At 31.9% G+C, this 57,671-nt stretch carries 52 protein-coding genes (1 of these 52 running past the window's edge); 37 read left to right on the top strand and 15 right to left on the bottom strand.

All coding sequences use genetic code 11. The features are described from left to right. The 6 genes from Q0873_RS17995 to Q0873_RS17970 all read left to right on the top strand — a co-directional run. Window positions 1–34: the end of a hypothetical protein gene (locus tag Q0873_RS17995; RefSeq protein WP_299110156.1), read on the top strand. The gene continues 410 nt to the left of window position 1, outside the view; 34 of the gene's 444 nt are visible here — the last part of the coding sequence; the start codon falls outside the window, past its left edge; it ends in the stop codon at window positions 32–34. 15 nt (window positions 35–49) lie between these two features. Continuing rightward, complete coding sequence (locus tag Q0873_RS17990) at window positions 50–772, top strand: CsgE family curli-type amyloid fiber assembly protein (RefSeq protein ID WP_299110154.1); 723 nt, start codon at window positions 50–52, stop codon at window positions 770–772. Between the two features lie 3 nt (window positions 773–775). Further along, window positions 776–1,189, top strand: a complete 414-nt coding sequence (locus tag Q0873_RS17985) for a curli assembly protein CsgF (RefSeq protein WP_299110152.1) — start codon at window positions 776–778, stop codon at window positions 1,187–1,189. 28 nt (window positions 1,190–1,217) lie between these two features. Beyond that, window positions 1,218–2,564, top strand: a complete 1,347-nt coding sequence (locus Q0873_RS17980) for a CsgG/HfaB family protein (protein ID WP_299110150.1) — start codon at window positions 1,218–1,220, stop codon at window positions 2,562–2,564. A gap of 11 nt (window positions 2,565–2,575) precedes the next feature. After that, complete coding sequence (locus tag Q0873_RS17975; RefSeq protein WP_299110148.1) at window positions 2,576–4,087, top strand: carboxypeptidase regulatory-like domain-containing protein; 1,512 nt, start codon at window positions 2,576–2,578, stop codon at window positions 4,085–4,087. 109 nt (window positions 4,088–4,196) lie between these two features. Further along, complete coding sequence (locus Q0873_RS17970; RefSeq protein ID WP_299110166.1) at window positions 4,197–5,375, top strand: AIR synthase related protein; 1,179 nt, start codon at window positions 4,197–4,199, stop codon at window positions 5,373–5,375. Window positions 5,376–5,429: 54 nt separating this feature from the next. On the opposite strand, the gene Q0873_RS17965 is transcribed toward Q0873_RS17970, so the two are convergent. From Q0873_RS17965 to Q0873_RS17950, 4 genes are all read right to left on the bottom strand, one after another. Next, a complete protein-coding gene (locus tag Q0873_RS17965) occupies window positions 5,430–6,509 on the bottom strand; it encodes a hypothetical protein (protein WP_299110146.1) in 1,080 nt (359 codons plus the stop codon). Between the two features lie 3 nt (window positions 6,510–6,512). After that, complete coding sequence (locus tag Q0873_RS17960; RefSeq protein WP_299110144.1) at window positions 6,513–7,076, bottom strand: YceI family protein; 564 nt, start codon at window positions 7,074–7,076, stop codon at window positions 6,513–6,515. 132 nt (window positions 7,077–7,208) lie between these two features. Then, a complete protein-coding gene (locus Q0873_RS17955) occupies window positions 7,209–7,772 on the bottom strand; it encodes a hypothetical protein (RefSeq protein WP_299110142.1) in 564 nt (187 codons plus the stop codon). A gap of 90 nt (window positions 7,773–7,862) precedes the next feature. Beyond that, window positions 7,863–8,294 (bottom strand): DUF6265 family protein, encoded by a 432-nt coding sequence (locus Q0873_RS17950; protein ID WP_299110140.1) that lies wholly within the window; start codon window positions 8,292–8,294, stop codon window positions 7,863–7,865. An 82-nt stretch (window positions 8,295–8,376) separates the two neighbouring features. Here Q0873_RS17950 and prfA point away from each other — a divergent pair, with 82 nt between their 5' ends. Then, window positions 8,377–9,453, top strand: coding sequence for a peptide chain release factor 1 (prfA, locus tag Q0873_RS17945; protein WP_299110137.1), 1,077 nt, complete (start codon window positions 8,377–8,379; stop codon window positions 9,451–9,453). A gap of 505 nt (window positions 9,454–9,958) precedes the next feature. Continuing rightward, window positions 9,959–10,147, top strand: coding sequence for a 30S ribosomal protein S21 (rpsU, locus tag Q0873_RS17940; protein WP_299110134.1), 189 nt, complete (start codon window positions 9,959–9,961; stop codon window positions 10,145–10,147). A gap of 49 nt (window positions 10,148–10,196) precedes the next feature. Here rpsU and Q0873_RS17935 read toward each other — a convergent pair whose 3' ends face one another. After that, window positions 10,197–10,883 (bottom strand): Crp/Fnr family transcriptional regulator, encoded by a 687-nt coding sequence (locus Q0873_RS17935; RefSeq protein ID WP_299110131.1) that lies wholly within the window; start codon window positions 10,881–10,883, stop codon window positions 10,197–10,199. Between the two features lie 103 nt (window positions 10,884–10,986). Here Q0873_RS17935 and Q0873_RS17930 point away from each other — a divergent pair, with 103 nt between their 5' ends. The 4 genes from Q0873_RS17930 (at window position 10,987) to hemN (ending at window position 16,251) form a co-directional block, all read left to right on the top strand. After that, complete coding sequence (locus tag Q0873_RS17930) at window positions 10,987–13,359, top strand: heavy metal translocating P-type ATPase metal-binding domain-containing protein (RefSeq protein WP_299110128.1); 2,373 nt, start codon at window positions 10,987–10,989, stop codon at window positions 13,357–13,359. Between the two features lie 2 nt (window positions 13,360–13,361). Beyond that, window positions 13,362–14,027 carry a deoxyribose-phosphate aldolase gene (gene deoC, locus Q0873_RS17925; protein WP_299110125.1) on the top strand — a complete coding sequence of 222 codons (666 nt, stop codon included), beginning with the start codon at window positions 13,362–13,364 and terminating at the stop codon, window positions 14,025–14,027. A 111-nt stretch (window positions 14,028–14,138) separates the two neighbouring features. After that, window positions 14,139–14,837, top strand: coding sequence for a purine-nucleoside phosphorylase (deoD, locus tag Q0873_RS17920; RefSeq protein ID WP_299110122.1), 699 nt, complete (start codon window positions 14,139–14,141; stop codon window positions 14,835–14,837). Between the two features lie 52 nt (window positions 14,838–14,889). Then, window positions 14,890–16,251 carry an oxygen-independent coproporphyrinogen III oxidase gene (hemN, locus tag Q0873_RS17915; RefSeq protein WP_299110119.1) on the top strand — a complete coding sequence of 454 codons (1,362 nt, stop codon included), beginning with the start codon at window positions 14,890–14,892 and terminating at the stop codon, window positions 16,249–16,251. Window positions 16,252–16,255: 4 nt separating this feature from the next. Here hemN and Q0873_RS17910 read toward each other — a convergent pair whose 3' ends face one another. Beyond that, a complete protein-coding gene (locus Q0873_RS17910; RefSeq protein WP_299110116.1) occupies window positions 16,256–16,966 on the bottom strand; it encodes a DUF3667 domain-containing protein in 711 nt (236 codons plus the stop codon). A gap of 170 nt (window positions 16,967–17,136) precedes the next feature. Here Q0873_RS17910 and Q0873_RS17905 point away from each other — a divergent pair, with 170 nt between their 5' ends. The 12 genes from Q0873_RS17905 to Q0873_RS17850 all read left to right on the top strand — a co-directional run bounded on the left by Q0873_RS17905 (window position 17,137) and on the right by Q0873_RS17850 (window position 28,921). Next, window positions 17,137–17,475, top strand: a complete 339-nt coding sequence (locus Q0873_RS17905) for a hypothetical protein (RefSeq protein ID WP_299110113.1) — start codon at window positions 17,137–17,139, stop codon at window positions 17,473–17,475. A gap of 148 nt (window positions 17,476–17,623) precedes the next feature. Further along, window positions 17,624–17,782, top strand: a complete 159-nt coding sequence (gene ccoS, locus Q0873_RS17900) for a cbb3-type cytochrome oxidase assembly protein CcoS (RefSeq protein WP_299110110.1) — start codon at window positions 17,624–17,626, stop codon at window positions 17,780–17,782. Between the two features lie 37 nt (window positions 17,783–17,819). Then, on the top strand, window positions 17,820–20,021 hold the full coding sequence (gene ccoN, locus Q0873_RS17895) for a cytochrome-c oxidase, cbb3-type subunit I (RefSeq protein ID WP_299110107.1): 2,202 nt from the start codon (window positions 17,820–17,822) through the stop codon (window positions 20,019–20,021). Window positions 20,022–20,026: 5 nt separating this feature from the next. Then, the gene (locus Q0873_RS17890; protein WP_299110104.1) at window positions 20,027–20,194 is read left to right on the top strand and encodes a CcoQ/FixQ family Cbb3-type cytochrome c oxidase assembly chaperone; all 168 of its coding nucleotides are present in this window, start codon (window positions 20,027–20,029) and stop codon (window positions 20,192–20,194) included. A 14-nt stretch (window positions 20,195–20,208) separates the two neighbouring features. Then, window positions 20,209–21,132 (top strand): cbb3-type cytochrome c oxidase N-terminal domain-containing protein, encoded by a 924-nt coding sequence (locus tag Q0873_RS17885; RefSeq protein WP_299110101.1) that lies wholly within the window; start codon window positions 20,209–20,211, stop codon window positions 21,130–21,132. Between the two features lie 36 nt (window positions 21,133–21,168). Continuing rightward, entirely contained in the window at window positions 21,169–22,590 is a 1,422-nt protein-coding gene (ccoG, locus tag Q0873_RS17880) for a cytochrome c oxidase accessory protein CcoG (RefSeq protein ID WP_299110098.1), read from the top strand. A 236-nt stretch (window positions 22,591–22,826) separates the two neighbouring features. Next, on the top strand, window positions 22,827–23,273 hold the full coding sequence (locus Q0873_RS17875; RefSeq protein WP_299110095.1) for a FixH family protein: 447 nt from the start codon (window positions 22,827–22,829) through the stop codon (window positions 23,271–23,273). Next, window positions 23,273–23,968, top strand: coding sequence for a sulfite exporter TauE/SafE family protein (locus tag Q0873_RS17870; RefSeq protein ID WP_299110092.1), 696 nt, complete (start codon window positions 23,273–23,275; stop codon window positions 23,966–23,968). The genes Q0873_RS17875 and Q0873_RS17870 overlap by 1 nt, the downstream gene beginning before the upstream one ends. A gap of 108 nt (window positions 23,969–24,076) precedes the next feature. Next, window positions 24,077–24,919, top strand: a complete 843-nt coding sequence (locus Q0873_RS17865) for a YitT family protein (protein WP_299110089.1) — start codon at window positions 24,077–24,079, stop codon at window positions 24,917–24,919. An 89-nt stretch (window positions 24,920–25,008) separates the two neighbouring features. Beyond that, on the top strand, window positions 25,009–25,842 hold the full coding sequence (locus Q0873_RS17860; RefSeq protein ID WP_299110086.1) for a universal stress protein: 834 nt from the start codon (window positions 25,009–25,011) through the stop codon (window positions 25,840–25,842). Between the two features lie 257 nt (window positions 25,843–26,099). Then, window positions 26,100–27,869, top strand: coding sequence for a hypothetical protein (locus Q0873_RS17855; protein WP_299110083.1), 1,770 nt, complete (start codon window positions 26,100–26,102; stop codon window positions 27,867–27,869). Between the two features lie 128 nt (window positions 27,870–27,997). After that, window positions 27,998–28,921 carry an ATP-binding protein gene (locus Q0873_RS17850; protein WP_299110080.1) on the top strand — a complete coding sequence of 308 codons (924 nt, stop codon included), beginning with the start codon at window positions 27,998–28,000 and terminating at the stop codon, window positions 28,919–28,921. Window positions 28,922–29,215: 294 nt separating this feature from the next. Here Q0873_RS17850 and Q0873_RS17845 read toward each other — a convergent pair whose 3' ends face one another. Continuing rightward, window positions 29,216–29,569 (bottom strand): DUF983 domain-containing protein, encoded by a 354-nt coding sequence (locus tag Q0873_RS17845; protein WP_299110077.1) that lies wholly within the window; start codon window positions 29,567–29,569, stop codon window positions 29,216–29,218. 91 nt (window positions 29,570–29,660) lie between these two features. Here Q0873_RS17845 and Q0873_RS17840 point away from each other — a divergent pair, with 91 nt between their 5' ends. The 3 genes from Q0873_RS17840 (at window position 29,661) to Q0873_RS17830 (ending at window position 34,839) form a co-directional block, all read left to right on the top strand. Then, window positions 29,661–30,524 carry a helix-turn-helix transcriptional regulator gene (locus Q0873_RS17840; protein ID WP_299110074.1) on the top strand — a complete coding sequence of 288 codons (864 nt, stop codon included), beginning with the start codon at window positions 29,661–29,663 and terminating at the stop codon, window positions 30,522–30,524. Between the two features lie 177 nt (window positions 30,525–30,701). Further along, a complete protein-coding gene (locus tag Q0873_RS17835) occupies window positions 30,702–31,850 on the top strand; it encodes an AraC family transcriptional regulator (protein WP_299110071.1) in 1,149 nt (382 codons plus the stop codon). Window positions 31,851–32,292: 442 nt separating this feature from the next. Continuing rightward, window positions 32,293–34,839 (top strand): S8 family serine peptidase, encoded by a 2,547-nt coding sequence (locus tag Q0873_RS17830; RefSeq protein ID WP_299110068.1) that lies wholly within the window; start codon window positions 32,293–32,295, stop codon window positions 34,837–34,839. Between the two features lie 94 nt (window positions 34,840–34,933). Here the strand turns inward: Q0873_RS17830 and Q0873_RS17825 are convergent, their stop codons facing one another. The 5 genes from Q0873_RS17825 to Q0873_RS17805 form a co-directional block, all read right to left on the bottom strand. Next, on the bottom strand, window positions 34,934–35,281 hold the full coding sequence (locus Q0873_RS17825) for a hypothetical protein (RefSeq protein WP_299110066.1): 348 nt from the start codon (window positions 35,279–35,281) through the stop codon (window positions 34,934–34,936). Continuing rightward, the gene (locus Q0873_RS17820) at window positions 35,281–36,372 is read right to left on the bottom strand and encodes a heparan-alpha-glucosaminide N-acetyltransferase domain-containing protein (protein ID WP_299110064.1); all 1,092 of its coding nucleotides are present in this window, start codon (window positions 36,370–36,372) and stop codon (window positions 35,281–35,283) included. The genes Q0873_RS17825 and Q0873_RS17820 overlap by 1 nt, the downstream gene beginning before the upstream one ends. Before the next feature lie 5 nt (window positions 36,373–36,377). Beyond that, entirely contained in the window at window positions 36,378–37,688 is a 1,311-nt protein-coding gene (locus tag Q0873_RS17815) for a sugar MFS transporter (RefSeq protein WP_299110061.1), read from the bottom strand. Window positions 37,689–37,803: 115 nt separating this feature from the next. After that, on the bottom strand, window positions 37,804–38,511 hold the full coding sequence (locus Q0873_RS17810; protein ID WP_299110058.1) for a LytTR family DNA-binding domain-containing protein: 708 nt from the start codon (window positions 38,509–38,511) through the stop codon (window positions 37,804–37,806). Next, a complete protein-coding gene (locus Q0873_RS17805; RefSeq protein ID WP_299110055.1) occupies window positions 38,501–39,580 on the bottom strand; it encodes a sensor histidine kinase in 1,080 nt (359 codons plus the stop codon). Before Q0873_RS17805 ends, Q0873_RS17810 begins: the two co-directional genes overlap by 11 nt. 207 nt (window positions 39,581–39,787) lie before the next feature. Here Q0873_RS17805 and Q0873_RS17800 point away from each other — a divergent pair, with 207 nt between their 5' ends. The 10 genes from Q0873_RS17800 to Q0873_RS17755 all read left to right on the top strand — a co-directional run bounded on the left by Q0873_RS17800 (window position 39,788) and on the right by Q0873_RS17755 (window position 52,722). Continuing rightward, window positions 39,788–42,868: a SusC/RagA family TonB-linked outer membrane protein gene (locus Q0873_RS17800; protein WP_299110052.1), complete on the top strand. Its 3,081-nt coding sequence runs from the start codon at window positions 39,788–39,790 to the stop codon at window positions 42,866–42,868. Between the two features lie 5 nt (window positions 42,869–42,873). Further along, window positions 42,874–44,466: a SusD/RagB family nutrient-binding outer membrane lipoprotein gene (locus tag Q0873_RS17795; protein ID WP_299110049.1), complete on the top strand. Its 1,593-nt coding sequence runs from the start codon at window positions 42,874–42,876 to the stop codon at window positions 44,464–44,466. 149 nt (window positions 44,467–44,615) lie between these two features. After that, window positions 44,616–46,550: a glucosamine-6-phosphate deaminase gene (nagB, locus tag Q0873_RS17790; RefSeq protein WP_299110047.1), complete on the top strand. Its 1,935-nt coding sequence runs from the start codon at window positions 44,616–44,618 to the stop codon at window positions 46,548–46,550. Between the two features lie 36 nt (window positions 46,551–46,586). Further along, window positions 46,587–48,599 carry a family 20 glycosylhydrolase gene (locus Q0873_RS17785; RefSeq protein WP_299110045.1) on the top strand — a complete coding sequence of 671 codons (2,013 nt, stop codon included), beginning with the start codon at window positions 46,587–46,589 and terminating at the stop codon, window positions 48,597–48,599. A 97-nt stretch (window positions 48,600–48,696) separates the two neighbouring features. Next, window positions 48,697–49,275: a LacI family DNA-binding transcriptional regulator gene (locus Q0873_RS17780; protein WP_299110043.1), complete on the top strand. Its 579-nt coding sequence runs from the start codon at window positions 48,697–48,699 to the stop codon at window positions 49,273–49,275. Window positions 49,276–49,278: 3 nt separating this feature from the next. Continuing rightward, window positions 49,279–50,175, top strand: coding sequence for an N-acetylglucosamine kinase (locus Q0873_RS17775; RefSeq protein WP_299110041.1), 897 nt, complete (start codon window positions 49,279–49,281; stop codon window positions 50,173–50,175). Window positions 50,176–50,371: 196 nt separating this feature from the next. Continuing rightward, window positions 50,372–50,653: a hypothetical protein gene (locus Q0873_RS17770; protein WP_299110039.1), complete on the top strand. Its 282-nt coding sequence runs from the start codon at window positions 50,372–50,374 to the stop codon at window positions 50,651–50,653. 197 nt (window positions 50,654–50,850) lie between these two features. Beyond that, complete coding sequence (locus Q0873_RS17765) at window positions 50,851–51,750, top strand: hypothetical protein (RefSeq protein WP_299110037.1); 900 nt, start codon at window positions 50,851–50,853, stop codon at window positions 51,748–51,750. After that, the gene (locus tag Q0873_RS17760; protein WP_299110035.1) at window positions 51,701–52,117 is read left to right on the top strand and encodes a hypothetical protein; all 417 of its coding nucleotides are present in this window, start codon (window positions 51,701–51,703) and stop codon (window positions 52,115–52,117) included. The genes Q0873_RS17765 and Q0873_RS17760 overlap by 50 nt, the downstream gene beginning before the upstream one ends. An 83-nt stretch (window positions 52,118–52,200) precedes the next feature. Continuing rightward, on the top strand, window positions 52,201–52,722 hold the full coding sequence (locus Q0873_RS17755) for a hypothetical protein (RefSeq protein WP_299110033.1): 522 nt from the start codon (window positions 52,201–52,203) through the stop codon (window positions 52,720–52,722). 767 nt (window positions 52,723–53,489) lie between these two features. Here the strand turns inward: Q0873_RS17755 and Q0873_RS17750 are convergent. The 3 genes from Q0873_RS17750 to Q0873_RS17740 form a co-directional block, all read right to left on the bottom strand. After that, entirely contained in the window at window positions 53,490–54,746 is a 1,257-nt protein-coding gene (locus Q0873_RS17750; protein WP_299110031.1) for a WG repeat-containing protein, read from the bottom strand. A gap of 17 nt (window positions 54,747–54,763) precedes the next feature. Next, window positions 54,764–55,318, bottom strand: a complete 555-nt coding sequence (locus Q0873_RS17745; protein ID WP_299110029.1) for a hypothetical protein — start codon at window positions 55,316–55,318, stop codon at window positions 54,764–54,766. A gap of 1 nt (window position 55,319) precedes the next feature. Continuing rightward, window positions 55,320–57,671 (bottom strand): hypothetical protein (locus tag Q0873_RS17740; protein ID WP_299110027.1); only part of this gene is annotated, 2,352 nt, incomplete at its 5' end.

The raw sequence follows: 57,671 nt of genomic DNA, 5'->3' as shown, positions 1-57,671 counted from the left end.
AGATTATAAATCAATAATCATTAGAAACTTTTAAAAAAGTATGCTAAAAATGATGTTTTTAAATAAAAGATATTTCGTTTTACTGCTTTGTATTTCTACAATGGTTTGTGCGCAGGAAGGTGCCAATATCTCAGGGAAAATACAAGTTGTTAAGAGCGACAATTTTATAAATTTAAAAGCAGAGGTAGTAAATGATGGGGTTTTATTTGTAGATGAATTAAGTTACAATTTGGTGGCTTTAAAGAAAGATGTTAATGGAAATTATTCAAACAATAAACAGTCGGGAGAATTTTCAGTAAAACCCAATGAAAAGAAAGAATTAGCCTTGATAAGGCTGAATATGAATAAAGGAGAAGAATTGAAAGCTTACTTGTTTGTAAAGCATAAAGAGAAGCTTATTTCAAGAGATACTTTTTCATTAGGAGGAGTGAAAAAAGTAAAGAAAAAGACTACTAAAATAGATGAAGCCAGCTTTATAATTAAAGGCTTAGTAATAGATGAGGCAATAACGAAAATAGGAAAGGACTTTTATGATTTTTTTTATCAATCGTATTTACTATCAGGAATAAAATATCCTTTCATCATAAAAATAAAAGAAAGACCTGGATTAACGAGAACAACCAATATTAGTGTTGAAGTAGAAGATAATATGATTTTCGAATTTAGATCGAATCCAAGTGAAGACTTTCTAAGAGAAGTAGTAAATGTATCAATGAATAGATTGAGAATTTACGCAAGACAACGAAGAGTTTTAAAGAATCAAAAAATATAAGATATGGGGAAAAAAATATACTTTTTGCTAATACCATTGTTGTTTTTTAGTGTGTCTTTAATGTCACAAACATTAACCTATAGACCTATAAGTCCGTTTTTTGGAGGAAACAATCCATTTGCATATCAACAGTTGTTGGCATCTGCAAATGCGCAAAATGATTTTCAAGAAACGAATGATGGATTAGACCAACAATCTGATTTAGATAATTTTACTGAAAGCTTAAATAGACAATTGTTAAATTCTCTTTCAAACAACCTTTTTCAAGAGCAGTTTGGAGATGAAGAATTAACAGTAGGAACTTATGTGTTCGGAACATTAGCAATAGAAATTACTCCTACTAGAGGAGGACTGTTAGTGAAAATTCTAAATACAGAAACAGGAGAGCAAACTCAAATTGTGATTCCTAGAAATTAATAACGTAAACCAACTAAAATTAACCTCTATGAGAAAAACACTATTATTAGCATGTTTTAGTTTTGTATTGCTCATGTTAACGGGTTGTGGAGCTTATTTCAATCAACCTTTTAATCAAACTAAGGCACGGATCGGTGAAAGCACTTCTTCATTTAACAATTTAGTAAAAGAATTTACTCCAAAAGATAAGATTATTGTAGGTGTGTATAAGTTTAGAGATCAAACGGGGCAATATAAACCCGCGGAAAATGGATCTACATTTAGCACTGCAGTAACCCAAGGAGGAACGGCTATTTTGTTAAAGTCATTAGAAGAAACTAAATGGTTCAAACCCATTGAGAGAGAGAATATAGCAAACCTACTTAACGAAAGACAAATTATTAGATCTACTCGTCAAGAATACGAAGGAAACAAGTCTAAAAAAATGCCACCGCTATTGTTTGCGGGTATCATTTTAGAAGGAGGAGTTGTTTCTTACGATTCAAATATAATTACAGGAGGCTCTGGTCTTCGATATTTTGGAGTAGGAGGTTCAAATCAATATAGAGAAGATAGGATTACCGTGTATTTAAGAGCGGTATCAACATCTAATGGAGAAATTCTTAAAAACGTATATGTTTCAAAAACCATTTTATCACAAGGAATTTCAGCGAATTTGTACAGATTTGTTTCCTTGAGAAGATTGTTAGAAGTTGAAACAGGAGTTACAAAAACCGAACCTACGCAACTAGCGGTAAAATCGGCAATAGACAAAGCGGTTGAACAACTTATTATTGAAGGTGTAGCCGATGGTTTATGGAATGTGAATGGAGATAAGTCGGTTAGGAATTTATTTAAAGAACAAGTTAGTAAGGAGAAATTTGAAGCTAAGAATACCTTGCTACATAATAGAAAACAAGAAGAGAGAAGAGGAAGATTGGCTGCTGGGGCAGATATGGGAGTTTCAAGAATCCAAGGAGATTATGCAAATGCAACGTATCAGTTTGGATTCAATTTAAAAGCCAAATATACTTTTGATAATAGAAGGTTTAATTTTTGGGGAACCATAGGAAGATTTGAACTCAATAACAAAGGGAGTTTCCATGAAGCCTTTATAACATCTGGGTTAAACTTTGAGTATGTAGTACTTCCAAGAGAGCGTTTGACACCTTATATATATACAGGAATAGGTTCTATTTCTAGGAAAAATTTAAGCCAAACATTTTTTAAGATTCAAGGAGGAGTTGGTGTCGAGTATTTGATCACCAATAAATTCGGTATTTATTTAAATGGAGAAGGGAATATGCTAACAAGAGATGATCTCGATAGGCAGTCGGTAGGAGAGAAAAATGATATGGTTTGGCGTTTTGGGTTTGGTTTTAATATCTATCTATAAAATTAAATAGTATGAAAAGACAGTTACAAAAAATAGGACTATTATTAATTTTTGCATTGTTTATTCAGTGTGGAGAAGATAGTTCAATAGGATTGGTTCAGTATGGAGACTTGACAGGGAAAGTGGTAAAAAAATCAGATTTTGAACCTTTAGAGAATGTGAAAATCACTTTATCACCATCAAATAATACCACATTTACAGATGCAGAAGGTAATTTTTCGTTTAAAGGCATTGAAGCACAAGATTATTCTGTTCAAGCCAAAAAAGATGGATATTTAGATAAGTTTGAAGGAGCTACAGTAAATAAAGAAAATGTGGTGAATGTGGTGTTGGAAATGGAAATTTCTACGGCGTTAAATCAGCCTCCTAGTACACCAAGTTTATTGACACCAACCGATGGAGCTACAGATTTAACAAATGCGATAAATTTAACGTGGGAGTCAACAGATCCCGATCAAGATGCGCTAACTTTTGTTGTAGAGTTAAGAAATGATGTAGATAGTGAAATAAAGAAGTATGAGGATATTAAGGAAGCGATGTTAGAATTAACCGATTTAAAATTTGGAGTAAAATATTTTTGGCAGGTGATAGCTTCCGATGGAATAAATGACTCAGTATCTAGTTCTGTTTTTTCTTTTACAGTAAAAGAAGATCCTGGAAATCGTTTTTTCTATGTTAAAAATGAAAATGGTAATAGTGTCATCTATTCTGGAAGTTTTAATCAACAAAATGGTAGTGCAGAAAATCAAATAAAATTAACTTCAGAAAATATGAATTCGTGGAGACCTCGTAAGAGTAATACCTCTAATTTAATAGCTTTTTTAAGAACAGATAACAATGAAGCACATATTTACACGATGAAGGTAAATGGCAATGATGTTAAAAAGGTAACTTCTTCCGTTCCGGTAAAAGGTTTTAATTTAAATGAAATAGACTTTTCATGGTCACCAGATGGAAACAAGTTAATCTATCCAAATTTTGGGAAATTATATATGATTAATAAAGATGGTAGTGGATTACAAATGATTTATGAAACTACCGATGGAAGCTTGATTTCTGAATGTGATTTGAGTGAAGATGGGACTAAAATAGCATTAAAAACAAACAATGCAAGCGGATACAATGGATCAATTTTTACCATAGATATTAACGGAAATGTACTACAAACAGTAATTACTGGAGCAGTTGGAGCATTAGGAGGTTTAAACTTATCAGCATCGGGTAATCGATTGTTGTATACCAGAGATGTCTCAAATTTCCAGTCAACAAATTATAGACAGTTAGATACAAGAGTATTTATATATGACTTTACATCGATGAGTAATACAGATGTGTCTGGAGCTCAAAAAGGAGGAGGAACCAATGATTTGGATGCTCGATTCTCACCAAATGAAGCAGAGGTGATTTTTGTGAATACATCCAATGATGGGATCTCTCAAAAGAATGTGGTTAAAACGAATTTAACTGGTAATATTTTACGAGTTGTTTTGTTTGAAAACGCTACAATGCCAGATTGGGAATAATGTGAAACTTGAATTTTTGTAAGAAACCGGGTGAATTTAAAAATCATTCGGTTTTTTTATGGTTACAACATTAGAAAAACTAAATTTGCACTCAACAACAACACAACAAATGAGTCAAGAAATTTCTAAACGCTACGCACAACGTGGTGTTTCTGCATCAAAAGAAGATGTTCATAATGCTATTAAGAACATTGATAAAGGATTGTTTCCTAAAGCTTTTTGTAAAATCGTTCCTGATTATTTAACTAATGACGAGGAATATTGTTTAATAATGCATGCCGATGGGGCTGGAACGAAAAGTTCGTTAGCTTATATGTACTGGAAAGAAACAGGAGATGTTTCTGTTTGGAAAGGGATTGCACAAGATGCATTAATTATGAATATAGACGATTTGTTATGTGTAGGAGCTACAGATAACATCATGTTATCGTCTACCATAGGAAGAAATAAAAACTTGATTCCAGGTGAAGTTATTTCAGCAATTATTAATGGAACTGAAGAGTTAATTTCTGAATTGAAAAGCTTTGGAGTAACTATTCATTCTACTGGAGGAGAAACGGCTGATGTAGGAGATTTAGTTCGTACGATTATTGTAGATTCAACCGTAACAGCTCGTATGAAAAGAGCAGATGTTATTGATAATGCTAATATTCAAGAAGGAGATGTTATTGTAGGTTTAGAATCTTTTGGGCAAGCTTCATATGAAAAAGAATATAATGGAGGTATGGGGTCTAATGGATTAACTTCTGCACGTCATGATGTTTTTCATAAATATTTGGCAGAAAAATACCCAGAAAGTTTTGATGCTGCTGTTCCTTCTGATTTGGTATATTCAGGAGGTGTTAAATTAACAGATGCTGTTGAAGATGCTCCAATTGACGCAGGAAAATTAGTGCTTTCACCAACAAGAACTTATGCTCCAATTATTAAAGAGATTTTGTCAAAATACAACTCAGATAATGTACATGGAATGGTACATTGTAGTGGAGGTGCTCAAACGAAAATTTTACATTTTGTAGATAACTTACATATTGTAAAAGATAATATGTTTCCAGTTCCACCATTATTTAAATTAATACAAGAGCAATCTAAAACAGATTGGAAAGAAATGTATCAAGTATTTAATTGTGGTCATCGAATGGAATTATATGTTTCTTCTGAAGTGGCAGAAGATATTATTGCAATTTCTAAGTCGTATAATGTAAATGCACAGATTATAGGTAAAGTAGCAGCTTCTGAAACTAAAAAGCTTACTATTAAAAGTGAATACGGAACGTTTGAATACTAAATTAAACATTCATTAGATATAAAAAAAAGCCTCAGGATTCCTGAGGCTTTTTAGTTATTTACAAATAGGTGAAGTTAGATGAATTTCACCCAGTGTTTTCCATGTTTTGTGTTCAAAAGGTTTCGGAGAAAGTTTAAAAAATAAAACCGTTTTCTGCTGTTTATCACAAGTAATACTTTCAATAAATACATTAAGTGTTATAGGTTTGTGTGTGGCAAAGCGATCATATGTTTTGACAGTTCCTATAAAGAAATTGATTGACTTTGTGCTTTTAATTTTGGTTATGGTAGCAACGGTTTTGTGTTGGTCCATTGCTTTATCTCTTCCAACTCCATTTAAACCATCAAAATATTTTTCTAAGTCGGAAGTCAATTCTTTAACTGTAATTTTTCTATCCAGTTCAATATCCCAAGCATAGGTATAAGACCAAAAGTTTTCATGTTCTGGATTTCTCCAACCTTTTGGAGGAAACCGTACTTCGGCAATTCCTTTGTAATCAATATTTTTAGCAAAACTGATTGGGAATGAAAAAATTTCTTTTCCCCATGAAGCGTCTAATTGAATAATACTATTGTTGCTTTCCTTTAGTTGAATTTCGTTAAGATTCTTCCAAACTTCATGATGAAAGTCTTTTGGAGATAAACGAAACGTAACAATAGATTTTTTATGCTGTTTAGAAAATTGTTGCTCTCCCTGAATATTTATGTTAATTAATTTTCCCGTATGAAAGCCATCAAAAAGAACCATGGTTCCAATGAAGCCGTTATCTCCTTTTTTTAGATTCACTTTAGGAGCTGGAAATTTTGTAGCCCAATGATTGGGAATCATTAATCCATCGAAATAACTCTTAAATCCACTTTCTATTTCTTTTAGTTTTAGAGGAGCCGATGTCTCTATTTTCCATCCCATAATTAAAGACCAAAATTCATTGTGTTTTGAATCTGACCAATGAGGAGTGAACAAAAGTTCCTCAAAACCTTTTAGCTTTAGTTTAGGTGCCCATTTAACAGGAAATTTAATAATTTCTTGTTTCCAGTTTTTAGTGTTTTTAAATATGGATATATCTTCCTTCTCTTGTGAGAATCCTAAGAATAAAGGAAATATGAGAATAAAAGTTAAAAATACTTTTTTCATGATTTATAATTTTACAGATACTTCAAAACCAATTCCGTCAGAGATAGCACCATCTTTAAATTTACTTGTATAGTTCACCTCCCATGCTCTTCTATCGATTTTAAATCGTGTGGTCATTTCTTTTAGTTCATAATTAAATTCGGCTCTAAAGTTAATAGATTTTGTAATTCCTTTCATAGTAAGATCTGCTTCAAGTCTAGCATGGGTATCATCGGAATATTCAACCTTTGTGATTACAAGTTTAGCTAGTGGGAATTTTTCTACATCAAAAAAGTCCGGGTCTTTTAAATGATTAATTAGATTGTCTTTTCCCTCTTGTTCTTTAATATCAGTATTGGTTATTGAATTCATATCAATAATAAATTCTCCTCCAGTAATCATATTGTCAGTTTTAATAAAATGGCCATTTTTAAAATTGATAAATCCATCATGTCCACCAAAATAAAAAGTATATGCCCCAATCCATTTAATAGTACTTTTGGCAGTATTTATATGTAGTTTTTCTTGGGAATAATTTTTTGTCGCCAGACAAAAAACACAAACAAATGCAATAATAATTTTTCTCATGAGATTTAGTTTTAAATTCAGAGTAAAACTATTTTAGTTAACATTTGAAAGTGTCAAATGAATGCAAAAGAAGTGTGAATGGATGTAAAATTTTATTAGAAAAAGCACTTTTACACTTCTAAAATGTCTTGTTTAATTATCTGGTACGAACTCAATATCTACCATACCTAGATAAGAAGTTGTAGAGAATGTACTAGGAAGCATTTGAGAAGTACCTAAATAACTTCCATATCCTTTAACTAAAACGTCACCTATGTCAGATGGGAATATGACAGCTCCTCCTTTATTGAATACATAATAGTCACTTGTATTTACAGAAACAAAATAGTTCACGCTCGATGTTATGTTAATAGGAGTAATGGTTTCCGTAGAAATTAATCCATTACTTGAAGTAACTTGTTGTGTAAGGAGTATTTCTTGCGTATCAAAGTTCCATACAGAGACACGAAAATCGCCGTTAGCAGGAAGCCTGATACTTACAGATTTAATTTTTCCGTTTTTAAATGTTTTAAATTGATAACCAACCTCAAAAGTATTAGGACTATTTATCGTTGATTGTAAGTCTAAGACAGCACTTTCTATTAAAGCTTTCATAGGAAATTGAGCTGGTTGCTCGGGAGTAGCTTCGTCATCACTACTACAGCTTGAAAAAACTACTAAGAATAGAATGAAGTAGTAAGTTATATAGTTTTTCATCTCTTAAGTTGTTGTTGTTCAGTATCTAAGATAATGAAAAATTATGGTAATTAGTTGACTGTCATTGTTTTAAATTTGAAGTTGAATTCACTAGTCAATCCTTTTAAAAGTAAAATCAATAGAAAATTCGTCGTTTGCTACCTTCGCTTTTAGTTGGTCTTTTGCTTTCCAATACCTAATTATTGTTGGAAATTCGTTTTTATCATTTTTGGCAGTAAAAGAAGTATCTGTTTGTTGTGTAAAGGCAAATAAAGTAGGTGTTTCATTAACTCCGGTAACTTGTAAGAATAATGAGTCGTTTTTATGTACAATATGTAATACTTCCTTAAAGGTGGTGTCTTTTTCTTTTAAAGTAAACCCGATTCCAGATAAGTCTTTATTCCAAAACTCATAGGTAATCTTGTTAGGTTCATTATTTAAACGTTCCCATTTTCCAATTAACCAAGTAGGTTTTTTAACACTTGTTTTAGGTGTACAGTTTACTATAAACAGGCAGGTAAGTAGAAGTGTTATATATTTCATAACAAAAAGTTAGTTTTCTCAAAGATACTCAAATTAAAATCCGATAAAAAATTGTAAATTCGCACTCCAAGAAAAGAGTAAGATGTTAGACAAGTTACAGATAGTAAAACAACGTTTTGATGAGGTTTCTGATTTGATTATCCAACCAGATATTATCTCTGATCAAAAACGTTATGTACAATTGAATAAAGAATATAAAGATTTAGGAAAGGTAGTAAAGAAAGCTAACGAGTATGAAACTTTATTGAATAATATAGAAGAAGCTAAAGAAATCATTGCCGACGGAAGTGATGCGGAAATGGTGGAAATGGCAAAAATGGAAATGGACGAAGCTAAAAACCGTATTCCGGTTTTAGAGGAAGAAATGAAGTTTTTATTAATTCCTAAAGATCCAGAAGATGGTAAGAATGCAGTAGTTGAATTACGTGCTGGTACAGGAGGAGATGAGGCAAGTATTTTTGCAGGAGACTTATATAGAATGTACACAAAATACTGTGAAGGTAGAGGATGGAAGGTATCTGTAGTAGATTACTCTGAAGGAACGAATGGAGGGTTTAAAGAAATCCAATTTGAAGTTTCTGGTGAGGATGTTTATGGAGTTTTAAAGTTTGAAGCAGGAGTACACCGTGTACAGCGTGTTCCTCAAACGGAAACACAAGGACGTGTACATACATCAGCGGCTACTTGTATGGTATTTCCAGAGGCAGAAGAGTTTGATGTAGAAATTAATCCAAAAGATGTTCGTATTGATTATTTCTGTTCTTCAGGTCCTGGAGGTCAGTCGGTAAATACCACTTATTCGGCAGTACGTTTAACGCACATTCCAACAGGTTTAGTAGCACAATGTCAGGATCAAAAATCTCAGCATAAAAATAAAGAAAAGGCATTTAGAGTATTACGTTCACGTTTATATGACTTAGAGTTAGCTAAGAAACAAGCAGAAGATGCTGCAAAACGTGGTTCTATGGTAACTTCTGGTGACCGTTCAGCAAAAATTAGAACATACAACTATCCGCAAGGACGTGTAACTGATCATAGAATTGGATTAACACTATATGATTTACAAAATATTGTAAACGGAGATATTCAAAAAATTATTGATGAGTTAATGCTCGCAGAGAATACTTCTAAATTAAAAGAATTAGGAGAAACAATATAAAAAAGCGACCCAGAAGGGTCGCTTTTTTTTTATGAAACAGTTAGTTAATAGAAAAAAACCACACCCAAGGGGTGCGGTGATAAATTAGGGGATAAAACTAATCAATAACAATGATTAATTAATCATATCAACCTAACTTCTTGATTTAAAGATAGGTAAAAAATATTTAAAATCAAAATTCGAATTTAGTAAGTATTGTTTTATATGTTTAAGAGAATAGCTTATAATAATTTGTGGGTTCTTTAAATAAGCGGTAAATTCGCGGCACTGATATTCTATTCTGTATAAAGGTGGATTCTACAATTATTTAAGGGGTACTTATTTCACTTTCTTTGAGTTCTGTAATACCTAATTTTTTAGTTTGTAAAAACGAACTCTTTTTATAACATAGGACTTCACGTATTTAGGAGTTGTATTTCTTATTTTCATTTATAAGGCATATAAATGGTATTTATAAAGATGATAAGATTTAGGCTTAGTATTAATTAATAAAACGGAATAAACCATGTTAAAGATTATTGTAAAAGAAGGTGAAAACATAGATAGAGCCTTAAAGCGTTATAAGCGTAAGTACAGAAACGTAAAAATATTGCAAGAGTTAAGAGAGCGAAAGCAATATACAAAGCCATCAGTAGCTAGAAGAGCAGAAGTTAAGAAGGCTGCTTATAAAGAACAGCTTTTTAAACAAGAATAATAAAAAAAGAGTTACTTAATAGTGACTCTTTTTTATTTTAACTTATCTATTATAAACCTTGGGCAATCTGCTTAAGGTTGGTCGTATCTATAACAAAAATCTCTTTTCCTTTTAGTTTAATAAATTCTTTCTTTTTAAACTCGGCAAGTAATCGAATGGCACTTTCTGTAGCAGTACCAATAATATTGGCAACATCTTCTCTTGTTAAATGAACGTCTATAGAACCATTTTCTCTTTTAGGAAACTTATCATTTAAATATAATAAAGTAGCCGCCAAACGTTGTTTAACTGTTTTTTGAGCCATGTCAACAATTACATTATCAGCTTCTTTTAAAGAAGAGGCCATGTTTTTAAGAATATCCATGGTGAAATTAGGGTTTTTCTCTAAGTCTCTTACGATTTCTTCCTTAGGGATAAAACAAACCTCCATATCATTTACAGCAACAGCTTTTAAATTAGACGCTTCATCATTAATTAAACTACGCTCACCTAACAGGTCTCCTTTTTTAATTAAATGAATAATTTGATCTCTACCATTTTCACTCATTTTAGATACCTTGCATACACCATCTTTAATACAAAAAACACCATTAATGTGTTCTCCCTCTTCAAATAAAACTTCTCCTTTTTTTATGGTTTTAGAAGTTTTACAAGCAGAAATTCTAACTAACTCATCTTTAGTTAAAGCTTTTAGAGAATTAAATTGTCGGATAATGCACTGTTCGCATTTGCTCATAGTAATGCTTTTTAAGAGTATTTCAAATATACTCAAAACCTGACAAATATCATGTTTTAAATTACATTCTTATTGGATATTTGTACCAGGCAAATGAGTAAATATGGAAAACACAAAATGTTTTCATTGTGGTAACCCATGCGATACAGAAATCATTAAAATAGAAGAGAAATCTTTTTGTTGTAATGGATGTAAAACTGTATTTGAGATTTTTTCTGAAAACGATTTAACTTGTTATTACGATTTTCAAAATAACCCAGGGGCAATTCCACAAGAAATAAAAGGAAAGTATGATTTTCTAGATAATATACCTATTGTAGAAAAGCTATTAGAATTTAACGATGGTAATGTTCAGGTGGTAAACTTGTACATACCGCACATACATTGTAGTTCGTGTATTTGGATATTAGAAAACTTACACAAACTACAAGAGAAGGTAAGTGCTTCTCAAGTTAATTTTCCGAAGAAAACAGTACGAATTACTTATAATTCAGAAGAAACATCTTTAAAGGAAATTGTATTGTTATTGAGTTCTATAGGGTATGAACCTTATATTTCTTTAGAAGATTATGAAGTTGGGAAAAAGAAAGTAGATCGAAGCTTAATTTATAAATTAGGAATAGCCGGATTTGCCTTTGGAAATGTGATGTTTTTATCCTTTCCAGAGTATTTCGAAGTATCAGAATATTGGTTAGAACAGTACAAAGGAGTTTTTAGATGGTTAATGTTTGTATTTTCTTTACCAGTTGTATTTTATGCATCGCAAGATTATTTTATCTCTGCTTATAAAGGATTACGCTCTAAAATTTTAAATATTGATGTTCCTATTGCTTTAGGAATAACAGTATTGTTTATAAGAAGCTCTGTTGAAATAATTTTTGATTTAGGAACTGGATTCTTTGATTCTTTAACCGGATTGGTGTTCTTTTTATTATTAGGGAAGTTCTTTCAGCAAAAAACCTATAATTTCTTGTCTTTTGAACGCGATTATAAATCGTATTTTCCAATAGCAGTTACCAAGCTTACTACTGAAGGAAAAGAAGAGAATACCCAGATATATGATGTAAAAAAAGGAGACAGGCTCTTAATTCGTAATCAAGAATTAATTCCTGTAGATGGTATCTTGATTAATGGAGAGGCTCAAATAGATTACAGTTTTGTTACTGGAGAAGCAGTACCCGTTTCGAAACAATCGGGAGATAAACTATTTGCAGGAGGAAAACAATTGTCTGGAATTTTAGAAATGGAAGTACTCACATCGGTTTCACAAAGTTACTTAACGCAATTATGGAGTAACGATGTATTTAAAAAAGACAAGCACTCATCATTTAAAACAATTACCGATAAAATAAGTCAACATTTTACCATTGTCATTTTACTAATAGCATTGGTAGCCACAGCGTTTTGGATGTATTATGATTCAAGCAAGGCATTGAATGTTTTTACAGCAGTATTAATTATTGCTTGTCCGTGTGCAATAGCATTAGCAGCTCCTTTTACCTTAGGAAACATGCTACGTATTTTAGGAAAGAAGAAGTTCTATTTAAAAAATGCAACGGTCATAGAGCAATTGGCTGCTTTAGATACTATAATTTTTGATAAAACCGGAACCTTAACCACTAGCAAAGAAAACGAAATATTGTATACAGGAACTGAATTAAGTGGTAAGGAAAAATCAATTTTAAAAAGTGCATTAAGAGGTTCAAATCACCCTTTAAGTAGAATGTTGTATGATTCATTGTCTGAAAACACGGGTAAGATAGATGAGTTTATAGAGTATACAGGAAAAGGAATAGAAGCGGTTTGTGAAGAAACCAGATTAAAATTGGGGTCTTCTACGTTTGTAAAAAATACCAAAGAGCAAAACAATTTAGATACTTCTGTGCATATAAGTATAGATGATGAATATAAAGGAAAGTACATTTTTAAAAACGCCTATAGAAAAGGAGTAAAAGCATTGTTTTACGATTTGAATACGAATTATAAGATGGCAGTTGTTTCAGGAGATAATGAGGGTGAGAAAGTTTATTTAGAAAAAGTACTACCAAAAGGAACCAACTTGCTGTTTAATCAAAAGCCAGAGAATAAGTTATCCTATATAGAAGAAATACAACAAAAAGGGAATCGCGTGGCCATGATCGGAGATGGGTTAAATGATGCAGGAGCTCTGGCACAGAGTGATGTAGGAATTGCAATTTCAGAAAATATCAATGTGTTTTCACCGGCCTGTGATGCTATTTTAGATGCTTCAAAGTTTAATCAAATTGCCAATTATGTAAAGGCTTCTAAAAAAGCAATTCAAATCATTAAATATTGTTTTATATTGTCTTTATTGTATAATGTAATTGGGTTATATTTTGCTACTACAGGACAGTTAAAACCAGTAATAGCAGCTATTTTAATGCCCTTAAGTTCAATTAGTATTGTTGTTTTTACAACAATAGCAACAAATTTATTAGGAAGAAAAATAAAGTAAATATGGAAATCAATAAATATATAGATCACACCTTATTAAAACCAACCGCAACTAAAGAGCAAATTATCAAATTATGTTCAGAAGCGAAGGAGTATAACTTTTATGCTGTTTGTGTGAATGGTTCTTATGTAGCATTGGCAAAGAAAGAATTGGAAGGAACTGAAGTAGAAGTAGCCGCAGTCATCGGGTTTCCCTTGGGAGCTATGACTACAGAAGCGAAGGTGTTTGAAGCTAAAAATTGTATTGAGAAAGGAGCTTCAGAAATTGATATGGTAATCAATATTGGAAGATTATTAGATGGTCAATTTGATTATGTAGAAAATGAAATCAAACAGATAAAAGAGGCTATTGGAGAAAATGTGTTAAAAGTCATTTTTGAAAACTGCTATTTGAGTAAAGAGCAGATAAAAATGGTAAGTCAATTAGCGGTAAATGCTGGTGCAGACTATGTAAAAACATCAACTGGATTTGGAACCGGTGGAGCGACTTTTGAAGATGTTCAATTGATGAAGGATGTGGTAGGAAACAAGGCTCAAATAAAAGCTGCTGGTGGTGTACGTGACGCTGCAACAGCACAAAAGTATATTAAAATGGGCGTAACTCGTTTGGGTACTTCCTCTGGAGTATCGTTAGTTACAAAAGGAGTTTCAGATAAAAATCAGTATTAGAATAAAAATGTAATTACAAAGATGTTAGTTCGAGTGGTTTCTTGAAGAATAAAAGAAAATGTATCGAGCACAATCTTTGGTAGTTATAGAACAAAATTAAATCATTAAAAAATGAGTGTACATATAGAAGCCAAACCAGGAGAAATAGCAGAAACGGTATTGTTACCAGGAGATCCTATGAGAGCAAAATGGATTGCAGAAACATTTTTAGAAAATCCAGTTTGTTATAATGACGTACGTGGTATGCTTGGTTTTACTGGAACTTATCAAGGAAAAAGAATTTCGGTACAAGGAACTGGAATGGGAATTCCTTCTGCTTTGATTTATGCACATGAATTGATTAATGAATACGGAGTTAAAAACTTAATTAGAGTGGGCTCAGCAGGATCGTATCAAAAAGAAGTAAAGATTCGTGATATTGTAATAGCCATGGCTGCTTCTACTAATTCAGGATTGAATACCATTCGATTTAACGGAGCAGACTATGCACCAACCGCTAGTTTTGAACTATTTCAAAAAGCAATTGAAATAGCTAAAGAAAAAGGAATCCCTTTAAAAGCAGGAAACATTTTAAGCTCTGATGAGTTTTATGCAGATGAATTTGAAAGCTATAAAAAATGGGCAGATTATGGTGTGCTGTGCGTAGAAATGGAAACCAATGGATTATATACAGTGGCTGCTAAGCATAAAGTGAATGCCTTATCTATCTTAACTATTTCTGATAGTTTGGTAACAGGAGAAAGAACAACTGCCGATGAAAGAGAACAAACCTTTAAAGAAATGATTGAAATTGCTTTAGAACTAGCATAAAGGTTAGTTGGAGTGATTTCCTTGTAGTATGATATAAAACGGTATTAAGCAGATGAGCACACTTATTCAAAAATACAATATTCCAGGTCCGAGATATACAAGTTATCCAACCGTTCCTTATTGGGATGAAAGCACTTTTTCGAAACAAAAATGGATTCAAACCTTTCAAAAATCCTTTAAAGAAAGTAATACTTCTGAAGGAATCAGTTTGTACATTCATTTACCTTATTGTGAAAGTTTATGTACGTTTTGTGCATGTCATAAACACATCACAAAACGTCATGAGGTAGAAGAACCTTATATAGTAACCGTTTTAAAAGAATGGGACTTGTATGTTGATTTGGTAGATGAGGTTCCTGTGGTAAAGGAAGTGCATTTAGGAGGAGGAACACCTACGTTCTTTTCAATTGAACAACTAGAAAAACTGATCAATGGAATTTTTAAAAGAGCCAAAAAACATCCAGAGCATGAATTTAGTTTTGAAGGGCATCCTAATAATACCACGAAAGAACACTTACAAGGTTTATATAACTTAGGATTTACTCGAGTAAGTTTTGGAGTACAAGATTACAATCCGAAAGTACAAGAAGCCATTCATCGTATACAACCTTTTGAAAATGTAGAAAGAGTGCATAATTGGGCAAAAGAGATAGGATATACTTCTATTAGTCATGATTTAGTATTCGGACTTCCTTTTCAAACCAAAGAAAATGTAATTCACACCATTACCAAAACAAAAGAATTACAACCCGATAGAATTTCATTTTACAGCTATGCACATGTGCCTTGGGTAAAAGGTGTTGGACAACGTGGATTTAATGAAAACGACTTACCTAAGAATGACGAAAAAAGAGCATTGTATGAAATAGGGAAGGAGTTATTTGCAGAGATGGGGTATATAGAAATTGGAATGGATCATTTTGCCTTGCCTACAGACAGTTTATATACTGCTACAGAAACTAAAACATTGCACCGAAATTTTATGGGATATACGGCAAACAAAACCCAGTTAATGGTTGGTTTAGGAATGTCGGCAATATCAGATTCTTGGTATGGTTTTGCACAAAATGTAAAGACTGTAAAAGAATACCAGCAATTGGTAAATGAAGGTGAAATCCCTGTGTTTAGAGGACATATTTTATCTGATGAAGATTTGGTAATGCGTAAGCATATCTTAAACATTATGTGTCATTTTACCACTTCTTGGGAAGAAGAAACATTACAGATTGAAAATGTGGAGAACCATATCAATAAACTACAAGAAATGATTAATGATGGATTGGTATGTGTTGAAAAGAATCATTTAACGGTTCCTGAAGAGGCAAGACCTTATGTACGAAATATTTGTATGGCTTTTGATAAGAAACTTCAAGAGAAACAACCTGAAACCAAACTATTTTCAATGACGATATAGCGTATTACTTAAATGACGAATAGATATACCCGAGCAGTAAAGCTATTATAAATAAAATAATGGTAAACAGAAAAACGATGATAAAAGAAAGTAGGGCGGTTTCAAGTTTATTATGATCAGTTTTATACACTCGATAAATCAATATCATCAAACTTAAATACATGATAAAATCAAAAAGTAGTGGCTGTTTAAAAATGGGGTAGCTTAGTGTACTGCACAAAGTAACAAAACCAAAAATAAACGAGTTAATTACTAGATGTTCTGTAAAATTGAACTTTCTAAAAAGCACCTTGGTTAATAGACTTAAAGGAAAGATAGATAGTATCCAGAAAAAGTTGAAATAGGTTTTTACAAATTTACCTCCATAATAAGACATCTTGTAAATAATGCTATTTTCTAAAGCAGTTGTATTGTCTGGTTTATATGGGACTTTAAAAAATCGTTCTGTAATTATATAAATTGAAACAGATAAAATTAAAAAGGAAATAGGGTTAAGAATGTTTTTTCGTTTTCCTTGTGTATATTCTGTAACAATTTTTTTAGGATCAATTATTAACGATTTTAAATTGAATAAAAAACCTTTATCCATGTTGGTTATCGATAGGAACGTATATTCAAAAATGGAAGAAAAATTCAATTTTTTAACATCCTTCTTTTCACCACAGTTAGGACAAAAATTGTTGTTGTGTTCAAAACCACATGAAATACACTTCATCAGAAAATTTTTTAGGGTAAAAATAAAAAAATCAATCTAATAGGCTAGTTTGTTTGTTTTAAAGAGTTTTTCTAGGGTTATTTAATTGGATTTCAAATAATTATGATTTTTATCATGGTTTTGTGTCTTAATAATTGGTAACTTTAAGGAAACTTAAAAACTCTTGAATTATGGGAACAATAACTGAGACAAATTGGACGAAGAAGGAGTTATATACATATCTTTTTATTTACTGCATGAATGCAGATTTTATAGAGGCTCCAGAAGAGCTTGAGAGAATAACTTCAAAAGTAGACAATGATACTTATCAAAGAATGCATTCAGAATTTGATGCAGATAATGATTATGCAAGTATTCAAAAAGTAAAAGAATCATTGATTAATTTAAATATTTCTGATGCAGAGATTGAAGTACTTTTTGAAGAAATGAAAGACCTATTTCTCGCAGATGGGAAATACGAGATTTTAGAACGAAATTTAATGTTAGGATTGAGAAAAGTTCTGAAATAGAAAACACAAAATAAATCTTTTAAAATGAGTCTGTTAATAGCAGACTCATTTTTTGTTTACTGTATAAAAAAAATCTCAAAACATGACTTTTATCATATTTTAAGAAATGCTTCGAGTCTACCTTTGACCTATAATTATCAGGCAAGATATGAGCGTTATTTACTTACTACTTACACTAAGTATTCTAGTGGCAATTGTTTTTTTTATTGCATTTATCGTTTCGGTAAAAAAAGGGCAGTACGATGATTCGTACACACCTTCTGTTCGTATGTTGTTTGATGACGAACTGGTGAAAGAAGATAAATAGAAAACTAACAAAATAGATATTAAATTCAAATTAGATTATGGAAATGCAGCAATTTTATTACGATAACAAAATCGTAAAAAAGTTCATTTACGCCACGTTACTCTGGGGGATCGTTGGTTTCTCAGTAGGACTACTGTTGGCTTTTATGTTTTTATTCCCAAATATTACTGACGGAATTTCATGGTTAAGCTTTGGTCGTTTACGTCCACTTCATACCAACGCAGTAATTTTTGCATTCGTAGGAAACGCAATTTACGCAGGAGTCTATTACTCGCTTCAACGTTTGTTAAAAACCCGTATGGCGAGTGACTTTTTAAGTAATTTCAACTTCTGGGGATGGCAGTTAATAATTGTTGCTGCGGCGATAACCTTACCTTTAGGAATTACCACTTCTAAAGAATACGCAGAGCTAGAATGGCCTATTGATATTGCCATAGCTTTAGTATGGGTAGCGTTTGGAGCCAACATGATTTGGACAATTCTTAAAAGAAGACAACGTCACTTATATGTAGCTATTTGGTTCTATTTAGGAACCTTTGTAACGGTAGCTGTATTACATATATTTAATAGTTTAGAATTACCAGTAAGTTTCTTTAAATCATACTCAGTGTATGCAGGAGTACAAGATGCCCTAGTACAATGGTGGTACGGACATAATGCAGTAGCATTCTTCCTTACAACACCGTTCTTAGGATTGATGTACTATTTTGTTCCAAAGGCAGCAAACCGTCCGGTATACTCTTATAGATTATCTATTGTACACTTCTGGTCGTTAATCTTTATCTATATCTGGGCAGGACCGCACCACTTATTATATACATCTTTACCAGATTGGGCACAAAATTTAGGAGTAGCATTCTCTGTAATGTTAATTGCACCATCTTGGGGAGGTATGATCAATGGATTATTAACCTTACGTGGAGCATGGGATAAGGTTCGAGTAGATCCAGTATTAAAATTCATGGTAGTAGCAATTACTGGTTATGGTATGGCTACGTTTGAAGGACCAATGTTATCATTAAAGAATGTAAATGCAATTGCGCACTTCTCTGACTGGATTATTGCACACGTGCACGTTGGAGCCTTAGCATGGAACGGTTTCTTAACCTTTGGTATGTTATACTGGTTAATACCACGTATGTTTAAAACAAAATTATACTCTACAGCATTGGCAAACTTCCATTTCTGGATTGGTACTTTAGGTATTATCATGTATGCTTTACCAATGTATGTAGCAGGATTTGTACAAGCTTCTATGTGGAAGCAGTTCAATCCAGACGGAACTTTAACTTATGGTAACTTCTTAGAAACTGTAAACGAAATTATTCCGATGTATTGGATGCGTGCTATAGGAGGAAGTTTATTCATCCTTGGAGCCATTGTAATGTTATACAATGTTGTAAAAACAGTAAAATCTGGAAGCGATGTAACAGATGAGTTAGCAGAAGCACCAGCATTAACAAAAGTATCTAAATACAGAACATCTAAAGAAGGTTGGCATACTTGGTTAGAAAGAAGACCAATCAAATTAACCATCTATGCAACTGTAGCAATATTAATTGGAGGTATTGTACAAATTGTACCAACCTTATTAGTAAAATCTAATATACCAACCATTACCAGTGTAAAACCATATTCGGCATTAGAATTAGAAGGTAGAGACTTATACATTAGAGAAGGATGTGTTGGATGTCACTCACAAATGGTACGTCCATTTAGAAGTGAGGTAGAACGTTACGGAGAATATGCCAAAGCAGGAGAATTTGTATATGACCATCCATTCTTATGGGGTTCTAAACGTACAGGGCCAGACTTATTAAGAGTTGGAGGAAAGTATTCTGACAGTTGGCACTTAAATCACATGTACGATCCACAAAGTACTTCACCAGGTTCTATTATGCCAGCATATCAATGGTTGGTAAGAAATGAACTTGATAAGAGCGATACCGAAGCTAAAATGAGAGCCATGGTAAGCTTAGGAGTTCCATATACAGAAGAAGATATAGCTAATGCGCAAGCAAGTATGGAAGCGCAAGGAGCTAAAATTCAAGAGAACTTACATCAAGATCCAGATTTTGCCAAGAGTTATGCAGATGATAAAAATTATGCAGCACAAAACGGACAGAAGTTTATCGAGATGAAGGACAGAGAAATTGTAGCGTTAATTGCATACCTACAACGTTTAGGAACCGATATTAAGGTGAAAGATATAGAAGATCAATTAGGAAGTAAAAATTAAGAAAGATGTTAAAGTTCGTAAAAAATCATATGGAGAGCATTGCAGGTATTGAAATCTACCCAATTATCTCATTAACCATCTTCTTTACATTCTTCGTAGTGTTGTTTTGGTGGGTATTTACAGCCAAAAAGGAGTATATAAGTAAGGTAAGTGAATTACCATTAGATAACTAGTAAACAAAAGTAAGATGAAAAAGTATTTTCAATCTATAGCATATATCACGTTCATTGCAGTTACACTTTTTGCTATTATGACTGCAATACAATCATACGAAAATCCATTTAGTTTGTATGAGAATCCACTAGTATGGATTGCTATTGTAGCATTGATTTTAGTAATTCTAATGAAGGAATTATTAAACATTGTTGCGCAGCAAAAAGCAGAAACACTTCAAATGGAAAAAGATGGTGTAAATCCAGAAGAGGTTGATCACTGGGCTTGGGCAAAGCGATTAATTAAGAAATGGACAGACACGAAAGCCGTTGAAGAAGAAGATGAAATTATCTTAGACCATAACTATGATGGTATTAAAGAGTTAGATAACAACTTACCACCATGGTGGCTATATATGTTCTATGCAACCATCATTTTTGGTGTGGTGTATTTGGTGAAGTATCATGTATTAGATGGTGACAATCAAACAACAGAATATAACAAAGAAGTTGCCTTGGCAAAAAGAGAATTGGCAGCTTTTAGATCTACTTCAAAAGAAGCAGTAGTGGATGCAGAAACCGTAACGGTATTAACTTCAGATAGTGATTTAAGTAGAGGTAGAGCAGTATATAACTTAAACTGTGCTGCATGTCACATTGCAGACGGTGGTGGAGGTATTGGGCCTAACTTAACTGATGAGTATTGGATTTTAGGAGGAGGAATCAAGAACATATTTACCACAATTACCAACGGAGGTAGAGATGGAAAAGGTATGGTAGCTTGGGGAAAAACCTTAAAACCAAAAGATATTCAAAAGGTGGCAAGTTATATTATGACTTTCCAAGGAACTACTCCAGGAAAACCAAAAGCACCTCAAGGAGAATTGTATAAAGATGAGTCAGCTCCAAAAGAGGTCAAAGAAGAAGGAACAGAGCAAGTAAAAGATAGTGTGCAGTAATTAGTATTACTACTAGTTAGTTTTTAATAGTTGATTATGGAAACTCCCAAGAACGAACAATTTAGAGATAGTATCGGTACGATAAATGAGGAAGGTAAGCGTGCTTGGGTGTTTCCTAAAAAACCAAGCGGAAGGTTTTATAAGTACAGAACCTATGTCAGCTATTTTTTATTACTGTTTTTATTATCCGCACCTTTTATAAAAATAGACGGTAATCAGTTTTTACTATTCAATGTCTTAGAAAGAAGGTTTAATATTTTCGGATTTCCCTTTTGGCCACAAGACTTCCATTTATTGGTAGTGTCTATGATTATTGGGGTGGTGTTTATCATTCTCTTTACAGTAGTATTTGGTAGGATTTTCTGCGGGTGGATTTGTCCACAAACCATTTTTATGGAAATGGTTTTCAGAAAAATAGAATATTGGATAGAAGGAGATAGAGGAAAACAAATCCGTTTAAAAAAACAAAAATGGAATGCAGAGAAAATTAAAAAGAGAGTTTTAAAGTGGTTCATCTTTTTTATCATCTCCTTTTTAATAGCAAATGTATTCTTAGCCTATTTGATAGGAGGAGATACAGTGATTACGTATGTAACAGGGAATCCGTTAGATAACATTAGTACACTGATATCGCTGTTAATATTTACAGGTGTATTCTATTTTGTATTTGCATGGTTTAGAGAACAAGTGTGTATCATCGCTTGTCCATACGGAAGGTTGCAAGGAGTGTTATTAGATAATAAAACCATCAATGTAGCTTATGATCATGTAAGAGGAGAAGGAGAAAAAGGAAGAGCAAAATTCAATAGAAAAGAAGACAGGGCAGCCTCTGGAAAAGGAGATTGTATTGACTGTTTTCAATGTGTAAATGTATGTCCGACTGGAATTGATATTCGAAACGGAACACAGTTAGAATGTGTGAACTGTACCGCTTGTATCGATGAGTGTGATCATATGATGGAAAAAGTAGGATTGCCAAAAGGATTGATACGATATGCAAGTGAAGAGAATATTGTAAAGAAAGCTCCTTTTAAATTCTCAGCAAGAATGAAAGGGTACTCTGCAGTATTAGGAATCTTAATAGCAGTATTAATAGGAATGTTGTTCTTAAGAAATGATGTAGAAGCAACCATTTTACGATTACCAGGACAATTATATCAGCACAAAGAAAACGGAATCATTAGTAATATTTATACCTATAAGGTAATTAATAAAACAACCAAGCAAATAGATGATGTAAGCTATAAGTTACTATCACACAAAGGAAAAATAGAAACGGTTACACATCAAAATTTTGAAGTTCCAAAACAAGGATTGGCAGAAGGAACATTGTTTATAGAATTACACCAATCTGAAATGAAAAAAGAAAAGGTCACCTTAAGAATAGGGGTATATAGCGGAGATCGATTGATTGAAACAGCAAAAACCAATTTCTTAGGACCTAGAAGCTATCGATAAATAGTTTTGAGTTTTAAGTTGATAGTTTTTAGGAGACAGGAGACAGGAGACAGGAGACAGGAGACAGGAGACAGGAGACAGGAGACAGGAGACAGGGGACAGGAGACAGGAAACGAGACAAAAGAGAAAAGAAACAAGAAATTAAATATTAACCGTCATTACGAGGAAGAATGACGAAGTAGTCTCTTAATCAATAAACAGAATACTTCATTCCTAATGACACAAAAACAATAAAAATGAAACTAAACTGGGGCACGGGCATAGTAATCGCGATTATTGGATTTATAGGATTTATCATGTATTTCGTAATCACCATGAGTACAGGTAAAGGATATAATCACGATTTAGTATCTGAAAAATATTATCAGAAAGAACTAGAATATCAGAACAGTATTAATGCTACAAAAAATGCAAAGGCATTAAAAGAAAATATAAAGGTTGAAAAAACAACTGAAGGATTAAACATCCATTTTCCAACGGAGTTTAATCCTAAAGAAATTTCAGGAAAAGTGTTCCTATACAGACCATCTAATAAGCAATTGGACTTCGAAATCCCAATTTCACTTTCCAATACATATTTGCTCGTGCCTGAGAACCGTTTGTTAGGTGGTCGCTGGAACATCACAGTATCCTGGAACTACAAAAATAAAGATTATTTATATCAGAAAGAGTTGATTTACTAATGTATATATCTGCACTCATATTAGGATTATTAGGAAGCTTCCATTGTATAGGAATGTGTGGCCCAATAGCCTTTATGTTACCTGTTGATAGAACCAATAAAGTAAAACAGTTCTTTCAAATAACAAGCTATCATTTAGGGCGTTTGTTTACCTATAGCTTAATAGGACTACTATTTGGCTTACTCGGGAAGAGTTTCTATTTCTTCGGATTTCAACAACAACTTTCTATCATTGTTGGGATTTTAATGATTGTAGTTGTTTTATTACCAAAGACCTTTCAGAAATATAACTTTTCAAAAAGCATCAATCGATTAGTGATGAAGGTAAAATCCGCTTTAGGAAAAGAATTAAAAAAGAAAGGAAACGATACATTTTTTACCATCGGATTTCTAAACGGATTTCTTCCGTGCGGATTGGTATACATGGCAGTATTTGGTGCCTTAACCGCCTCAAATGCTTTTTCGGGAAGCATTTATATGGCGATATTCGGGTTGGGTACCATTCCACTTATGACAACCGTAGTCTATGTAGGAAACTTTGCCAATGGATTGATACGAAGAAGAATACAACAAGCCATTCCATACGTAGTGGTTTTTATTGGTGTATTATTTATTCTTCGTGGATTAGGACTAGGAATTCCTTATGTGTCGCCTGTCTTACAAGGTGCAGGAGAAACCGTAGTAGGTTGTCATTAAGTGGATAATATTTTGGCGTTCATTGTTAAGATTTACAGCAAATGAATGCAGACTTCCTTGTGCTAAGAAATCATATTGTTATAGCTTTGTACTTCTAAGAAGAATCTTATGAAGAAAGAAGTTTTAAACTACAGTTTTATTATTATCGGATGTTTACTCATGGCATTTGGAGTTGTCGGATTTTTAAGTCCGAATAAAGTAGCCATGGGAGGAACCGGAGGATTAGCCATTATTTTTAATTACCTATTTAGCCTGCCAATTGGGGTGTTGTTTGCCTTAATTAATATTCCCTTATTAATCATTAGTATTCGATTTTTAGGAAAATACTTTGCTTTAAAAAGTACCGTAGCAATTCTTACCGTGAGTTTGTTTATTGATATTATTTCTGAATATATAGGATTACCTGCTTTGAGTAACGAACCTTTACTAGCTACTTTGTATGGTGGAATAGCTGTCGGACTTGGAATCGGGTTTATTTTTAAAGGAGGAGGATCTGCCGGAGGAGGAACCATCATTGCGCGAATCATTACTTCTAAAACCTCTTTAAAAACAGGAACCGTTATTTTAATATTAGATGCCATTGTAGTAGTATGTACGGCCATTGTGTTTAACAATGTAGAATTAGCTCTATGGAGTATGATCAGTATTTTTATTACTACTAAAATGATTGATGTGGTCTTATCAGGTCGACCTAACGGACGTGTGGTACACATCTCTTCGGCAAATGATTTAGAACCTATAGGTAAACTCATCAATGAAAAAATTGGGGTAAACGGAACCTTGGTAGCAGGAAACAACTTGAGTGTAAATAGAGATAAATACATCATTTTCGTTACCGTACCAGTCAACCGATTGAACGCCTTAAAACAACTCGTTTATGCCGAAGATAAATCGGCAAAAATGATGGTAATGGATGCTACAGAAATGCTGGGAACTAAGTTTTTAGAATAACAATTGTTTGTATTTGTAACCTGACAAAAATCATATTTTTTCGTAAAAAAGAGAGGTACTTTTAATGTAGAAATTTAAACCAATCTCTTATGAAAAAAATTATTGTACCCGTTGATTTTTCGGAATATTCAGACCGCGCATTGCAAACCGCGAGCTATTTAGCAAAAACCTTTGATGCTGAGGTGTTACCAGTGCATATGTTAGAGTTATCAAATGCCTTAATTACAAGATCTGAAAATGCTGTAAACGAACAAACAATTTTCTATTATAAATTAGCAGAAAAACGATTCAAAGAGTTTTTAGATAAAGACTATTTACAAGAAGTAAAGCTTACTCCAATTATCAAGCATTTTAAAGTGTTTAGTGAGCTCAATGCATTGGCTAGAGAAGAAAATGCTGATATGATTATTATGGGGTCTCATGGAGCTACAGGAGCTAAAGAATTCTTTGTAGGCTCTAATACCGAAAAAGTAGTGAGAAATGCTGAGATTCCTGTATTGGTGATTAAAAACGAAGCTGTCACTACCTCTTTTAAATCGGCAGTATTTGCTTGCGATTTTTCAGATGAAGATGTAGCACCCTATCAAAAAGCAAAAGACCTATTAAGTAACTTTAGCTGTGCGGTTGATTTATTGCATGTAAATACCCCTAATTCAAAATTTAGAAGTACCAAAGAAATGCAAGAAAAAGTAGCCAATTTCTTACAAAAAGCAGAAGGTAGCATTGCCAATATGGACAAGGTGCACTATGTAGCAGATTATACCATTGAAGACGGAATTTTAGAGTTTTCGAATGTACATGGAAAAGATGTGATTATCATGGCAACACACGGACGCAGAGGTCTACAACACTTTATTGAAGGAAGTATCTCTGAAGACGTAGCCAACCATGCTACCTTACCCGTATTGACCTTTAAGATTTAAAAATAGGTTTCCTCTTAATTCAAAAAAACCTCGACATCTAGTTAGATGTTGGGGTTTTTGTTTGGATGTTAAAGAATAAGGTAAAACCTTACTTTGTTTACGGTTTTCCGTAGGTGTGTTTTTTTTGAGCTTTTTATATTTACGATTAATAGATTTTAAATTTTAAAGTTACATAATAGATTGATAGCCCTTTTAAGATAATAAGTAAATATTCTTTTCTGAAGCAAAAAGGTATATCAAAAAGCAAAAAAAGAATCATGAATTTAGAGAGTGTTACATCTATATTTGAAAGTTATATTGAAAAGAAACAAGTCAATTATGCTTTACTAGTTTCTGGGAAATGGGGGAGTGGTAAAACCTATTTATGGAAAAATGTTTTGTCTCAAAAAGTAAAAGAAAAAGAGCTCAAACCAGTATATGTATCATTGAATGGGATAAGTAATGTTAAAGAAGTAGAAGGAATTTTATTGGTCAATTTACTTCCAGACTCTATGAATAATAAATTTGTTAAAGGGTCTATGAATGTCTTAAGAAATGGACTTAATGCCTTAGGAACTGTTTTTGCTGGTGGTATTAAACTTTCAGATCTTACAGATGGCGTAGAGATTAATCTTGATTACTCAAAATTGATTATTTGTTTTGATGATTTAGAAAGATGTTCAATTCCTATTAAAGATATATTAGGTTTAATAAATGATTATGTTGAACATAAGGGACTCAAGGTTGTAATTTGTGCTTATGAGGAAGAAATAAATGATGACGAGTATAAAAGAATTAAGGAAAAAGTAATAGGAAGAACGCTTAACTATAAGGCAAACTATCAAGATTTTTTTGATTCTAGTTTAGATGTTTTAGATGAAGTTGAGTTTAAAACTTTTTTAATTGAAAGAAAAGATATGATAGTGTCTTTTTTTTATGAGCATGATATTCAAAACCTCAGGACATTTAATTTTTATCTGAACTGTGTTCATGAAGTGTTTCCTATGTTAAAAAATCAGGACGCAGGAATTATTAATAGCATGCTGTTTTTTATGCTGATAATATCAAATGAGTTTAAGGAAGGTAGGTTAACTTGTTTAGATAGTGGTGATTATAAGGGGTATGATAGCCCTTTTATATTTAATGAAAATTTACTGAGAATCGGAAAAAAGAGTGTCGGAGAGGATAAAAGTGATAGAGAAAAGTTTGTAGAAAAATATTTAAATAACCAAGAAAAACAAGAGCTGTTTACATTTTCAGAAGGGTTATATGATTATGTTTTAACTGGTGTTTTAGCTGAGCAGAAAATAACTAAAGAGATAGAGAATAGAAAAGAAAAAGAAACATCAGAAGAAGAAAAAGTACTTAACTCATTAATGGGGTATAATTTCAAGACTTTAGAAAATGAAGAGTTTGAAGAAAGTGTAAAGAAGTTTTTAGGTTATATAAAGGAAGGCAAATATAGTATGTATCATTACCCTTCTTTTTATAAAACTTTTCAATATTTCGTAACTAATTTAATATTAATTAAGGATATAAAGGAAATTGAAGATGTGTTATTTGAAGGTATTCAAAAAGCAAAAGAAACGTCAGAAGTTAATTTTTTACTGATTGAAAATTTAGAGGAAGAACCCAGTCTCTTAGATCAGAAATTAATAGAATTTCACTATGACAAAATTAAAGATTCAAACAGAAATAATGCAATAAATATTTATAAATATTTAAACGTTATAGGAAATGAACTTAGCGACTTCTTAAATACTTCAATGGTGTATAAGTGCTTATTTGGTTGCTTAAATCCCCAAGAATTTTTCCAAAAAATAATAGAATTAAGTAATAAAGAAATGTTGAATCTTAATTTTAACCTTAAACAAGGTTATAAAATGTATTTAAATAATTATTGTGAATCTGAATATAAGTTTTTTGTTGATTTTGAGAAGATATTAAAAGAATATATTGCTAGTAATGATATTAAACAACCTAAAAGACTATTATATGGAGAATTTTTAACTTGGGTTGATGAAATTAAGGGGAAACTAATGAAGTAGACATAACCCCGCTTTTGTGCGATTGTATCGCGTCGTAAAACAAGAAAACCAAGCATATAAAACACGATTGGATCCTCTGAGGTAATTGGAATACATTGATAGAGTATTATTTAAACAAAGTATAACAAATGGAATGGAATATTAAAGCGATAAATGAATATATAAGAACCGAGGCAAAAGAAAGTAATTCACTTGAGTTTAAACGTGCAGCTTCATTGTATAATTCCATGAATAAAGCTGGTTCAAAGTCAGATGATCTTTCTAAAGATGTTTCAGCAATGGCAAATTCAAATGGAGGTATTATAATTTATGGAATCCAAGAGTTTAATTCGGGGTCTAATAAATGTAAAGCTGAGTGTATTGACTACGTTGATTCTAATAAGGTTTCGGAGGAGTGGATAGAGCAAGTAATTAATTCAAGAATTACCCCAAGAATTGATAACGTTGAGATTATAAAAGTAGATTTTAGTGATACAGAATGTGTTTTTGTATTGGATATTCCCAAAAGTAATACTGCTCATCAAGCCCAAGACAAGAAGTATTATAAAAGATATAATTTTCAAGCTATTGCGATGGATGATTGGGAGGTTAAAGATGTGATTAATCGAGCATCAAAACCTAAGATTAATATTGTACTTTCCGCTTATCCCGAATCTGTTCTATTAAATAGCATTAAAACAAACAATTTTGAGATAAGCTTAATGATACATAATTTAGGTATGGTTAGTGCAAACTATATCAACTGCTTTATTGAGATTGACAAAGAGGCTAAAAGATATATTAGAACTCCTGAACCAACAATTTATCAAGATTATATTCAAGTAATATTTAGTAATAGAGAAGAACAACAGTTTAAAGTTGGAGAGCAATCTGTAACGTTGCCCGGTTTTTATGATCCATTATTGCCATTAGTTTATAAAACACTGGGAAAGATTCGTGTTAGTAAACGGTTTTTTGAAAATGAGTTTAATATAAAATGTAAGGTTGCTACAGAATCGACTTTTGTGGAATTTGATTTTAAATCGAATGAAATTGAAATAATGAAAAACTAAAAGATATTTGTTACTGCTTCCGCGCGATTGTATCCCCTGCTCCCGCGCGATTGTATCGCGTGATAAAACAAGAAAATCAAGCATAGCATAACCAAAACACATAAAAAGATGGACTTCTGTTCATCTTTTTGTTTTTATAAAAAAGGCCATAAACTAATAGCCTAATAATCTTAAAGACATTTCCATTATAGTCTTAAAGGCATTCCCATTATAGTGTTAAAGGCGTTTCCCTTATAGTGTTAAAGACATTCCCATTATAATGCTAAAGGCATTTGCATTATAGTCTAAAAGTATTTATACTTTTTTAGGAGCAAACAAATAAATCCAGATCAAACGAGACAGTTTAAAGTTTACACCTACCAATAGCAATGATAACAGCACAATTAAACCAAAACTAAGAAACCAATCTAACTTTAAAAACAGCCTAAAAATGATAAAAGCAGCAATACTCTCGGCTACAATTAAACCATAGCTTACATACATGGCTCCAAAGAAGAAACCAGGCTCTTTTTCATAGACAAAATCGCAATGAGAACAGCTCTTTTCCATTTTTCCAATTTTAAACAAATTAAAAACAGCGTTTTTAAACACTTTTCCTTTGTTACACCTCGGACATTTATTAGAAAGTATTGCTATAACTGATTTCATACGATATAAATTTGCTGCAAAAGTATAGTGCTTCGTTTAGAGAAATGTTATCTATAAGTTGCTTAAATTTGTCTAATTAAGACATTTGTGTATGATTCCGATTTTAAACATTGAAAATTTTCAGCCTTCAATAGCAGTTGAAGATTACTTTTATAGCAATGAATTAGATGTCCATTTAAAAAGAAACGAACGCTATTTTAGTCAGCCACATAAGCATAGTTTTTATTTATGTGTATTGATTATTGAAGGGAAAGGGAAGCATGAAATAGATTTTACCACTTATGAAGTAAAACCAGGACGGGTGTTTTTCTTAAAACCAGGGCAATCTCACTTTTGGAGTTTTACATCTTCGGTAAAAGGTTTTATCTTTTTCCATACCCTAGAGTTTTTTAGACTCAGTATGAGTGAATTGAATTTAAATGAGTTTCCTTTTTATACCTTACATGAGTCTTTAATTGATTTACCCAAAGACAAAATAGCTTCCTTTAGTACCTCTTTTCAAAGAATTAATGAAGAGTATCATACCGATGAAATTTTAAAAAGAGCTTCCTTATTGAGCTTGGTAAATCTGCTCTATATAGATTTTATACGATTGTATAATCAAGAAAATACACCACAGCCCAAACAAACGGTGAACAACATTATCGTTATTCACAAGCTAGATGACTTGATAACTAGACATTTTAAGGAACATAAAAAAGCCGCATTTTATGCCGATAAATTACATATGTCGGTAAGACATTTAAACAGAATTTCTAAGGAAGTTTTAGACAAAACTGTTACGGATTTGCTGTATGAGAAAGTAGTGTTGGAAGCAAAACGATTATTGGTACATTCAAAACAACAACTAACCGATATTGCTTATGAATTAGGCTTTGAAAACTATTCGCATTTTTCTAAGTTTTTTAAACTTAAAACAGGTGAAAGTCCAACTGCTTTTAGAAAACGTTATTAACATAGAGACCTTGTTTTTTGGACGTTTACGAGCTGTTAGTAAAGAAAAGCGTACCAACTATTGAATTCAAAAATAGTTTAGACATGGTTGAAAACTTCGGTTTTAATTGTTTGGAAGTAAGTGATTTGATATTATTCTTTCTTTATATTTACCAATCTTAAAAAGCAACGCACAACTATGGACAACCTGTCTTTTATCAATATTATTATTGGTATAGCTCTTATTATTTTTATTTTTTTCAATAAGCATAATTTAGGTAAAAACGTATACGCTAAACTTGCTATCATAGGGGTGATTAGTATTTTTACCTTATCGGCGTTGTCTGATTATCTCATGACGTTAGGTGCTACTCCTCGTTACAGCATATTTACCTATATAGCATTGTTAGTATCGCATTTGATAGGATTTTTTTTATTACTATTTGTCTCTGCCATTACTGGTCAAACCAACCATCTTAAAACCATTATAATTACTGCTCTTGGAGTTACCGTAGTAAGAGCATTGCTTATTTATTCTTTGATTACAGGGTTTCTTATAAAACAAGATACATCTAATATTGATAATTTGGCAGAAGCCAATGCTAAGCTCTCAATAATACTTGCCAATACAGATGAGTTTATTATGGCGGCTTTCAATTTGATATTAACAATTATAGCCTATGGAACATTAAAAAAGGCGCCGTTAATTGTCGATTTAGGTTCGAGTAAAGCACTGTATTATAAATGGGGAAAGATTATCTTGGTTTTTTCAATAGTGCTCTATACCATTGTACTTTTAAATACAGTGTTGTTGTCTTTTAATAGAGATAATTTAACGCATATTTTATTTGTAGAAAAGATATTAAAATCGATATTTTTTATTTTTCTAATTATATCGATGATGTATTTTCCTGTGTTTGCTTATTCAGGTAAATATGAAGATTTACCATCTTTGTATGAAGTAGATAAAGAAAAGTACAAAGGATCTACTTTAATTGATTCACTAGCACTTTTTAATGAGATAGATACTTTAGTTCGAGATGAAAAATTATACCTTGATTCTGAACTAAAGATGGATAAGGTTTCTAAAAAACTAGCAAGACCAATTCCGCATATCTCCCAAGCTATTAATGAGAACACACAGAATAGTTTTCCAGATTATATCAATTCTTTTAGAATAGAAGAAGCCAAGAAGAAACTGTTAGTGGAGAATCCTGATACCATTTTTGCTATTGCTATAGACATAGGTTTTAACAATAAGACTACTTTTTACAATGCATTTAAAAAGTATACGGACATGACGCCTACACAATATAGAAAGCAATTTAGAAAAGAAAAGGACGCTTAATTGAGTACCTTACTTCATGGCTAATAAAGTCTTAGTTTTTTACAAAACTAGTGCTTCCTATGAAACTTCAATAAATTCCTATTCCTATGGGAATGAGATATCATAAACTTATTCTTTCTTAAAAAAAAAAATCAATTCACTCTCTTAATTAATGTTTTAGAAACCTTTTGTTGATGGTTTTTTGAAGGAGGAATGAAGAGAATAGCTACTTAGATACCAGAAAACGGAAATAAAATGAGACTATTTAAATGACTACATCTTTCTATAGTAATAAGACCTCAATTAACTGTTTTTATGCGGGTTTGTTGGTAATTTGTTAAGTGTAAACAATTATAAAAATGAACTTATTTTTTGTGTTAGTATTGTAAAACTGAACTTTTTATTAAAGAAGGGAATCTAATTTTAATCCGAAATTATTTAATAATAAATTAACCCTTCAGAAATGAAAAACAATTATTTAAAGGCGATGGTCCTATCGTCTGTTCTTCTAGGAACGAGTTATCAAGTACAAGCACAGAACAAACAAGAAGTAGAATCTATACGTGGCAGTTATGATTTAAAAAAACTACAAAGATTAAGTAGTAATTTTCAAAAAGAAAGCAACAATAAAAAAGAAGAAGCTTATAAAATAGCTAAGCAAAAAGGATGGGAAACTACCATTTTTAAAAAGGATGGTACCTATATGGAACTTCAAGAAGTTGTAGATGGTAAACCTATTTATTATACAACATTTAATGTAGACGCGGCAAAATCAACAAGAACAAATCACTTACATAATGGAGGTTCCTTAGGCTTAAATTTATTAGGTCAAGGAATGAAAGCCTATGTATGGGATGGAGGAGTACCCAATAAAGACCATCAAGAATATGACGGAACAGGAGGAAACAATAGAGTATCTGTAGGTGATGGATCTTCTACATTAAACTTTCACGCAGAGCATGTAACAGCTACTATTGTAGCGTCAGGAAAAGTGGCGAAAGCAAAAGGAATGGCTCCTTATGCATCTGCCATTGGAAATGATTGGAACAATGATAAGTCGGAAGCAACAAATGCAGCATCTAATGGAATGATACTCTCGAACCACTCATATGGTTATGGAGCACAACAAATTCCAGATTATTATTTTGGAGCATACATTAAAGTTTCTCGTGATTGGGATGAATTGATGTTTAATACACCAAATTATTTAATGGTAGTAGCAGCTGGTAATGATGGACAGGATGAAAGCTCGAATGCAGAACCATTAAATGGAAACAAAGCTTATGATAAATTATCTGGTCATGCTACTTGTAAGAATAATTTAGTAGTGGCCAATGCAAAAGATGCAAATGTTGACGCAAGTGGAAAGTTAATCTCAGTGCAAATTCACAACTCAAGTAGTGAAGGGCCAACAGATGATTTACGTATCAAACCAGATATTGCAGGAAACGGAGCAGGAGTATACTCAGCTACTCACTTTCCTAGTTACGACAAGGCATCTGGACAAAACAATAGTGACGGAAATGTTAACGATGATTATGTTGAAATGACAGGAACATCGATGGCAGCACCAAATGTAACGGGTTCTTTATTGTTATTACAACAACATTATAAGAATAAGAACAATAACTTTATGAAAGCAGCTACCTTAAAAGGTTTGGCTTTACATACTGCTGATGATGCAGGTTCAACTGGACCAGATGCCATTTTTGGATGGGGATTGTTGAATTCGAAAGCAGCGGCTGTAGCCATTACGCAAGCAGGTAAAGAGGCTCAAATTAAAGAGTTAACATTAGCATCAGGAAAATCGTATACCTTAACGGTAGAGTCTGATGGGAAAAGTCCATTATTAGCATCAATTTCTTGGACAGATAGACCAGGTACGGCTACAGAAAAAGCAAATCAATCAACGGCTGTTTTAGTAAATGATTTAGATATTAGAGTTAAAAAAGGAACTACAACTTACAATCCTTGGAAATTAACAGGAGTAAGCACCAATACCAAAGGAGACAATAAAGTAGATCCTTACGAAAGAGTAGATGTTGCAAATGCATCAGGAACCTATACAATCACAGTTACTCATAAAGGAACTTTAACAGGAAATAGTCAGAACTTTTCTTTAATCGTAACAGGATTAAAAGGAGCACCAGTAGTATGTAATGCAACAGTACCAACAAATGTAGTTGCAAATAACGTAACGGAAACGGAAGCTAAGGTAGAATGGACTGCGGTAGCTGGAGCAAAATACGATGTACAATACCGTAAATCTGGAACTACAAATTGGACAACTAAAGAAGCAACTACAAATAGTTATACAATTGAAGGCTTAACAGCAGAAACAAAGTATGACGTACAAGTGCGTAGTAAATGTGCTACTAAAAACTCTGCATATGGCACTTCAATTAACTTTACCACTAAGAAAGAAGCTGCTAAAGATACACAAGCACCAACAGCACCAACAAGCTTAAAAGCAACCAATGTTGAGAAAACTACTTTAGCTTTAAACTGGACAGCTTCAACCGATAATGTTGCTGTAACAGGGTATGATGTATATAGAGGAACTACAAAGTTAACAACGGTAACAGCTACCAACTATAACGTAACAGGTTTAACAGCTGATACAGCGTATAAGTTTTCTGTAAAAGCAAAAGATGCAGCAGGTAATGTTTCTTCTAGTAGTAATGAAATCAGTGTAACCACCAAATCAGATTGGGGTGATGACTGGGGCGACGACTGGGGAGATGATTGGGGTGACGATTGGGGAGGATTCTCAATCAATAGTAACATCTCGAAAATTACAGTTTTCCCTAATCCAACATCAAACTTTTTAAACATTAAAACAGCATCATTGTCAAATGCTAAATATCGTATTGTTAATGTGGTAGGTAGCGTAGTGCAATTTGGAAAAGCAACCAAAAACATTGATGTTTCAAGATTACCAAACGGAGTTTACTTCTTTGAGTTAAAAACTGAAAAAGAACAAAAGGTACTTAAGTTTATAAAAGAGTAAGCAATATTGAATTACCAAGAATTGACAAAACATGTTTTAGTCAATAGTTTTATTTTTTAAATCATAAGCCTCAACTAAAATTAGTTGGGGCTTTTTAGCAGTTAATATATTTTGATGCTAGTTGTGGTTCATGAAAAAGGTGAATACTGCTTTGTAAAAAAGAATAGCTATTCATTACAGTATCAGCTATGCGAATACAGTCTTTTTCAATTTTGTTTTTAACGCTCATGGTAAGCGTTTGTGAATTGTTATGATATTTGATTACAATACTACCATTTGGGTAGTAAATGATTAGCTCATTTTTTAACTGTTCCTGTAACAACAAATCAAACTCTGCACTTAACCAGTTGGTGAACCTATTGAAAAATGCAAAGGATTGTTTTTCTTTCAACTCCATGTGGTAATAGGAATTATAGTAGGTAATATGGATGTTGCTTTTCATTATACTTTAATAAAAATTCGTCTTTTAAATAAAATAAACCCTAAAAGGATATAACATAGCATTACAGTGAATGCATATAACAGAGAGGCTAGTTTATGATGAGAAATGATGCTGGTATACAAATGTTCGTATAAAAAGCTATGTATGTTTTGCTGCTCGTTTACCTTAACCAAGTAAAAAACTTTGGCAATTAATGAAGACAAGAAATAAATAGTAATGGCATTGGTACCTACATAGATACACAATTTACCAAATGTCTTTTGTTGCACATCTGCGATATAATAAAAAATCAATAGCAATAAAATAGCCCAACCAGCAGTAACCAAAACAAAACTACTACTCCAGATAGCTTTGTTTATAGGGAAGAATATATTCCATACATATCCTATCAATAAGGCTGCGCTTCCACTAGCTAACAAGTATTTTAGTTTGGTGTTGGTGTTTTTTAAGAGCAGTACTTTTCCTATCAATACTCCAATGATACAACTGATAACGACAGGAATGGTACTAAGCAAACCTTCAGGATCATAATCGGGTTTCCATAAGTGATTTCCTAATAGCTGTACATCAACATAATTTGCCCAATTGTTAGGCACTCTTTCTAAGCTAGGTAATTCTCCATTTGGTAATGGTATATAAGCTAATAGTATAAAATAGCTCACAAGCCCCCAGAACGAAATATGCAATAATGTTTTATTATTACAATTTAGATATAAAAGTGATGTGATAAAAAACACAATTCCTATTCGTTGTAATACACCAGGAAGTCTAACAGTTTTATAACTTTCTAAAAAGGGGAAATAGGGAATAAACCAATTTAAAAATAGTCCAAGGGCTATGAGCTTAACACTACGAATGAGTGTTTTTTTATAAATAGCTTTGGAGGGGGTTTTATGTTGATACGCTAAAGCAATAGAAACACCAACAATAAAAATAAAAAAAGGAAAGATTAAATCTGTGGGGGTTAATCCATGCCATTCGGCATGCAGCAATGGGACAAATACATGTCCCCAATCACCAGGGTTGTTCACCAATATCATTGCTAAAATGGTAAGTCCTCTTAATATATCTACTGATTGAATGCGTTGCATATCTCTTATTTTTTTAATCCTAATTTATGTCCGTAAACCGCATAAAATAGAATAAAAACATAACACGGAATTAAAATCCAGTAACTCTCGGTAGAGGCTTTCGCCAAAGCAGTTACTTCAGAGATTCCTGTTGTTATATAATGTTCTTTATAATGATCTATAAGTCTACCAAATAACGGAGGAATAACGGCTCCTCCTGCAATGGCCATAATTAATAAGGCAGAAGCGGTTTTGGTAAATTTACCTAATCCGTTTAATGTCAAAGGCCATACAGCGGGCCATACCAAAGCATTGGCAATACCCAAAGCAGCAACAAATAAGATAGAAGTAAACCCTGTTGTATTCATTATTAAAAGGGTAAAAACAATTCCTAACACGGCACTTATTTTTAAGGCAGTTTGTTGTTTGAGGTATTTTGGAATTAAAATAACACCTAAAATATAAGTAGCTACCATGGCCATTAAGGTAAATGTGGTAAAGAATTTAGCTTCTGAAGCTGAGATTCCTAGTGAGATTCCGTACGCAATAATCGTATCTCCAGCAATAACCTCTGCACCTACATATAAGAATAAGGTAATAACTCCTAACCATAAATGAGGGAACTGAAAAATAGAAGTTTTTTGATTTGTACTAGTTTCCGTTTCTTCACTTTCTTGTGGATGTACTTCTGGTAAAGGAGCCCAACGAATTAAAATACCTAGTACAAAAAGAACAATAGCCATTACCACATAAGGAGTAATTACACTGTTGGCCATAGTATTGAGTACATCAGCCTTTTCATCATCACTTATATGTAACAGCTGTGCATTGATTTCATCAATTCCAGAAAGTAACAAAGAACCAAAAATTAAAGAACCTAAAGCGCCGGCTACTTTATTAGAAATTCCCATAATAGCAATACGTTTTGCACCACTTTCTAAAGGACCTAAAATGGTAATATAAGGGTTGGCTGCGGTTTGTAAGATCGTCATTCCTGTACCTTGAATAAAAATACCTAAAAGAAATAAAGAGTAGGTTCTTGCATTGGCAGCAGGGATAAAGACTAAGGCACCAATTCCCATGATAATTAAACCGACAGACATTCCTTTTTGATACCCTATTTTGTTAAGTAAATAGGAGGCAGGTAATGCCATTAATACAAAAGAAATATAAGAAGCAGAAGCTACTAAATACGATTGAGATTCGGTAAGCTCATTAATGGTTTTCATAAATGGAATCAAGGCGCCATTTACCCAAGTAACAAAACCAAAAATAAAGAATAAGCTGGCTATGATTACTATTGCCGTAAGCTGTTGCTTGTTTGTTTTTTTGTTCATCTTTCTTTATTACAATGAAAAATGAAGTAAACAATTAATTAAGCCATGGTTAAATTTTTTCTACCTGTAACACAAAAAATGCGCTAAACAGACCAATTTTACATACAAGGCTATTTTATTCTCTATTTAGAATTATCTGTTTAGTAAGGTTGATATATTTTCTCCCTATGGGAATTCGCTTCGCTCCAATTTCAATTAAATTTCCTTCGATAGAATCAATTTTATCTACCGCAATTGTATAGGATCTATGTATACGAAGAAATTTTTCACTAGGTAATTCTTCGGTAATACTCGTAAGCGATTTATGAACAATATATTTATCACCACTGGTTTGAATTCGAATATAATCTTTCAAACTTTCTATAAATAAGATGTCTTTATACTTAATCTTTACCAACTTCTTATCTACTTTTAAAAAGATATATGAATCTGCTTGATTAGGTGTAGGATCTAAATTTTGCGTTAAGTAGAGTTGTTGGGTGAGTTTGTTGATAGACTTTATAAACCTAGAAAATGGGATGGGTTTTACTAAATAGTCAAGTACGTCTAAATCATAACTATCCACTGCATACTCACGATAAGCAGTAGTAATAATAATGTAGGGCTTTATACTTACGTTTTTAAGAAAATCTAAACCATTTATTTTAGGCATATTAATATCAAGAAAAACAACATCAATCTGGTGTTCTTCAATAGTAGGTAGTGCGCTCATTGGGTCATTGAATTTACCCACAACCTCTATGTTTTTAAACTCGGTTAAGTGATTTTCAATAACCTTAATAGCTAAAGGTTCATCATCGATTATAATACAATTAATTTTCATTGTATTCTTTTTTAGTTAATGGAATGTTTAAGTTAACGGAAAAAATATTCTCTTCTTTCGAAATATCAAGTTGGTAATTATCCTTAAAAATTAAATCTAATCTTCTTTTTGTATTTGCATTCCCAATTCCTTTTTTCCGATCATTATCAAAAGAGGGTGTAAAACTGTTTTTTAGACTGAAAACTAAATTGTTTTCAGCATTGATTTTGAAACTAATATAGATATAAAAATCGTCACTGTTTTTATTTCCATGTTTAAAACAGTTCTCTATATAAGGTAAAAACAACAGCGGAGGTACGTTTGCTTGGCCAATATCTCCATGTATTTTTAAATCAATATTTGCATTTTTATTACAACGTAATAATTCGAGCTCTATATAATTTTGAATGTATTCTATTTCTTTTAACAAACTTACTTTAGGTGCTTTGATATCGTAAATAACATATTGCATAATATCAGAAAGCTTTAATACAACAGATGGTGCCAAGTCGGATTTTTCCAAGGTCAATGCATATAGATTATTTAAAGTATTAAAGAAGAAGTGTGGTTGTATTTGAGTTTTTAAAAAGTTAAGTTCACTTTTTAAATGTTCTTTCTTTAAGTTCTCTATTCTATTGCGTTGACTTACCCAATCTACAGTGAGTTTTATGGCTGTAGCCAAGGCTAAAACGTATAACTCTCCAAGAGTTACTGCCACAATATGATTAAATGTAAAGGCTTCTTGATAGCCTTCTGCTTCTGGCCAAATGTTTTCGGTAACCAGTACATAATTAAGAAGTGTTCTAACAATGTATAAAAGACTTAAAGAAACAAATACTAAAGAAATATAACGTTTGTACTTTTTGGCTAGTAAAAACTTTGGAATGAAAAAATACAAGTTGAGGTATACCAAAACAATATGTAGTGGAAATTCCACCAAATTGGATTTTAGAGAATACCAATAATCGTCAAAATAACTTCCCCACCGTATCACGTTAAAGCCAAAATAGCTAATCCAGAAAAGAATGTGATACTTTCTAGAAATCGTTCTAATAGAAGTGTTATTGTCGTATAATTTAAAGCTGACCATCAATATTAATTTGATAAAAAACACAGCAATTTAATATATTAGTATGAAAAAATAAACTTGATTTTTATTAATATAACAGTCGTTTTTTCAATTATCTACGCAGGAGTGTTGTTCGTTCCCAATTTGACGTTGTTAGTAGATAATATTTTTTTAAAAGTTTATTCTGTTTCTACATTTAACCTAACTATATTCTAATTTTTACTTAAAATGAAAAAAAATAAAATTCTACTATTTTTCTGTTTTTGTATACTTCTTATAGGAGTATCTATGGGACAAGAAAAGAGAGTAGTCGGGGTGGTAACATCAGCCACAAATGGAGATCCTTTACCAGGAGTTAACATTATAATTAAAGGAGCGACTAAAGGAACAGAAACTGATTTTGATGGAAAGTATACGATAAACGCTTCTTCAGGAGATGTTTTAGTGTTTTCTTTTGTTGGAATGACAAGCAAAGAGGTTACTGTAGGAAATCAAAATACAATCAATGTCCGATTAGAAGAAGGAGATCTTTTAGATGAAGTGGTAGTAACCGCTTTAGGTATTAAGAAAGAGAAAAAAGCCTTAACCTATTCGGCACAAGAAGTAAATGGAGATGAACTTACGAAGGTTAAACAAACAAACCCGATTAACAGTTTGTCTGGTAAATCGGCGGGAGTTACCATTACGAGAAGTTCTTCTGGACTTGGAGGTGCTGCAAAAGTAGTACTAAGGGGTAATTCTTCTACGAGTAATAACGATCCGTTATATGTGGTAGATGGAATTCCGATGTCTAATAATGGAAACGGTTCTAATGGTTCGGAGCCAGGAACAGATATTTTTGGAAGTCAAACAGGAAACAGAGATGGAGGAGATATCATGTCGTTGATTAATCCAGATGATATTGAATCTTTAACAGTATTAAAAGGAGCATCAGCATCGGCGTTATATGGAAGTCAAGGTGCGAATGGAGTTATTTTAATCACTACCAAAAAAGGAAAAGAAGGAAAGCTTTCTGTGAACATGTCTTCAAGTTTTACCATTGAAAATGTAATCTCATTACCAAAATTACAATCAGATTATCAATCTGCTTCTGTAGGAAATCCACTTACTGAAAATGGTAGGGTTACAGATCCTAAATCTTGGGGAGCTAAAGCTTCTGGATTAAGAAATGATGCTGAAGACTTTTTTAATACAGGATATACGGCAATTAATTCGATTAACTTAACAGCAGGAAACGCAAAATCTCAAACCTATTTCTCTTTTGCAAATACTTTAGGAGGTGGAGTGATTCCAGAAAATAAATTAATTAGAAACAATGTTACTTTAAGAGGGACTTCTAAATTCTTTAAGGATAAAATAGATGTTTCAGCAAGTATTAATTTATCTGATCAAAGAATAACCAATAGACCAACCAATGGATTGTATTCAAATCCATTAACAGGTGTTTACTTAAATCCGGTTGGGATAGATAGAAATATTTATAAAAATCAATTTGAATATTTCAATGCATCTTTAAACATGATGGATCAATATGCATCTTCTTTTGATGAAAATATTCAGCAAAATCCATATTGGTTAATCTATAGAAATCCGAGTCAAGATGTAGCGCAAAGAGTATTGGCAAACTTATCTGTAAAATATCAAGTAACCGATAATTTCTCATTACAATCAAGATTAAGCTACGACAAGTCATTTTTTAAGTTTGATAAAAGACAATATGCAGGAACAGATCCTGTAAACTCTGGAAATAATGGAAGATATATTTTAGAGAAGACAGAAAATACACAACAGTATATTGATTTAATCGCAAACTATTCTAAAGACCTTTCTGAAGATTTTTCTTTTACCGGGTTGTTAGGAACAAGTTTGACGAAGTTTTCAATTGGAGATCAAATTTTATTAGACTCAGGAAGAGATGGAAACGGATTAAACTTTCCAAATGTTTTTACTATTGCTAACTTTCAAACAACAAATAATATCAGTCAATCGGTAACTAATAGAGAAGTACAATCAATTTTTGGATCATTAAACTTAGGCTACAAAAAAATGTTGTACTTAGAAATTACAGGTAGAACAGACTGGTCTTCTACGTTAGTAAATACAAATTCAAAATCATTCTTTTATCCATCTGTTGGTTTAACAGGGGTGTTATCTGAAATGTTTGAGTTACCTGAGGCAATTAGTTTTGCTAAAATTAGAGCGTCTTATGCAGAAGTAGGGAAAGATATTCCAGCTTATGCAACAGTACCATTAAGTACAATAAACAGTACAGACCCTAACATTAGTCAAGCTTCATTTGCTCCATTAGAAACTTTAGAGCCGGAAAAACAAAAATCATTCGAAATTGGTACAGAATTAAGAATGTTTGACAATAGAGTAGGGTTAGAATTTACCTACTATAGTACTAAAACATTAAACCAAATCTTCTTTATACAAGCACTTCCAAATATTAATGGTTTTCCACAAAATATTGTAAATGCTGGAGAAATTACCAATAAAGGAATCGAGTTAATGTTGAATGTAAAACCAATTAGAACAGATGATTTTACATGGGATTCAGCAATCAACTTTGCACAAAATGAAAACAAAGTGGTTTCGGTACATCCTGGTTTAAATAATGGAGAAGCGGTAATTACTGCTGAAGGAGTTAACGGATATAGATATTCTTTAGTAGAAGGAGAAGATTTTGGAAGTATTCGAGCAAAAACTTTGGTAAGAGATGCTAACGGAACTCCAGTTGTAAATTCTTCAGGAGACTTGTTAGTGAATGATGATTTTACTACAGTTGCACATGCACAACCAGATTTTACTTTAGGATGGAACAACACCTTCAATTACAAAGATTTTAGTTTTAGCTTTTTAATCGATGGTAAGTTTGGAGGAGACGTAGTAAGTGTAACAGAAGCCGTAAACGATCAATATGGAGTGTCACAAGCTACTGCCGATGCAAGAAATAGAAATGGAGGAATGATTAATGTTGTAGACGAAAGTGGTACTCCATCGCAAATAACAGCGCAAGCTTATTACAATAAAATAGGAGGAAGAGCAGGAGTACTAGGAGAATATGTATACGATGCAACCAATGTTAGTTTACGAGAGGTTGCCATAGGATATAAATTACCTGTAAAGTCGAACTTATTTGAAAGCATTAAGTTATCATTGATAGCAAACAATTTGTTTTTCATATATAAAGAAGCTCCATTCGATCCTAATATTGCAGCAAGTACTGGATTAGGATTACAAGGAGTTGATATCTACAATCAACCTTCTACTAGAAGTATAGGATTTAATGTAAACATTAACTTTTAAACAAAATGAAACAGCAAATAAAATATATATATGCCCTAATAATTTTGATTATTGTTAGTGCATGCACGGAAGATTTTAAAGACATAAACACCAATCCTAATGGTATATCTCAAGAGAGTATATCGCAGCAATTCAATCATATAAGAACTAAGTTTTCTCCGATGTTTTCGAACATTATAAGAGTTAACCCAGCTTGGAACTATCAGTTACAACATGGTTTGAATTCAGATGTGTTTTCAGGTTATATGACGGCGCCAACACCTTTTGCTGGGAATATAAACAACCAAACCTATAGTCTTGTTAATGGATGGAATGGTTTTATATGGAGTGATGCTTATAATGGAGATCAAGGTAATGGTGTAATACCTCATGCAAGAGGTGTAAAAGAACAAATAGGTTTAAGTGATATTGATGGAGGAGAGAAGTTTGTTTTTTTAGCAAACATTATTAAAGTAATGGGAATGCACAGAGTATCTGATGTATTCGGACCAATTCGTTATTCAAAGTATGACAACTATGAAACTACAGGTGAATACGACTCTCAAGAAACTGCTTACAAAACCTTCTTTGCAGAGTTAGATGAGGCAATAGCTGGATTAAAGCAGTATGAAGGAAATACGCAGTTTGTTTCAATGGATTTATCGAACTTACAAGGAGATATTGCTGCATGGAGAGCCTTTGCAAATACCTTACGTTTACGATTAGCAATAAGAGTATCAAAAGTAGATGCAGCTTTGGCTAAAACAGAAGGAGAAAAAGCGTTGAGCAGTGATGCAGGCTTTTTATCAACTGATGTAACAGTGGACATGGGAGGTTTCGTACATCCAATAGCAACTATAAGTGGTACTTGGAATGACGTATGTATGAGTGCAGAAATGGAAGCTATCTTAAAAGGATTTGATGATGGTAGAATAGCAAAGTATTTTAATGCACCTGCAGACGCTAGTTTAGGTGACTATAAAGGAGTGCGTATGGGAATTGATATTACTGCAAAGTCACAATACGCAAGTCATTCTTTGATTGGAGACGTGGTAATGACTGCAGAAAGAAAAGTATGGTTTACCGTTGCTGAAGCTTATTTCTTAAAAGCTGAAGCAGCATTGAGAGGTTGGGCTGGTGCTGGAAGTGCTCAAGATAATTATGAATCAGGAGTAAAAGCTTCTTTTACACAGCATGGAGTTGCTGGAGCAGATACCTATTTAGCAGATAACACAAGTACACCAAACGATTTTGTAGATGCAATTAACGCCGTAAATAATGTGGCTTATGCAAGTGATGTAAAAATCGCTTACAATGCAGCAGGAACCAATGAAGAGCAGTTAGAGCAAATTATAACTCAAAAGTGGATTGCAATGTTCCCTGATGGACAAGAAGCTTGGAGTGAGTTTAGAAGAACTGGGTATCCAAGAATTTTCCCTGTAGTTGTAAATAACAGTGGAGGTGATATTGATACCAACATTCAAATTCGTCGTATAAATTTTGTTGACAGTGAGAAGAACACGAATGCAGCAAACGTACAACAAGCAGTAGGCTTTTTGAGCGGACCAGATAATGGAGGAACTAGACTTTGGTGGGATACTGGAGGAAGTAACTTTTAATAAAATAAACTTTGTTTGAACAATCGGGAGTGTATGAAGGCATATATAGATGCACTCTCGTTTGTTTTTAATGCCCCTTTTAAAGTGGTTAGTCGAAAAAATTAGTTAGCTAATATTTCTAGAGATAATTTTATTAAAAAATTAAAGTAATGGTCAGAGATATACATATGTATAACCCACAAGAAATAGTTTACAAGCCTGCAGGACAGTTTGAAGAAACCCGATTTGAAAAAATCCATAATATTATTTTCAATAACTCTTTAGAGGCATCTAAAGTGGTAGCAAAAGAGATTGCAGATTTAATCAAGCAGAAAGCTGAAGAAGGTAAAATGTGCATTTTAGGATTGGCTACGGGGTCTTCTCCAATCAAAGTATATGAGGAGTTAGTTCGTTTGCATAGAGAAGAAGGCTTGAGTTTTACCAATGTGATAACATTTAACTTAGATGAATATTTACCAATACAACCAAATGATATGCAAAGTTATCATCACTTCATGCATGATCATTTGTTTAACCATGTAGATATTTTACCTGAGAATATCCATATACCAGACGGTACAATTTCAACAGAAGAAATATATCAATATTGTATCGATTATGAACTAAAGATTAAAGAAGCTGGTGGGTTAGATTTCCAATTACTTGGAATAGGAAGAACTGGACACATTGGATTTAATGAACCAGGGTCTCACCAAAATTCAGGAACAAGAAGTATTACCTTAAACCATATTACAAGAGTAGATGCAGCTTCTAGTTTTTTAGGAATAGATAATGTTCCTAAACGTGCTATAACAATGGGAGTAAATACCATTAAAAAAGCAAGACGAGTGGTGCTTTTAGCTTGGGGAGTGAACAAAGCCCAAATTATAAAAGAAACCATTGAAGGAAACATCAGTGCTCAGGTACCGGCTACCTATTTACAAAATCATAAAAACGCCACCTTTATTTTAGATATAGAGGCTTCATCAGAATTAACAAGAATCAAAACACCTTGGCTGGTATCTTCTTGTGTTTGGAAAGATGAACTTAAAAAGAAGGCCGTTTTTTGGTTGAGTGAAAAACTACAAAAATCAATCTTAAAGCTTACTGATAAAGATTATAACGAGCACGGAATGTCTGGGTTATTAGCAGAGGAAGGAAGCGCGTATGATTTGAACATAAAAATCTTTAATAAACTACAACACACTATTACAGGTTGGCCAGGTGGAAAACCAGTAGCAGATGATAGTAATCGTCCAGAAAGAGCAAATCCATCTAAAAAACGTGTCATCATATTTAGTCCGCATCCCGATGATGATGTTATCTCTATGGGAGGAACGTTTGATCGATTGGTAGAACAAGGTCATGAAGTTCATATCGCTTATCAAACCTCTGGAAACATAGCGGTAACCGATGAAGATGCGCTAAAGTTTATTGAAGTAGCAGGAGGATTAATGCCAAATTCTTCAGCTATAAGTGACATGGTGAATAAGATTCAAACAAAAAAGAACAATAGTATCGACTCTTTAGAAGTACGATTGCTAAAAGGAGCCATACGAAAAGCAGAATCATTAGCTGCAACTAGATATTTAGGATTGCCAGATGTGAATGTTCACTTTTTAAACCTTCCGTTCTATGAAACAGGTACGGTAAAGAAAAAGAACCTATCAGAAGAAGATATTAAGATAATGAGTGATTTAATCACAAAAATTCAACCACATCAAATTTATGCAGCAGGAGATTTAGCTGACCCACATGGTACACATAAGGTATGTTTAGATGCTTTGTTTGAATCGTTAGAAACGCTAAAAGAAGAACCATACATGAAAGATTGTTGGGTATGGTTATATCGTGGAGCATGGTTTGAATGGGAACCACATGAAATAGATATGGCAGTACCTATGAGTCCTGATCAAGTTATAAAAAAGCGACATGCAATTTTCTTCCATCAATCACAAAAAGACAAAGTAATGTTTAGAGGAGATGATGCGAGAGAATTTTGGGTGAGAGCAGAAGATAGAAACCGATTAACTGCAGAAAAATACCACAGCTTAGGTATGGCAGATTACGCAGCCATTGAAGCTTTTAAACGATATTATTTTTAATAGATGAGAAAAGAGTTTTATTTAATAATAATACTATTGAGTACTGTTTTTTCATTGTACTCACAAGAAACGGAGAAGGAGAAGTTTCATTTAATGCCTTGGCCTAAAGAAATTAAGGCAGGTACAGGGAAACTTGTTATCGATGAAAATTTCACCATATCCATAAATAATCAAAGTGAAAGAGTATACAGAGCAGCTACGCAATTCATTAGACGGTTGTCAAATAGTACGGGAGTGTTTATAGAAGAAGGGTTTCCCGTTAAAACTAATAAAGAAGCAACGGTAAAAGTTCGTTTTAGAAAAGTAGCAGATTTAAACTTAAAAGTTGAAGAAGCATATACTTTAGAGGTAAATTCTAAGGGAATTACTATTGAATCTGAAACTGACATTGGTGCACTTCATGGCTTGGAAACATTACAACAATTAGTTGAATTTAATAGGTATAAATGTTTTTTTTATAGTGTTTCCATTAAAGATACTCCTCGATTTAAATGGAGGGGACTCATGATTGATGTTGCACGTCATTTTCAACCAGTAGCTGTTCTTAAAAGAAATTTAGATGCCATGGCATCTGTAAAAATGAATGTATTTCATTGGCATTTATCAGATGATCAAGGGTTTAGAGTAGAGTCTAAAGTGTACCCTAAATTACATGAATTAGGGTCAGACGGACAATATTATACCCAAGAGGAAATTAAAGAAGTTGTTCGTTATGCAGATAGATTAGGAATTCGTGTAATTCCAGAAATAGATGTTCCAGGACATGCTACAGCTATTTTAACAGCCTATCCAGCATTAGGAAGTAAAAAAGGGTACGATTATCAAATAGAAAGATTTGCAGGAGTTTTTGATCCTACTTTAGATCCTACGAATTCTGAGGTATATGTATTTCTAGATAATTTATTTGGTGAAGTAGCCTCTTTATTTCCAGATGTATATTTCCATATTGGAGGAGATGAAAATGAAGGTAAACATTGGGATGCTAATCCAGAGATTCAAGCATTTAAGAAAAAACATGAATTAAAAACAAACCATGATTTACAAACCTACTTTAATATTAAACTTGAAAAAATATTAAAAAAGCATGGCAAAAAGCTCGTAGGTTGGGATGAAATAATGACTCCTAACATGCCTAAAACTGCCATAATCCATTCTTGGAGAGGTGAACATGAAGGCTTTGAACAAGGAACCTTAATTGAAGCGGTAAAAAAAGGATATCAAACCATACTTTCTAATGGGTATTATATTGATAGAATGCAACCCGTAGCGGAGCATTACCTTATTGAACCAACAAATGATGTAACACTAAGTGCTAAAGAAGAGCGCTTAATTTTAGGAGGTGAAGCAACTATGTGGAGTGAATTAGTGACTCCATTAACCATCGATAGTCGTATTTGGCCACGAACAGCTGCAATCGCAGAAAGATTTTGGTCGCCAAAAAACGTTAGAGATGTAGATTATATGCATAAGAGATTGCAAAAAATAAGTAGGCAATTAGAAGAATTAGGTATTACACATCTAAAAAACCAAGAAGCTATTTTAAGGAATCTTACAAAAGGACAAGAAATTAGTTCGTTAAAAGCATTGACAAAAATTTACGAACCTTTAAAAATATATTCACGTAATAAAGGAGGTACCGAGTACAAATCGTTTTCTCCATTTACACTATTTGCAGATGCTTGTACTACAGATGCACCAGATGCAAGGATATTTAATAAGGCTGTAAATGAATTTTTAAAAACCTCTTCTGTAAAGAGTAAAGAAAGATTAGTAGGCCTATTAGAAAAATGGCATTATAATTATGAAGCTTTTTTAAGGCTAGAAACAAATCCTCTATTGGAAAAATTAAAACCCTTTTATGCAAGTTTAAATACACTTTCGGTAGCGTTCATACAACGTTTGAAAGGAAATAAACTCAGTAAAAAAGAAGAAGCTCAATTAGAAGAGAGCTTCGAAAAATTAAAAGAACCAATGGAAGATACAGAACTAATGATTCTCTCCTCATTACATACATTGATGAAGCATTTAAACTTGAATGAAGCAAAGTAAAGTTTAAAAACACATCTATTATATCTAAAAGAATTATTTATAATACATATTTTGATACACAGTCTTTGGAGGAATCCAATGAGGTTTTGGGTACAAAATGATTAAATACAAACCAATGCAAAACACAGTAACACTTAAAAATATAGCGTCAAAGTTAGGAGTATCCATATCTACTGTGTCAAAAGCATTGAATGATAGTTATGAGATAAGTAGTGATACAAAGGAAAGAATAATAGCAGCAGCGAAAGTACTTAACTACAAACCTAATTTTTATGCTAGGAATTTAAAGAAAAGAGAAAAGCTAATTATTGGAGTTATTCTCCCTTCTTTAAAAGATGAATTTTATTTGAACCTATTAACAGGAATCACCGAAGAGTCTTATAAACATGGACACCTAATAATGGCATATCCAACAGAGAACGCTTTGGAAAAAGAAATTTCTTATATCAGGTTACTTTCTGGAGATATCATTGACGGATTAATTTTTTCATCCAATTCTAAAAAGGAAGAAAACACCTATTTAGCAAAACTATTAAAAGAGGGAATGTTACCCATTGAATTGATTGATAGAAAAAGAAATAAAAGCTTCAAAGAATTAGAACAAATAAGGTCAATTAAAGAAGTTGATTTAGGAAAAGAATTAGTGAATAAAATAATAGATAGAATAAACTATTAGTATATGATTTTAGTAGCAGATAGTGGGTCAACGAAATGTGATTGGGTTTTAATAGGGAAGAATAAAAAGAAAATAAAGAGGGTTAGAACAAAAGGTTTAAATCCAGCTATTCTTAAAGAAGAAGATCTTGTAAAGATTATAGAGAAAAATGAAACCTTAAGAAAGTATAAAACGAGTATTGAACAAGTATACTTTTTTGGAGCAGGATGTAATACAGAAAAGAGTAAAAGTAGTATCTCAAAAGTATTATTATCGCAATTTACAAATACAACAAAGTTTTATGTAAACGAAGATCTAATGTTGGCAGCTTTGTCAATTACCTCCAAACCGGCTGTGGTGTGTATCTTAGGAACGGGGTCGAACTGTTGTTTTTTTAATGGAGAAGAAGTGCTTCAGAAAAATTTGGCTATGGGTTATTTACTTATGGATGAAGGAAGTGGAAATCATTTGGGTAAAGAGCTATTAAAAAAATATTTCTATAACAAAATGCCACAGGATTTACAATTTTCATTTGAAAAAGAATTTAAATTGAATCCGCAAAAAGTAATATCTAAATTATATACCTCCAAAGCACCTAATAAATATTTGGCTAAACATGCGCGATTTTTGTTTGAAAATATAGAGCATCCATTTTGTCAGGAAATTATAAACAAGTCCATAAACGAATTTGTAGAGAATCAATTAAAAGAGTATCGAGAAGAATTGGCTTCTTATCCAGTATATTTTATAGGATCTGTTGCCTATTTCTCTCAAAACCTTATCAATGAAAAACTCCAAGACAAAAACATAAAGCCATCTAAGAGATTTGTAAGAAGACCCTTGCAAAGTTTTATACAACGAATAAAAAATGGAGAAGAAGTTTTCAAGAATATAAAAACAAAAGAACTGAACTATCATTAAAAAACAATCTCTTACAATTAAGGCTTTTAAAAAACACCATTTGTGTTTTTTTTGAACGGTAGGTGATTCAATTACTTTTAGTAATTGAAAAATCTACTTTTTTTATTTTCTAATAATTAGTTTTGTGAAAAGTTAAAAAAGAATGTAAAAATTAAAGTATTTATTATCGGTTTTATTATTACTTACTGTCTCAATATTGTTATTTAATTATGAAAATAACAATGATTCTATCGAAATCTCGACAGTACAGCAAAAATATTCTATTCCTGCTGTAAAACAAACCAAAGAAGTTTTTGAACAAACTATATTTTCTAAAAACACTCGTTTAAAATCTGGAAAAGACCTAGATATTGTGTGGAAAGCTTCTAAAATTAAAGAATTTAAAGAAAATATAAATTTTTTGTATACACCTATAAATTTAAACACAGATAAACGTTTAAAATCTCTGGTTGCTTCGGTAAAAAAAATAACCAAATAGAATCATTTATCTTAACTTTAGTTTATGATAAAGATTCTGATGATCAAGAATTTTCTGGTTATATTTTTAAACATGATAGTAATGGCATATTTATAGAAGTTTATCAGTATAAAAAAGGAGATTACATTCAAACGTTAAAAGATTTAAATTTATCTAATAGTCTTTCTAGTCGTGGGTGTTCCTGCGATACATCTGCATTGGAAGTTGTAGAATTGTTAATAGATGGATGGGATGTAGGGACATTATTGGATTGTGTTTGTGTTGGTGGAACTAGTGGAGGAAGTAGTTCAGATACTTATGAAGATTGGAGTACTCCTAGTAATAATATAAAAAACCCGATTGATTGGAGTTTAGGTCATAATAATAATTTAGGAAGTGGTGCAGGTTCAAATAGTAATGGTAATTCAGGTTCTAATGGGGATAATACGAATGAACTTAATACCGAAGATATTAAACCTTGGTGGGCAGAAGATGGTATTATTGACAACACAAATAATCCTTGTGTTAGTGAAATTATTAACACGTTAAAGCAAAAAGATTTAAATGGGACTTTAATACCTAATTTAGGAGGGAAAACTCATTTATCACAAATGATATTAGAGTTATTTAATAGCTCTAGAGAATATAATTTAAAGTTTTCTATCGTACAATTGGACGATATCGGAGAGGGGGTAAATGGTAATACTAATGGTTTTCATGTAACTTTAGATACTGACATGATAGACGAAGCTACTAGATTATTTATAGCGAAAACAATAATTCATGAGAGTTTACACGCTTATTTACATTATATTACAAGATCCAAACAAAACTCAACAATAACGAGTGTTTTAAAGATGTATCATAAGCTAAATAACTACAAATCTAACCTAACAGAACATCAATTTATGGGGGAATATGTTGAGGCTCTCGCTTATTCTTTATCTGCATATGATAATCATAGGCAAAACATTGATTATTATAAAGCTCTTTCTTGGGCAGGATTAGAATCTAGTAGCAGTTATAAGTCCTTAACAAATAAAACAGAAATTCAAAGAATTATTAAAAATGAAAGAGACTCTAGAAGAAGTGCGAAAAGCGCCCCGTGCGACTCATAATATTGTAATATTATTCGTTATATCAATAATTGTATTAACTGCATGTAAGTCGTCATATGAAAGAATATATGAAAGGGCTAATTCCTCAATTACTAGCACTTATACAATAAAAAAGTTTAAATCTAAGAGCGGTTTATTTACTGGGGTTCATTTTAATACACATGATTCCTTAGGTAATATAGATGCTCTAATTCAGATAAACAAAGTTAATTTAGAAGGAAAAACGTTTTCTTTAAGTAAAGGGACTCATAACATAAAAATAGCTTTTATTGGTAAGAAAACAGTTGAAATTAAAAGATTGAAAGTTAACGTAAATGATTCAATAGTTATTAAAACGTTTTTAAAAAATGCTAACCTTATTGATTAAAAAATAATATTAATAGGACATCTTAAGAAGCTTAAGAAAGTAAAACAATAAAATTGAAATAAAAACGTAAAAAAGCAAACAAGATGCTAAAAGTACTAGATGTCCTTAAGATTATACTTTTATCAATTATTTTATCAAGTTGTTCTTCTATTGAGCAAATCGCTCTAAAAGATGCTGAAACAAAAAGAATACTACGAAATATTGTAAAAAATAATCCCAATAAGGTTTATTATAAAACAATTACTCTAGATGGAGATAAACCAATTGTATCGTATGTTAATCAAGAATATCTTGAGTTTTATTTGTGTAAAAATGGAATAGATTCAGTTGTCAAAATACCTAAAAATGAAATTAAATTTATTAAAGAAAAATTTAAAACTCATAAGGTTCTTAAGCTTGATAAATTTTTACCAAAACTAAAAGATAAATTGAGTAATAAAGAAGAAAAATTAAAAACACAATATATTTCAATACCCGTTCTATTTCGTAATAATACAATGGCTCTTTATTATAACTTGCAAACATACGGAGGTGAATTTACTCTAATGCAAAAAAATAATGGAAAATGGGATGTAATTTGTAGTAGATCTGTTTGGGTTGAATAATATTAAAATTTAAAGTAAAAAGTGTAAATATAGCTCACTAATTCTAAAAAGTAAAATCCTTAACTAATTTAGTTAGGAATTTTTTGATACACTTTTTCTCGTGCTGAAGTTTTCAAGAATATAAAAACAAAAGAACTGAACTATCATTAAAAAACAAACCCTTTTAAGCACTCAACTTAAAAGGGTTTGTTGTTTGTGGAGAACGTATATTTCTTTAACTCATTAAATATACCTCTATATTTTTTAATATGCTTTTATAATAGTTTTAAAATATCTTTTAGATTTATGATAATCAATCCAAAAAACGTTATCGGAAATAGAAGATTAAAACCAAAACACAGAAGAAAAGTGAGTTTTGAAATAGTTTTATTTCTTATTGCTTTTATGTTTAAAAAAAGCGCTCTAAAACTTAAAGTAAGTATTAAAACAACTAAGAAAAGCAATATAATAATTAATACTGGACTCTCTTCTTTACTGTTGTAGATTAACAGTAAAATAAATAATAAAGTAAGCGCTAAATTTATAGCACTTACTTTTAAATGTTTATAAATATTCATTTTTTAGGTTTTTACTAAAACATTAAATTTAACCTTGTTCTATAGATGATTAAGCTTTTGATTTTTTTGCTAATTTTTGTCAAATTAATCTTTAGTATTGATAATCCCCATATTTACTAAATGCTTTTCCGTTTTCGATACTCCATATTAAATCTAAGTATATATAGATTTTATTACAAGTTGTTCTATTACTAAAAAATTGAGCAAATATTATTCAGCAATTCTAATAATCCCATCACTAGGAAACCACATCTGTCTTTCTTTTAGAGGAACAATAAACTTTCCTTTTTTATTAATATACCCAATTTTTTTTCCAATTTTCACATATGCTAAACCATCAACAAAAGGATATACATTATCAAATTTTGGTGGGATAATTACTTTTCCTTTTTTATTTATGAATCCGTATTTATTATTTTTTCTAAATACAGATAGTTTATCTGTGAAAAAAGGAAAACTATTATTTTCTAATTTAAAATCTATTTTTACTTTGTTTTTCTTATTAATGCAACCATAAAACTTACCTTTTTTTACGTAAGCAAGTTTATTTGTAAAGGCAAATGCTTTATCATATTCAAAAGGGATTTTAATGTTATTGTTTACATCAATATATCCCCATTTACCATTTTTTTGAACAGGTATAAGTCCTTCATTTATATTGAAGCTAATTTTATCATATATTAAAGGGATTACTTCTTCTCCATTCTTGTTAATATACCCCCATTTATTATTGTTTTTTACAGCATAATAACGATATTCTTCATCCCCAACATAATACACTTCTTCATATAGTTTATCTGATATTAATTGGTTCTGCAAATTGATTAACCCGTTCATTTTCTTTTCGTTTATTTTTTTTTGATAAACGATTAAAGAATCTGGCGTGAAAAAATGGCTTTTGATATAATAGTTTAATTCATTTGAAAAAACAACTTTCCCTTTTTGGGTTATAATTTGACTTTTTCTATTATTAGTAACCATGAAATGATTATAACCAAAAAAATCATAAAATACATTATCAAAATCTCTAATAATATTCCCTTCCCTATCAATTAAACCTTCTTTTCTTCCTTTTTTAGCTATACCAATATCTCCATAATAGAAAAACACAAAATCATAGTTTTTAAAAAGAGTTTGTTTTCCTTTTTTATCTATATATCCATAGACAGAATCTTTAATAATATTGGCATAATCACCATAAAAATCAGAAGCCATATTAAATTTTTTAGAGGTAATATAATCTCCTTTACTGTTTAAAAAACTAATCTTATTAAACCCATCTGATTTTTTCTCGTAATATAACTTTCTTAATAAGTTATCATAAAGAGTTTTACTTTCTGCTTTACCAGGTGTTCTCCCTAAGTATAGCATAATATCAATACTTGGAGCTATCTCTTTCTGGGCTTCTATATTTTCTGAGCTAAGAAAACAATAGATTAAAGCTGCAAAAAAAAAGTTCTTTTTCATTTCGTTTGTTATTTAAATTAAGAATTGATTTTATGTTTAGGAAACATCTCCTTTTGATAAATTATTAGTTGAATGGCTAATGCCATAATAACTTGCCAAATTAAATTTGTATTAATAGAGTTCCTGCCTAAAAGATTAATGTTTAAATATATTGTAATACATGATAACATTAAAACGATAATAGACAATGCCATTATCAAGAATGTAAATTTTGATTTTTTAAATTTGAAAACGAACCAATAAACCGAAAAGACTAACATAGGAGCTAGTAAATTAGGTGCAGTAATAATCGCAATAAGATTGGCTTTGTCTTCTCCAATAGTAGTTTTTAGATGTAATAATAAAAAAAACGAAAAATAGGATAGAAAAAAAGCTAAATATCCTCCTACTAGACCATAGAGTAAACCTATTAATGGCTTAGTTTTATATTTATCAAAATTTAAAATACCTATTACTATTCCAAACACCAGAGGATATAAAAACAAATCTAAATTGAAAAAATATAGACCTATAGAACATAATAAAGGAGCTAATAATATTCTAACAACAAAATTAGATAATGATTTTTTCATTTTAATTACATTTTATTTTATCTATAGCTTCATTTTTTTCTAACATCTCTTTCAATTTATTTTTATCGAACCGAATGGCTGTTTTTGGTATAACACTTGCTTCTCCACCATTTTTTACAACCCAATTCTTAATTTGTTCTTGTAAATTTGACCAAGTTGCTTCACCGATGTTATAATAGGTGTCTTCTTTACATTCAAAATTACCGCCTAAACCAATAAAACTCGAGTATGTCATTACATTGGAAAGTCTTGCAATATCTACAGCCCTGGCGAACAACTCTAAATTTCCACTTTGATTCCTTATATAACCCCATTGTCGATTTCCAGAAAAAGGTTGGGTTCCTGAAAATTCCGTAGCAATTGTAGAGCCAATCCAGTAACTCGATGTATATTCTGAAATCATAATAGCTCCATCATCGGCGATTGTAGAACTCATAAAAACATCAGCATTTGCATCAATTTTAAATATTGTAGTTAATGGGTTGTAAGAATTCCATTTAGTAAGCTCCCAAGGAAAATAAGGGATAAACTTCCAACTGACATCAGCTTTATCATCGCTATCTCCTGGAATATCACAAGAAAATTGAAAATCTTTCTTACCACCACTTGCTAAAGTAGCAAAATTTTCCCTATACTTTAGAAAAATTTCTTCATCTGAATCTGGAATTCCATCTTTATTAAAATCTGGATTTTTAGTTACTTCGACACCGTAATAGTCTACATTTGCCGCAGCTGCATTGCCTTCGTTTAAAGGTTGGTCTTTAAATGCGCTACCTAACTCATTTAGCCTATTGAGACATTCATTAGGCAACGTATGTTCGTAAAGATATGTATAGTGCTCAATGGCTAATCCGTTGTTCTCAATGCAATCTTGAATTAAAGCAAATGGGTTTTCTTTTATTAAATTCAATAGCTCTTTATATCTTTCAAATTTTGCATTAGGTATCTCTTTGGTAATAGTTAAGAATTCATTAGTCATGCCTTTTATCTCTTTGTTAATTGTACCGCTGATACTATTCTCATGTAAAAATGAAGTAATTTTTTGTGCTTGACTTAGATTTTCATATAACCAGTCTTTTATTTTAATATCTGTAAGTTCAAGTTTACGAATTACGCCTCCAGCAATAGCTCCATTGGCTAGTTCTATTCTAATACTCGAAATAGCTAGTTGTTCGTAATAGTCTGGTGGTAATATTTTTCCTTTTGACGGGTCTTGCGGATTGTTGACGTCTCTTAATTTTGCATTGCTATATCGTTTATCAAATTCATCTCCTTTATGTGGGTGATCATTTAACCATTGCAATTCATCTAAATTGGTAATTCTTAATAAAGATACTAGTTTGTCTATAGTAGTTGTAGCGTGTATAGAAGTTGTGTTAATAAGTCTATTCAGCTCTTTCTCTTTTAATTCTTTGTGTTTGTTTTTTGCAGTATTTATGTGAAAAAGAGAATTACCATAGTCTCTTTTCCAAATTATTTTCCAATGATCTGCATGAAACAATGATACATCATTATTCTTGTTTGCATTTACATAGTTAGTTACATAGGCTGAAGTAATAGAGTTTATCTTATCTAAATATTCTTCAAACAATTTTGCCTCTTGAGGATTCATAGGAATCGGAGTAGGTCTATTAATAAGTTGATCATAGTAAATATAAAACTGCATAAAATCTAAACGATCCCACTTGTTTAAACTCTGGTAAATGCTATTTTTTGTTTTTAAAAGACTATTATCAAAAGAAGCTCCTAGTATTTTTGTAATATAATCACTTTCAAACTCTCTCCATTTATTATCTATAAATTGCCCTAATAAATTGCTATAGGCATTATTTAGTGCGTTAATATCCTTTATGTCTTTTAAAGGAACTCCATTAACTTCATAAGTAGGGTATGCTGAATAATTAATGATACCATTTTTTATTTCAGTTTCTCTTATTTTTAAAGCTCTTAGCCCTTTAACATTGGTTCTAGTTTTTAAAGATCTTCTATTTCTATCTTCTCTTTTACTATTAATAACAGGAGTTACATAGTTACTTCTGTTCTTCCTTTCATGATCTAAAAAAGCATGGTCTTTTGCTTCATTGTAAGATGAAAACTGTTTGTGGTACTTGTTTTCTAAGAACTTCTTTATAATATCTGTTTGTTTATTGTACCATATATCGCCCTCTCTTTTTGCTGCTAATCTTATCAAAGATTCATTATATACAGCAGTATCAAAGGAGCTGCTCCAGTTGATACGTATATCATCTATTTCTGTACTTGATCTAGAAGAGGTAGTTGCTCCAGCTAGAGGATCTTTTGAGCGTATTAAATATTCGTCTTCTTGCTTTTGAGCCTCCATGCTAATACTAAC

The organism is uncultured Tenacibaculum sp., assembly GCF_947498805.1.
Classification (GTDB): domain Bacteria; phylum Bacteroidota; class Bacteroidia; order Flavobacteriales; family Flavobacteriaceae; genus Polaribacter.
This window is presented reverse-complemented; position numbering and strand designations above follow the sequence as displayed.

Coding starts and splice junctions, on each gene's coding strand:
- Q0873_RS17870 (WP_299110092.1), top strand. CDS start 23,273: ATGTATATATCTGCACTCATATTAGGATTATTAGGAAGCTTCCATTGT.
- Q0873_RS17865 (WP_299110089.1), top strand. CDS start 24,077: ATGAAGAAAGAAGTTTTAAACTACAGTTTTATTATTATCGGATGTTTA.
- Q0873_RS17845 (WP_299110077.1), bottom strand. CDS start 29,569: ATGAAATCAGTTATAGCAATACTTTCTAATAAATGTCCGAGGTGTAAC.
- Q0873_RS17850 (WP_299110080.1), top strand. CDS start 27,998: ATGGAATGGAATATTAAAGCGATAAATGAATATATAAGAACCGAGGCA.
- Q0873_RS17960 (WP_299110144.1), bottom strand. CDS start 7,076: ATGAGAAAAATTATTATTGCATTTGTTTGTGTTTTTTGTCTGGCGACA.
- Q0873_RS17860 (WP_299110086.1), top strand. CDS start 25,009: ATGAAAAAAATTATTGTACCCGTTGATTTTTCGGAATATTCAGACCGC.
- Q0873_RS17840 (WP_299110074.1), top strand. CDS start 29,661: ATGATTCCGATTTTAAACATTGAAAATTTTCAGCCTTCAATAGCAGTT.
- deoC (WP_299110125.1), top strand. CDS start 13,362: ATGGAAATCAATAAATATATAGATCACACCTTATTAAAACCAACCGCA.
- Q0873_RS17830 (WP_299110068.1), top strand. CDS start 32,293: ATGAAAAACAATTATTTAAAGGCGATGGTCCTATCGTCTGTTCTTCTA.
- ccoS (WP_299110110.1), top strand. CDS start 17,624: ATGAGCGTTATTTACTTACTACTTACACTAAGTATTCTAGTGGCAATT.
- Q0873_RS17810 (WP_299110058.1), bottom strand. CDS start 38,511: ATGAAAATTAATTGTATTATAATCGATGATGAACCTTTAGCTATTAAG.
- Q0873_RS17980 (WP_299110150.1), top strand. CDS start 1,218: ATGAGAAAAACACTATTATTAGCATGTTTTAGTTTTGTATTGCTCATG.
- Q0873_RS17795 (WP_299110049.1), top strand. CDS start 42,874: ATGAAACAGCAAATAAAATATATATATGCCCTAATAATTTTGATTATT.
- Q0873_RS17930 (WP_299110128.1), top strand. CDS start 10,987: ATGGAAAACACAAAATGTTTTCATTGTGGTAACCCATGCGATACAGAA.
- Q0873_RS17990 (WP_299110154.1), top strand. CDS start 50: ATGATGTTTTTAAATAAAAGATATTTCGTTTTACTGCTTTGTATTTCT.
- Q0873_RS17745 (WP_299110029.1), bottom strand. CDS start 55,318: ATGAAAAAATCATTATCTAATTTTGTTGTTAGAATATTATTAGCTCCT.
- Q0873_RS17890 (WP_299110104.1), top strand. CDS start 20,027: ATGTTAAAGTTCGTAAAAAATCATATGGAGAGCATTGCAGGTATTGAA.
- Q0873_RS17825 (WP_299110066.1), bottom strand. CDS start 35,281: ATGAAAAGCAACATCCATATTACCTACTATAATTCCTATTACCACATG.
- Q0873_RS17855 (WP_299110083.1), top strand. CDS start 26,100: ATGAATTTAGAGAGTGTTACATCTATATTTGAAAGTTATATTGAAAAG.
- Q0873_RS17950 (WP_299110140.1), bottom strand. CDS start 8,294: ATGAAATATATAACACTTCTACTTACCTGCCTGTTTATAGTAAACTGT.
- nagB (WP_299110047.1), top strand. CDS start 44,616: ATGGTCAGAGATATACATATGTATAACCCACAAGAAATAGTTTACAAG.
- Q0873_RS17815 (WP_299110061.1), bottom strand. CDS start 37,688: ATGAACAAAAAAACAAACAAGCAACAGCTTACGGCAATAGTAATCATA.
- Q0873_RS17965 (WP_299110146.1), bottom strand. CDS start 6,509: ATGAAAAAAGTATTTTTAACTTTTATTCTCATATTTCCTTTATTCTTA.
- ccoG (WP_299110098.1), top strand. CDS start 21,169: ATGGAAACTCCCAAGAACGAACAATTTAGAGATAGTATCGGTACGATA.
- Q0873_RS17775 (WP_299110041.1), top strand. CDS start 49,279: ATGATTTTAGTAGCAGATAGTGGGTCAACGAAATGTGATTGGGTTTTA.
- Q0873_RS17755 (WP_299110033.1), top strand. CDS start 52,201: ATGCTAAAAGTACTAGATGTCCTTAAGATTATACTTTTATCAATTATT.
- Q0873_RS17750 (WP_299110031.1), bottom strand. CDS start 54,746: ATGAAAAAGAACTTTTTTTTTGCAGCTTTAATCTATTGTTTTCTTAGC.
- deoD (WP_299110122.1), top strand. CDS start 14,139: ATGAGTGTACATATAGAAGCCAAACCAGGAGAAATAGCAGAAACGGTA.
- Q0873_RS17975 (WP_299110148.1), top strand. CDS start 2,576: ATGAAAAGACAGTTACAAAAAATAGGACTATTATTAATTTTTGCATTG.
- Q0873_RS17805 (WP_299110055.1), bottom strand. CDS start 39,580: ATGGTCAGCTTTAAATTATACGACAATAACACTTCTATTAGAACGATT.
- ccoN (WP_299110107.1), top strand. CDS start 17,820: ATGGAAATGCAGCAATTTTATTACGATAACAAAATCGTAAAAAAGTTC.
- Q0873_RS17955 (WP_299110142.1), bottom strand. CDS start 7,772: ATGAAAAACTATATAACTTACTACTTCATTCTATTCTTAGTAGTTTTT.
- Q0873_RS17905 (WP_299110113.1), top strand. CDS start 17,137: ATGGGAACAATAACTGAGACAAATTGGACGAAGAAGGAGTTATATACA.
- hemN (WP_299110119.1), top strand. CDS start 14,890: ATGAGCACACTTATTCAAAAATACAATATTCCAGGTCCGAGATATACA.
- Q0873_RS17970 (WP_299110166.1), top strand. CDS start 4,197: ATGAGTCAAGAAATTTCTAAACGCTACGCACAACGTGGTGTTTCTGCA.
- Q0873_RS17910 (WP_299110116.1), bottom strand. CDS start 16,966: ATGAAGTGTATTTCATGTGGTTTTGAACACAACAACAATTTTTGTCCT.
- prfA (WP_299110137.1), top strand. CDS start 8,377: ATGTTAGACAAGTTACAGATAGTAAAACAACGTTTTGATGAGGTTTCT.
- Q0873_RS17800 (WP_299110052.1), top strand. CDS start 39,788: ATGAAAAAAAATAAAATTCTACTATTTTTCTGTTTTTGTATACTTCTT.
- Q0873_RS17835 (WP_299110071.1), top strand. CDS start 30,702: ATGGACAACCTGTCTTTTATCAATATTATTATTGGTATAGCTCTTATT.
- Q0873_RS17985 (WP_299110152.1), top strand. CDS start 776: ATGGGGAAAAAAATATACTTTTTGCTAATACCATTGTTGTTTTTTAGT.
- Q0873_RS17885 (WP_299110101.1), top strand. CDS start 20,209: ATGAAAAAGTATTTTCAATCTATAGCATATATCACGTTCATTGCAGTT.
- rpsU (WP_299110134.1), top strand. CDS start 9,959: ATGTTAAAGATTATTGTAAAAGAAGGTGAAAACATAGATAGAGCCTTA.
- Q0873_RS17760 (WP_299110035.1), top strand. CDS start 51,701: ATGAAAGAGACTCTAGAAGAAGTGCGAAAAGCGCCCCGTGCGACTCAT.
- Q0873_RS17875 (WP_299110095.1), top strand. CDS start 22,827: ATGAAACTAAACTGGGGCACGGGCATAGTAATCGCGATTATTGGATTT.
- Q0873_RS17780 (WP_299110043.1), top strand. CDS start 48,697: ATGATTAAATACAAACCAATGCAAAACACAGTAACACTTAAAAATATA.
- Q0873_RS17935 (WP_299110131.1), bottom strand. CDS start 10,883: ATGAGCAAATGCGAACAGTGCATTATCCGACAATTTAATTCTCTAAAA.
- Q0873_RS17820 (WP_299110064.1), bottom strand. CDS start 36,372: ATGCAACGCATTCAATCAGTAGATATATTAAGAGGACTTACCATTTTA.